This window comes from Pseudomonas sp. Marseille-Q5299 (genome assembly GCF_943737035.1).
Classification (GTDB): domain Bacteria; phylum Pseudomonadota; class Gammaproteobacteria; order Pseudomonadales; family Pseudomonadaceae; genus Aquipseudomonas; species Aquipseudomonas putida_E.
The window spans coordinates 342762-385188 of record NZ_CALSFR010000007.1; the positions used below are offsets into that span (position 1 = coordinate 342762).

Annotated in this window: 34 protein-coding genes, 2 pseudogenes and 1 riboswitch (1 of these 37 running past the window's edge); of the genes and pseudogenes, 18 read left to right on the plus strand and 18 right to left on the minus strand. The window is 62.3% G+C overall.

Features of this window, described 5'->3' with window-relative positions; translation table 11 throughout:
* The 5 genes from NGJ21_RS20640 to NGJ21_RS20660 form a co-directional block, all read right to left on the minus strand.
* Nucleotides 1-496: the 5' portion of an NAD(P)/FAD-dependent oxidoreductase gene (locus tag NGJ21_RS20640; RefSeq protein WP_237858526.1), read on the minus strand. It extends 749 nt beyond the left edge of the window; only the first 496 of its 1245 coding nucleotides appear in the window; its start codon is at nt 494-496; its stop codon lies off the left edge, out of view.
* 15 nt (nt 497-511) lie between these two features.
* Complete coding sequence (locus tag NGJ21_RS20645) at nt 512-1222, minus strand: ABC transporter permease (RefSeq protein WP_046786081.1); 711 nt, start codon at nt 1220-1222, stop codon at nt 512-514.
* Nucleotides 1219-1938: an ABC transporter permease gene (locus NGJ21_RS20650; RefSeq protein ID WP_046786082.1), complete on the minus strand. Its 720-nt coding sequence runs from the start codon at nt 1936-1938 to the stop codon at nt 1219-1221. Before NGJ21_RS20650 ends, NGJ21_RS20645 begins: the two co-directional genes overlap by 4 nt.
* A gap of 175 nt (nt 1939-2113) precedes the next feature.
* Nucleotides 2114-2866, minus strand: a complete 753-nt coding sequence (locus NGJ21_RS20655; RefSeq protein WP_115274681.1) for a transporter substrate-binding domain-containing protein — start codon at nt 2864-2866, stop codon at nt 2114-2116.
* A gap of 21 nt (nt 2867-2887) precedes the next feature.
* Nucleotides 2888-3751 (minus strand): MurR/RpiR family transcriptional regulator, encoded by an 864-nt coding sequence (locus NGJ21_RS20660; protein WP_046786084.1) that lies wholly within the window; start codon nt 3749-3751, stop codon nt 2888-2890.
* Between the two features lie 142 nt (nt 3752-3893).
* Here NGJ21_RS20660 and NGJ21_RS20665 point away from each other — a divergent pair, with 142 nt between their 5' ends.
* From NGJ21_RS20665 to NGJ21_RS20705, 9 genes are all read left to right on the plus strand, one after another.
* Nucleotides 3894-4919, plus strand: a complete 1026-nt coding sequence (locus NGJ21_RS20665; RefSeq protein WP_119687093.1) for an Ldh family oxidoreductase — start codon at nt 3894-3896, stop codon at nt 4917-4919.
* A gap of 130 nt (nt 4920-5049) precedes the next feature.
* On the plus strand, nt 5050-6246 hold the full coding sequence (locus NGJ21_RS20670) for an amino acid aminotransferase (RefSeq protein ID WP_251962595.1): 1197 nt from the start codon (nt 5050-5052) through the stop codon (nt 6244-6246).
* 263 nt (nt 6247-6509) lie between these two features.
* Nucleotides 6510-7787, plus strand: a complete 1278-nt coding sequence (locus NGJ21_RS20675; protein WP_251962596.1) for a serine/threonine transporter — start codon at nt 6510-6512, stop codon at nt 7785-7787.
* Nucleotides 7788-7955: 168 nt separating this feature from the next.
* A complete protein-coding gene (gene tpx / locus NGJ21_RS20680; protein WP_039603773.1) occupies nt 7956-8456 on the plus strand; it encodes a thiol peroxidase in 501 nt (166 codons plus the stop codon).
* 318 nt (nt 8457-8774) lie between these two features.
* Nucleotides 8775-10067 (plus strand): MdtA/MuxA family multidrug efflux RND transporter periplasmic adaptor subunit, encoded by a 1293-nt coding sequence (locus NGJ21_RS20685; protein ID WP_161872563.1) that lies wholly within the window; start codon nt 8775-8777, stop codon nt 10065-10067.
* Entirely contained in the window at nt 10064-13162 is a 3099-nt protein-coding gene (locus tag NGJ21_RS20690; protein WP_237858525.1) for an MdtB/MuxB family multidrug efflux RND transporter permease subunit, read from the plus strand. The genes NGJ21_RS20685 and NGJ21_RS20690 overlap by 4 nt, the downstream gene beginning before the upstream one ends.
* Nucleotides 13159-16266, plus strand: coding sequence for an efflux RND transporter permease subunit (locus NGJ21_RS20695; protein ID WP_046786090.1), 3108 nt, complete (start codon nt 13159-13161; stop codon nt 16264-16266). Before NGJ21_RS20690 ends, NGJ21_RS20695 begins: the two co-directional genes overlap by 4 nt.
* The gene (locus NGJ21_RS20700) at nt 16263-17750 is read left to right on the plus strand and encodes an efflux transporter outer membrane subunit (protein ID WP_119687091.1); all 1488 of its coding nucleotides are present in this window, start codon (nt 16263-16265) and stop codon (nt 17748-17750) included. Before NGJ21_RS20695 ends, NGJ21_RS20700 begins: the two co-directional genes overlap by 4 nt.
* A 257-nt stretch (nt 17751-18007) precedes the next feature.
* Nucleotides 18008-20095: a putative bifunctional diguanylate cyclase/phosphodiesterase gene (locus NGJ21_RS20705; RefSeq protein ID WP_115274687.1), complete on the plus strand. Its 2088-nt coding sequence runs from the start codon at nt 18008-18010 to the stop codon at nt 20093-20095.
* Here NGJ21_RS20705 and NGJ21_RS20710 read toward each other — a convergent pair.
* Complete coding sequence (locus tag NGJ21_RS20710) at nt 20092-20352, minus strand: DUF1652 domain-containing protein (RefSeq protein WP_119687089.1); 261 nt, start codon at nt 20350-20352, stop codon at nt 20092-20094. The two genes, NGJ21_RS20705 and NGJ21_RS20710, sit on opposite strands and share 4 nt — an antisense overlap.
* Before the next feature lie 295 nt (nt 20353-20647).
* On the opposite strand from NGJ21_RS20710, the gene NGJ21_RS20715 reads away from it, so the two are divergent.
* Both NGJ21_RS20715 and NGJ21_RS20720 read left to right on the plus strand, forming a co-directional pair.
* Complete coding sequence (locus tag NGJ21_RS20715; RefSeq protein WP_115274688.1) at nt 20648-21877, plus strand: pyridoxal phosphate-dependent aminotransferase; 1230 nt, start codon at nt 20648-20650, stop codon at nt 21875-21877.
* A gap of 127 nt (nt 21878-22004) precedes the next feature.
* Nucleotides 22005-22919, plus strand: coding sequence for a site-specific integrase (locus NGJ21_RS20720; protein ID WP_174141144.1), 915 nt, complete (start codon nt 22005-22007; stop codon nt 22917-22919).
* Between the two features lie 95 nt (nt 22920-23014).
* On the opposite strand, the gene NGJ21_RS20725 is transcribed toward NGJ21_RS20720, so the two are convergent.
* Together NGJ21_RS20725 and gspG are read right to left on the minus strand one after the other, a co-directional pair.
* Nucleotides 23015-24205, minus strand: a complete 1191-nt coding sequence (locus NGJ21_RS20725) for a type II secretion system F family protein (RefSeq protein WP_046786094.1) — start codon at nt 24203-24205, stop codon at nt 23015-23017.
* An 11-nt stretch (nt 24206-24216) separates the two neighbouring features.
* Entirely contained in the window at nt 24217-24642 is a 426-nt protein-coding gene (gene gspG / locus NGJ21_RS20730; RefSeq protein ID WP_039603405.1) for a type II secretion system major pseudopilin GspG, read from the minus strand.
* A 191-nt stretch (nt 24643-24833) separates the two neighbouring features.
* Between gspG and NGJ21_RS20735 the strand changes: the two genes are divergently transcribed.
* The 4 genes from NGJ21_RS20735 to NGJ21_RS20750 all read left to right on the plus strand — a co-directional run bounded on the left by NGJ21_RS20735 (nt 24834) and on the right by NGJ21_RS20750 (nt 30171).
* A complete protein-coding gene (locus NGJ21_RS20735) occupies nt 24834-25427 on the plus strand; it encodes a lytic transglycosylase domain-containing protein (protein WP_046786095.1) in 594 nt (197 codons plus the stop codon).
* Between the two features lie 109 nt (nt 25428-25536).
* Nucleotides 25537-26997 carry a sensor histidine kinase gene (locus NGJ21_RS20740; protein ID WP_115275537.1) on the plus strand — a complete coding sequence of 487 codons (1461 nt, stop codon included), beginning with the start codon at nt 25537-25539 and terminating at the stop codon, nt 26995-26997.
* Nucleotides 26998-27281: 284 nt separating this feature from the next.
* Nucleotides 27282-28778 carry a sensor histidine kinase gene (locus tag NGJ21_RS20745; protein WP_046786096.1) on the plus strand — a complete coding sequence of 499 codons (1497 nt, stop codon included), beginning with the start codon at nt 27282-27284 and terminating at the stop codon, nt 28776-28778.
* On the plus strand, nt 28747-30171 hold the full coding sequence (locus tag NGJ21_RS20750; RefSeq protein ID WP_115274691.1) for a sigma-54-dependent transcriptional regulator: 1425 nt from the start codon (nt 28747-28749) through the stop codon (nt 30169-30171). Before NGJ21_RS20745 ends, NGJ21_RS20750 begins: the two co-directional genes overlap by 32 nt.
* A 76-nt stretch (nt 30172-30247) precedes the next feature.
* Here NGJ21_RS20750 and NGJ21_RS20755 read toward each other — a convergent pair whose 3' ends face one another.
* The 3 genes from NGJ21_RS20755 to NGJ21_RS20765 all read right to left on the minus strand — a co-directional run bounded on the left by NGJ21_RS20755 (nt 30248) and on the right by NGJ21_RS20765 (nt 32641).
* The gene (locus tag NGJ21_RS20755; RefSeq protein ID WP_125924865.1) at nt 30248-30550 is read right to left on the minus strand and encodes a hypothetical protein; all 303 of its coding nucleotides are present in this window, start codon (nt 30548-30550) and stop codon (nt 30248-30250) included.
* 84 nt (nt 30551-30634) lie between these two features.
* Nucleotides 30635-31987 (minus strand): GntP family permease, encoded by a 1353-nt coding sequence (locus NGJ21_RS20760; RefSeq protein WP_046786099.1) that lies wholly within the window; start codon nt 31985-31987, stop codon nt 30635-30637.
* Between the two features lie 114 nt (nt 31988-32101).
* Entirely contained in the window at nt 32102-32641 is a 540-nt protein-coding gene (locus NGJ21_RS20765) for a gluconokinase (RefSeq protein WP_115274693.1), read from the minus strand.
* 208 nt (nt 32642-32849) lie between these two features.
* Between NGJ21_RS20765 and gnuR the strand changes: the two genes are divergently transcribed.
* From gnuR to NGJ21_RS26150, 3 genes and pseudogenes are all read left to right on the plus strand, one after another.
* Nucleotides 32850-33869 carry a transcriptional regulator GnuR gene (gene gnuR, locus NGJ21_RS20770; protein WP_046786101.1) on the plus strand — a complete coding sequence of 340 codons (1020 nt, stop codon included), beginning with the start codon at nt 32850-32852 and terminating at the stop codon, nt 33867-33869.
* A gap of 126 nt (nt 33870-33995) precedes the next feature.
* A pseudogene (locus tag NGJ21_RS26145) lies at nt 33996-34778 on the plus strand (PAS domain-containing protein); the annotation flags it as partial.
* A 105-nt stretch (nt 34779-34883) separates the two neighbouring features.
* Nucleotides 34884-35315, plus strand: a pseudogene (locus tag NGJ21_RS26150) (methyl-accepting chemotaxis protein); the annotation flags it as partial.
* Here the strand turns inward: NGJ21_RS26150 and NGJ21_RS20785 are convergent.
* The 7 genes from NGJ21_RS20785 to NGJ21_RS20815 form a co-directional block, all read right to left on the minus strand.
* Nucleotides 35296-38565 (minus strand): transporter substrate-binding domain-containing protein, encoded by a 3270-nt coding sequence (locus tag NGJ21_RS20785; RefSeq protein WP_251962597.1) that lies wholly within the window; start codon nt 38563-38565, stop codon nt 35296-35298. The pseudogene NGJ21_RS26150 and the gene NGJ21_RS20785 overlap by 20 nt on opposite strands.
* 13 nt (nt 38566-38578) lie before the next feature.
* Complete coding sequence (locus NGJ21_RS20790) at nt 38579-39193, minus strand: response regulator transcription factor (protein WP_046786104.1); 615 nt, start codon at nt 39191-39193, stop codon at nt 38579-38581.
* A gap of 226 nt (nt 39194-39419) precedes the next feature.
* On the minus strand, nt 39420-39662 hold the full coding sequence (locus tag NGJ21_RS20795; protein WP_046786105.1) for a DUF1272 domain-containing protein: 243 nt from the start codon (nt 39660-39662) through the stop codon (nt 39420-39422).
* Between the two features lie 66 nt (nt 39663-39728).
* Nucleotides 39729-40481: a precorrin-4 C(11)-methyltransferase gene (cobM, locus tag NGJ21_RS20800; RefSeq protein ID WP_115274695.1), complete on the minus strand. Its 753-nt coding sequence runs from the start codon at nt 40479-40481 to the stop codon at nt 39729-39731.
* A gap of 32 nt (nt 40482-40513) precedes the next feature.
* Nucleotides 40514-40906: a cobalamin biosynthesis protein gene (locus NGJ21_RS20805; RefSeq protein ID WP_251962602.1), complete on the minus strand. Its 393-nt coding sequence runs from the start codon at nt 40904-40906 to the stop codon at nt 40514-40516.
* Between the two features lie 17 nt (nt 40907-40923).
* Nucleotides 40924-41634 (minus strand): CbtA family protein, encoded by a 711-nt coding sequence (locus NGJ21_RS20810; protein ID WP_119687082.1) that lies wholly within the window; start codon nt 41632-41634, stop codon nt 40924-40926.
* A 9-nt stretch (nt 41635-41643) separates the two neighbouring features.
* Nucleotides 41644-41829 (minus strand): CbtB domain-containing protein, encoded by a 186-nt coding sequence (locus NGJ21_RS20815; protein WP_115274697.1) that lies wholly within the window; start codon nt 41827-41829, stop codon nt 41644-41646.
* 109 nt (nt 41830-41938) lie between these two features.
* Nucleotides 41939-42163: riboswitch (cobalamin riboswitch) on the minus strand.
* Nucleotides 42164-42427: the final 264 nt, after the last annotated feature.

A 42427-nucleotide genomic window follows, 5' to 3' on the forward strand; every position in this document is an offset into this window, starting at 1 on the left:
CGTAGTGCAGGCCATAGCGCGCAAGGCCCTTGACCTCGGCCTTGGCCTGTTCGAACAGCCCCGGGTCGCGGTACACCTCGATCCAGCCCTTGGCCTGCACCAGCCCTTCGAGGCCGGCGGCGGCGATCAGGGCGTCGTGCTCTTCTACGCAGCGTTGTACCAGCGGCAGCATGTCGGCCGCGGCCCCGGCCAGCCGCCCCGGTGCCGACTGCCGCCAGTAGCGCAGCAACCAGGGCGCGGCCTTGGGCAAGTGCAGCAGGCTGTAGCGCACGTCCGGCTGGCGGTTGAGGCCATAGCGCAGCAGCTTGCCGAATTGGCGGGGGAACGCATAGGGGATGACGCTAGAGCGTTCGATCAGCCCGGCGTTGCCATGGCTGGTGCCGCACCCGGGTTCATTTCGGTCGATCAGGATTACCTGGCGCCCGCGTGCCTGCAGATGCAGCGCGGTGCTGACGCCGACGATACCGGCGCCCAGGACAACGGTCTGGCAATGCATGATTGTATCCTTCGGTCAGTTCAGGTGGCGGCCCAGGCGGGCCTCCAGGTGTTTCAGCAGGCGCCGCACCAGTTCGACGATCACCAGGTAGAGGACGGCGGCCCACAGGTAGATCTGGAAGTCGAAGCTGCGCGAGAACGCCAATTTGGTCACGCCCATCAGGTCGTAGATGGTCACCAGCGAGGCGATGGCGCTGGCCTTGATCATCAGGATCAGTTCGTTGCCCAGCGGGCCGATGGCCACCAGCAACGATTGCGGCAAGATGACCTTGAAGAAGGTGGTGGAGCGTTTGAGGTTCAGAGCCCTGGCTGCTTCATACTGCCCTGGCGCCACGGCCATCAGGCTGCCGCGGAAGATTTCGGCCTGGTAGGCGGCCGTGTTCAGGGTGAAGGCCAGCAGGGTGCAGAGCCAGGCTTCGCGGAAGAACCACCAGAGGCCGACGTCCTGCCAGAACCCCTTCAACGACCCAAGCCCGTAGTACAGCAGGAACAGTTGTGCCAGCAGGGGGGAGCCACGGAAGAAATAGATGTAGCCGGCCGCCAGGCGCTGCAGCGGCAGGTTGCGCGACATCCGGGCCAGCGCCAGCAGCAGGCCGAGCATGGCGCCGAGGGTGAAGGAAATCGCTACCAGCTTGGCAGTTACCAGCAGCCCGTCGATGAACCGTGGCCCGTAGCGCTCCAGCAGGTCGGGGTCCAGTACCAGGCTCAGCCATTGTTCGGCACTCATGCGCGTGCTCCTTGCAGGTGGCGGTTGCTGCGCCGTTCGATGTAGGCGAACACCCGCCCCGATAGCGCCGAGAACAGCAGGTAACCCAGGCAGGCCACCCCGTAGAAGAACATCGGCTCTTTGGTCACGCTGACCGCAAGGTTGGTCTGGCGCATCAGGTCGACCAGCGAGATGGTCGATACCAGCGAGGTATCCTTGAGCAACGACAGCCAGTTGTTGGAGAGCCCCGGCAGGGCGATGCGCGTCAGTTGTGGCAGTACCACCTTGAAGAAGGCGGTGCGCTTGCCCAGGCCCAGTGCCGCACAGGCCTCCAGCTGGCCTTTGGGCAGGGTCTTGAAAGCAGCCAGCCAGATCTCGCTGGAAAAGGCGGCGAACACCAGGCTGAAAGCGATCATCGCCGCGAGGAACGTATTGATCAGGAACTCACCTTGATAGCCCATGGCGGCCAGCAGTTGCTGTGCGGCGATCTGGCAACCGTAATAGATGATCAGCAGGGTCAGCAGCTCGGGCAGGCCGCGGAACACGGTGGAAAATGTGGTTGACCAGGCACGCGGCAGGCGCTTGCGCGAGCGCGCCGCCAGGGCCACGACAAGGCCCAGTGGCAAGCCGATGGGCAGGCAGGCGAGGGCCAGTGACACGGTCACCAGCGCGCCTGCCAGCAGCGCCTGGCCCCAGCCACCACTGGCGAAGGACAGCAAGGACAATTGATCGAGCATGACATATCCCTAGAATTGACTGCTCCACGCGCGAGCGCTGTAGGAGCGGCCTTGCGTCGCGAAAGGGCTGCGCAGCAGCCCCACAGGTTCTGGTGGCGCTGCACAAGCCTGGGGCCGCTTTGCGGTCCTTTCGCGACACAAGGCCGCTCGGGAGAGCGCGTCGTTGCAGGCGGAATCAGTTGTAGATATCGAAGTCGAAGTACTTGCTGGCGATTTTCTGGTAGGTACCGTTGGCGACGATTTGCGCCAACGCGGTATTCAGCCGCTGGCGCAGTGCTTCATCGTCCTTGCGCACGGCGATGGCGGCATTAGCCTTGGTGCCGGCCACGTCACCCAGCACCTTGCAGCATTCCTGGCCGTTCTTGTTCATCCACTCGTGCAGCGGGAACTTGTCGGCGATCACCCCGTCCAGGCGGCCGGCGGCGAGGTCGGCATTGGCCTCGTCCATGGTCGGGTAGAGCTTCACGTCAGCGCCCGCCTTGGCATACACATCTTCGGCATAGATCGCCTGGGTCGAGGACGACTGGGCACCCACCGTGTAGCCTTCGAAGGTGTTCTGCGCATCACTGATCTTGCTGTCCTTGGCCACGGCGACGGTCAGCGGCGTGCGGTAGTAATGGTCGGTGAAGGCGATTTTCTTGCGGCGCTCCTCGGTATCGATCATCGAAGCCACCACCGCATCGTACTTGCGTGCCATCAAGGCCGGGATGATGCCTTCCCAGTCTTGCGCCACCAGGGTGCACTCGACTTTCATCTGCTCGCACAGGGCGTGGGTGATGTCGATGTCAAAACCGTGCAACTGGTTGTCGGCATCCACATAGTTGAAGGGCGGGTAGGCCCCTTCGGTGGCGAAGCGCAGGGTTTCGGCGCTGGCGTTAGCCGCCAGCAGCAGGGCACATGCACCCACCATAGCCATGGTCTTGTTCATCTCGCACCTCTTGCACTCTTGCTATTGTTGTTTTCCCGTCGTGTAGCCGACGAATTCGTTATGTAGAGCGGCAGTCGCTTCCAAGCGTTTTTCAACATCAGGCCCGAGCTTCTTGCAGACCTCGTTGACCATCAGGTGCACCCACGACAGCATTGCCGAGGTGGACTCCCAGAACAGATTGAATTCGGTGGGGATGCGGAACACCTCGTCGGCATTGGCATCGGCCCAGTCGCAGAAGGTGTCGGTCACCAGCGTGACCGGGATACCGGCCTGGCGTGCCTTCTGGCACAGCAGCAAGGCATGGCGGGAATAACGGCGTGCCTCGAACACCACCAGCGCGCTGTTTTCCGGGCGCCCGAGCAGCACCTCGCCGAAGTGCCCGGCACTGCCATCGACCACCTGGACGCCGTCGCGCAGGTAGTGCAGCAGGTGGGCCATGCACTGGGCCACACCACGCTCGGTCTGAAAACCGGCAATGAATACCCGCGGCCTGTCTGCCAGGCGCTGGGCGGCTATGTGCCAGGCCTCGCTGCGGCTGTATTCGTGCACCCGTACCAACGCGGCAATTTCCAGCTCAAGGCTGCCTGCGCGGGTGTTGTCGTCGTGCTGCTGGCGGTATTCCTGCAGGCGGTCTCCCACCAGCCATGGGCCATCACCCAGGTCGCTCTGAAGGTCTTGCTTGAGCGCCTTGAGATGGGCATAACCGAGTGAGCGGCAGAAACGCCCGACACTGGATTCGCTGACGCCGAGCTTGGCGGCAATGCTGGCTGAGGTCTGGAACGGCAATTCCTGGAGATTGGCGAGCATGTAGCTGGCGATCTTGTGGCCTGAAGCAGTCGCGGCTTGCAGGCTGTGTTCCAGGCGTTGTTTGATCGGTTGGCTCATGCTGTTGCTCCAGGCGAGGCGTGAATAGAAAATGAATGTTTTCTGTCATGGAGTCAACATTTGACAGATAGCTGTCACATGCGGGAAAGTTTTTGTCGCGGCCCACGCTGTTGCCATTCCAATTCCAAGAAAGGAGCTTCAGATGTCTGCACCTTCCACCCACCCCGTCGTGCGCATGCCTTTTGCCGAACTGCAGGGGTTGTTGCAATCGATCTTCCAGCGTCACGGCTGCAGTGCAGCGGTGGCCGGCGTGCTCGCCCACAATTGCGCCAGCGCTCAGCGCGATGGTGCCCATAGCCACGGGGTGTTTCGTATGCCTGGCTATGTCTCGACCCTGGCCAGCGGCTGGGTGAACGGTTGTGCCATACCGCAGGTGACTGACGTGGCGGCGGGCTTTGTTCGGGTAGACGCTGGCGGGGGCTTTGCCCAGCCGGCCCTGGCCGCGGCGCGTGCAATGCTGGTCGAGAAGGCCCGCAGTGCCGGCATCGCGGTACTGGCGATTCACAACTCCCACCATTTCGCAGCGCTGTGGCCCGATGTGGAGCCGTTTGCCGATGAGGGCCTGGTAGCCCTGAGCGTGGTCAACAGCATGACCTGTGTCGTGCCACACGGTGCGCGCAAGCCGTTGTTCGGCACCAACCCGATTGCCTTTGCCGCGCCGTGTGCGGGGCACGACCCTATCGTTTTTGACATGGCCACCAGCGCCATGGCCCATGGTGACGTGCAGATCGCTGCGCGGGCTGGACAGCAGCTGCCGGAGGGCATGGGCGTGGACGCCGATGGCCAGCCGACCACCGACCCCAAGGCCATCCTGGAAGGCGGTGCGCTGCTGCCCTTCGGCGGGCACAAGGGCTCGGCACTGTCGATGATGGTCGAGTTGCTGGCGGCGGCGCTGACCGGTGGGCATTTCTCTTGGGAATTCGACTGGGCGAGCCACCCTGGGGCGAAAACGCCGTGGACCGGGCAACTGATCATCGTCATCGACCCGAGCAAAGCCGAAGGCGACCGGTTTGCGCAGCGCAGCCGGGAGCTGGTCGAGCAGATGCAGGCGGTGGGGTTGTCGCGTATGCCGGGCGAGCGGCGCTACCGGGAGCGGGAAATTGCACAGCGTGAAGGGGTGGCGGTGACTGAGGTTGAGCTGCAGGAGCTCAAGGCGCTGGCCAGCTGACACGCTGCAAATGCCCGCTGTGCAATCTTGCATAGACAACCTTGCACAATAGGTGATGTTCCTGCCCGCCGAGTCCGGGTATCCTCACCTGAGCCTTTCCGAACTGTCCTGATCCAAGGAGCTGCACGCTGTGTTCAAACATGTCGATGCCTATGCCGGCGACCCGATCCTCTCGTTGATGGAAACCTTCAAGGCCGACCCGCGCGCCGACAAGGTCAACCTGAGTATCGGCCTTTATTACGATGAGGCCGGCGTGGTGCCGCAGCTCAAAGCGGTGGATGCGGTTGAAAAACGCATCGCCGGCGTGGCCCACGAGGCTTCGCTGTACCTGCCGATGGAAGGCCTGGCCAGCTACCGCCAGGCGATCCAGGCACTGCTGTTCGGTGCCGATCACCCAGCCGTCACCGGCAAGCGCGTGGCGACCGTGCAGACCGTCGGCGGCTCCGGCGCGCTCAAGGTCGGCGCCGATTTCCTCAAGCGTTACTTCCCTGCCTCCGAAGTCTGGGTCAGCAACCCGACCTGGGACAACCACCGCGCCATCTTCGAAGGTGCCGGGTTCAAGGTGCACAGCTATCCGTACTTCGACCAGGCCAGCCGTGGCGTGGACTTCGATGGCATGCTGGCGACTTTGCAGACCCTGCCGGCCAACAGCGTCGTGCTGCTGCATCCGTGCTGCCATAACCCCACCGGTGCCGACCTTACCCAGGACCAGTGGCAGCACGTGGTGGAAGTGGTCAAGGCGCGCCAACTGATTCCGTTCCTCGACATCGCCTACCAAGGCTTCGGCGAGGGCCTGGTGGAAGACGCCTACGCCATCCGCGAAATGGCCCGTGCCGGCGTACCGTGCCTGGTCAGCAACTCGTTCTCGAAGATCTTCTCGCTGTATGGCGAGCGGGTAGGGGGCCTGTCGGTGGTCTGCGACGATGAAGACACCACCCAAAGCGTGCTTGGCCAGCTCAAGGCAACTGTGCGCCGCAACTACTCCAGCCCGCCCAACTTCGGCGCACAGCTGGTAGCCGGTGTGCTGGGCGATGCTGCGCTGAATGCGCAGTGGGCCGCTGAAGTCGAGGTGATGCGCAAGCGCATCCTCGATATGCGCCAGGCCCTGGTCGATGCGCTGGCCGTGTTGCTGCCAGGCCAGGACTTCCAGTTCTTCCTGCGCCAGCGTGGCATGTTCAGCTACACAGGTTTCAGCGTCGAGCAGGTCCGCCGCCTGCGCGACGAGTTCGGTGTGTACCTGATCGACAGCGGCCGGGTGTGCATGTCCGGCCTGCGCCCGGCCAACCTGCAACGGGTTGCCGAGGCGTTCGCTGCCGTTCAGAAGTAACACCGCACAGTGCCGCTCCTGCAAGGCTTCGCGAACGTCTGAGCGGCCTTGCCGGGGCGCCGGACCGGTCGGAAAGGGCCGCAAGGCGGCCCCATAGTGCAACCTCGCTTGTAAAGACAAGTGCAACCGTCCCTCGGGCGGGGCTTCGCAACCGCCCACTTTCAGTGCACAATCGCGCCCCTCTTTTCTGGTTGGGGTGCTCGAAGCCTCTGTTTCGCCACTCCCAGCCCTGTTGCAGTCTTGCGAGTGGAGTTGCACCCGGAATGAACGAGCAGGCCCCAAGCGTTGAACAACGCTTCGAATCGACCCCGGCTGCCCTTGGCAGCTGGTCCCGTCATGACACTACCTGGATGCTGGGCCTGTTTGGCACCGCCATCGGTGCAGGTACCTTGTTCCTGCCGATCAACGCCGGCCTCGGTGGTTTTTGGCCGCTATTGATCCTCGCCGCACTGGCCTTCCCGATGACCTACTTCGCCCACCGCGGCCTGACCCGGTTCGTCCTGTCCGGGCGCAGTGGCGGGGATATCACCGAGGTGGTGCAAGAACATTTCGGCATCAAGGCCGGTGCACTGATCACCGTGCTGTACTTCTTCGCCATCTTCCCGATCCTGCTCATTTACAGCGTGGCGCTGACCAACACGGTCACCAGCTTCATGGAGCACCAGTTGCACATGACCCCGCCGCCGCGGGCGCTGTTGTCGTTCGTGCTGATCCTGGGCCTGCTGGCCATCGTGCGCTGCGGTGAGCAGGCCACGGTGAAGGTCATGAGCCTGCTGGTTTACCCGTTCATCGTCGCCCTGGCGCTGCTGGGCCTTTACCTGGTCCCGCACTGGACCGGGGGGATCCTCGACAGCGCTTCCCAGTTGCCATCGGGTTCGGCCTTCCTGCACACCGTGTGGCTGGCGATCCCGGTGATGGTGTTCTCGTTCAACCACTCGCCGATCATCTCGGCCTTCGCCGTGGACCAGAAGCGCCGGTATGGCGAACACGCCGACGAGCGCAGCGGCCAGATCCTGGCACGCGCGCACCTGCTGATGGTGGCCATGGTGCTGTTCTTCGTCTTCAGCTGCGTACTGACCCTCGACAGCGCTCAATTGGCTGAGGCCAAGGCGCAGAACCTGTCGATCCTGTCGTACCTGGCCAACCACTTCAGCAACCCGACGATCGCTTTCGCCGCGCCGCTGATCGCCTTCATCGCCATCGCCAAGTCGTTCCTGGGCCATTACATCGGTGCCAGCGAAGGCCTGAAGGGCATCATCGCCAAAACCGGTGCACGCCCGGGCGCCAAGGCGCTGGACCGTGTGGTTGCCGCGCTGATGCTGGTGGTGTGCTGGATCGTCGCCACCCTGAACCCGAGCATCCTGGGCATGATCGAGTCGCTGGGTGGCCCGATCATCGCCGTGCTGCTGTTCCTGATGCCGATGTACGCCATCCGCCGCGTGCCGTCGATGCGCAAGTACAGTGGCGCGCTGTCCAACGTCTTCGTAGTGGTGGTTGGCCTGGTCGCGCTGACTTCTGTGGTGTACGGCCTGTTGGGCTGATCCGTCGTTCGCTTTGAGAAATGTCCGGGCTGCTTGTAGCAACCCGGACATTTTTTTGTCCACAAAAACTGTCAGGCAATAGAACAATTTCACTGAACCCCATAGGCACCCGGCCGCCTTCATGCTTAACTCAGTGTCCTTTTCAAACCCCGCATAAGGATTTCGTCCATGGCTCAAGTGACTCTCAAAGGCAACCCGGTTCAGGTCAACGGCGAGCTGCCAAAAGCCGGTGCCCAGGCTCCGGCCTTCTCCCTGGTAGGTGAAGGCCTGGCCGACAAGTCGCTGAAGGACTTCGCCGGCAAGCGCAAGGTGCTGAACATCTTCCCAAGCGTCGATACCCCGACCTGCGCTACCTCGGTGCGCAAGTTCAACGCCCAGGCCAACGATGTGGCCAATACCGTGGTGCTGTGCATCTCTGCCGACCTGCCGTTCGCCCAGGCGCGCTTCTGCGGCGCCGAAGGCCTGGAGAACGTGAAGAACCTGTCGACCCTGCGTGGTCGCGAGTTCCTCGAAAACTACGGTGTTGCCATTGCCGACGGCCCGCTGGCCGGCCTGGCTGCCCGCGCCGTGGTGGTGCTGGACGAAAACGACAAGGTGCTGCACAGCGAGCTGGTAGGTGAAATCGCTGAAGAGCCGAACTATGACGCGGCACTGGCGGTGTTGAAGTAAAGAATGGTGCAGGGCTGATGCCAGTCAGTTGGGCTTGTCAGGGCCGCAAAGCGGCCCTAAATCGCTTAGCTGGCTGGCATTGAGCGTAACGAAGGCCTTTATCGAAGGTTTCGGCCTCGGAACTCTTCAGTACGCTGCCTCTCCAAGCAACACCCTGTAACGGCCCGGAACGCTTTCCGGGCCGTTTTCATTTAAAGTTCAGCCTCTTGGCAACGTCAGGCAAAGGTAAACCTCTGGTAAAGGGCCTTTGCTAAAAGAGTGCCAGTGCTTATCGTTCACCTTCCCAAGTCGTCATTCCGAACAAGGTTCGTTCAACCCATGCGAGTTTCCGTCTCCCGATCCCCTCGTCGCTGGCTCGTTGGCCTGCTGATCCTGCTGCTGGTGGCCCTGCTGGCCTGGTGGTTGTGGCCCGCTGCAACGCCTGCCCCAAAAGAAGCGGGCGGGGGGCGCCCGGGCAAGGGCATGGGCATCGGTATGGGCCGTCCCGGCTTCGGCGGCTCCACCGAAGCGGTGCCAGTGCGTGTGGAACCTGCACGGGTGGGCGACTTTCCGCTCTACTACAAGGCGCTTGGCACGGTTACCGCGACCAATACCGTCAACGTGCGTAGCCGTGTTGCCGGTGAGCTGGTGAAAATCCACTTCAAGGAGGGCCAGCAGGTCAAGGCTGGCGACTTGCTCGCCGAGATCGACCCGCGCGCCTACCGCATCGCGCTGCAGCAGGCCGAAGGCACGCTGGCGCAAAACCGGGCGCAGCTCAAGAACGCTCAAGTCGACCTGGCGCGCTATAAAGGCCTGTACGCCGAAGACAGCATCGCCAAACAGACGCTCGATACCTCCGAAGCCCAGGTGGCGCAGTTCCAGGGGCTGGTGAAAACCAACCAGGCTCAGGTCAATGATGCCCGCCTGAACCTTGATTTCACCCAGATCCGCGCGCCGATCAGTGGCCGGGTGGGCCTGCGTCAGCTCGACCTGGGCAACCTGGTGGCGGCCAATGACACTACCGCCCTGGTGGTCATCACCCAGACCGAACCGATCAGCGTTGCCTTCACCTTGCCGGAAACCGAGCTGACTACCGTGCTGGAACGTTACCGCAGCGGTGCCAGCCTGCCGGTCGAGGCCTGGGACCGCGGCGACAGCAAGCTGCAGTCCACTGGCGTGCTGGCCAGCATCGACAACCAGATAGACATCACCACCGGTACCCTGAAGTTCAAAGGCCGCTTCGAGAACAAGGACATGGCCCTGTTCCCCAACCAGTTCGTCAACGTGCGCCTGTTGGCCGACACCCTCAAGCAGGTCGTCATGGCACCGGCGGCGGCCATCCAGTTCGGCAACGACGGCACCTTCGCCTATGTCGTCACTGCCGACAACACGGTCAATGTGCGCAAGCTCAAGGTGGGCCCCAGTGACGGTGAGAACAGTGTGATCCTCGAAGGCCTCAAGGCCGGTGACCGCCTGGTGCTCGAAGGCACCGACCGCCTGCGCGAAGGTTCCAAGGTCGAAGTGGTCGAAGACAGCTCGCAAGTACCGGCCACCCCCGGCCAGCACCTGCAGGGGCAGGACGGCAAAGGCTCGGCCCAGACCGGTGAAACGGCAGGCAAGGCGGGCGCATGAACCTGTCGCGCCTGTTCATCCTTCGCCCGGTCGCCACCACGCTGAGCATGCTGGCCATCGTGCTGGCCGGCCTGATCGCGTACAAGCTGCTGCCGGTTTCGGCCTTGCCGCAGGTCGATTACCCGACCATCAGGGTCATGACCCTGTATCCGGGCGCCAGCCCGCAGGTGATGACCAGCGCCGTGACCGCGCCGCTCGAGCGCCAGTTCGGCCAGATGCCGGGCCTGACCCAGATGGCATCGACCAGTTCTGGCGGTGCCTCGGTGCTGACCCTGCGCTTCAGCCTGGACATGAACATGGACGTTGCCGAGCAGCAGGTACAGGCCGCGATCAACGCCGCCAGCAACCTGCTGCCCAGCGACCTGCCGGCACCACCTGTGTACAACAAGGTCAACCCTGCCGATACCCCGGTGTTGACCCTGGCCATTTCCAGCAAGACCATGCCGCTGCCCAAGCTCAACGACCTGGTCGACACCCGCGTGGCGCAGAAGCTCGCGCAGATCGGCGGCGTGGGCATGGTCAGCATCGCCGGTGGCCAGCGCCAGGCTGTGCGCATCAAGGTCAACGTCGATGCGTTGGCTGCCAATGGTCTGAACCTCGATGACGTGCGTACCCTGGTTGGCGCCTCCAACGTCAACCAGCCCAAGGGCAACTTCGATGGCCCGACCCGGGTGTCGATGCTCGATGCCAATGACCAGCTGCGTTCCCCCGAGGAGTACGCCAACCTGATCCTGGCGTACAACAACGGTGCGCCGCTGCGCCTGAAGGACGTCGCCGAAATCGTCGACGGAGCCGAGAACGAACGCCTCGCTGCCTGGGCCAACCAGAACCAGGCGGTACTGCTGAACATCCAGCGCCAGCCCGGTGCCAATGTCATCGAGGTGGTCGACCGCATCAAGGACCTGCTGCCGTCGATCACCGACAACCTGCCCGCCGGCCTCGAGGTGTCGGTGCTGACCGACCGCACCCAGACCATCCGCGCCGCGGTCAAGGATGTGCAGCACGAACTGCTGATCGCCATCGTCCTGGTGGTGATGGTGACCTTCGTCTTCCTGCGCCGCATCAGTGCCACCATCATCCCGTCGATTGCCGTGCCGCTGTCGCTGATCGGCACCTTCGGCGTGATGTACCTGGCCGGCTTCTCGATCAACAACCTGACTTTGATGGCCCTGACCATCGCCACCGGTTTTGTGGTCGATGACGCCATCGTCATGCTGGAGAACATCTCGCGGCACATCGAGGAGGGCGAAACGCCCATGCAGGCTGCGCTCAAGGGCGCGCGGCAGATCGGTTTCACCCTGATCTCCCTGACCTTCTCGCTGATTGCCGTGCTCATCCCGCTGCTGTTCATGGCCGATGTGGTGGGCCGGCTGTTCCGCGAATTCGCCATCACGCTGGCGGTGGCTATCCTGATTTCACTGGTGGTCTCGCTGACCCTGACACCCATGATGTGCGCACGCCTGCTCAAGCGTGAACCCAAAGAAGAAGAGCAAGGCCGTTTTTACCGAGCCAGTGGTGCCTGGATCGACTGGCTGATCGATTACTACGGCCGTGGCCTGCAATGGGTGCTCCGGCACCAGCCGCTGACCTTGCTGGTGGCGGTCGCCAGCCTGGCACTGACCGTTTTCCTGTACATGGTGGTGCCCAAGGGCTTCTTCCCGGTGCAGGACACCGGGGTGATCCAGGGTATCTCCGAAGCCCCGCAGTCCACCTCGTTCGCCGCCATGAGCGAACGCCAGCAGTCGCTGAGCACGATCATCCTGCAGGATCCGGCCGTGCAGAGCCTGTCGTCCTACATCGGCGTGGACGGTGACAATGCCACGCTCAACAGTGGCCGTCTGCTGATCAACCTCAAACCCCACGGCGAGCGCGACGTGACGGCCGGCGAGGTGATCAGCCGCTTGCAGCCTCAGCTCGACAAGCTGGTCGGCATCCGCCTGTTCATGCAGCCGGTGCAAGACCTGAGCATCGAGGATCGGGTCAGCCGCACGCAGTACCAGTTCAGCCTGTCCTCGCCCGACGCCGACCTGCTCGCGCAGTGGAGCGGCAAGCTGGTCAATGCGCTGCAACAGCGGCCGGAACTGCAGGATGTGGCCAGCGACCTTCAAGACAAGGGGCTGCAGGTGTACCTGGTGATCGACCGTGACATGGCCAGCCGCCTGGGCATCGATGTGTCGCAAATCACCAACGCCCTGTATGACGCCTTCGGCCAGCGGCAGATCTCGACCATCTATACCCAGGCCAGCCAGTACCGGGTGGTGCTGCAGTCGCGCGATGCAGCAAGCATCGGCCCACAGGCGCTGGAGTCGATCCACGTCAAGGCCAGTGACGGTGGTCAGGTACGCCTGTCGGCACTGGCGCGCATCGAGCAGCGCCAGGCGCAGCTGGCGATTTCACACATCGGCCAGTTCCCCGCGGTAATGATGTCGTTCAACCTGGCGCATGGTGCGTCGCTGGGCGAAGCAGTCAAGGTGATCGAGCAGGTACAGCAGGAAATCGGCATGCCCATCGGCGTGCAGACCCGCTTCCAGGGCGCTGCCGAGGCCTTCCAGGCGTCCCTGTCGAGCACCTTGCTGCTGATCCTTGCCGCCGTGGTGACCATGTACATCGTGCTCGGCGTGCTGTACGAGAGCTACATTCACCCGATCACCATCCTCTCGACCTTGCCGTCGGCGGCGGTCGGTGCCTTGCTGGCGTTGATCCTCAGCGGCAACGACCTGGGCATGATCGCCATCATTGGCATCATCCTGCTCATCGGCATCGTCAAGAAGAACGCGATCATGATGATCGACTTCGCCCTCGAGGCCGAGCGCAATCAAGGCATGAGCCCGCACGACGCGATCTACCAGGCGGCGCTGCTGCGTTTCCGGCCGATCCTGATGACCACCCTGGCTGCGCTGTTCGGCGCAGTACCGCTGATGCTGGCCACAGGTTCCGGTGCCGAGTTGCGCCAGCCGTTGGGGCTGGTCATGGTCGGCGGCTTGCTGGTAAGCCAGGTACTGACCCTGTTCACAACGCCGGTCATCTACCTGTACTTCGACCGCCTGGCACGGCGCTGGCGCCCGGCCGCTGACGCCAAGCAGGCCGAGGCATGAACCTGTCCGGCCCTTTCATTCGCCGGCCTGTAGCGACCATGCTGCTGAGCCTGGCAATCATGCTGCTTGGTGGCGTCAGCTTCGGCCTGCTGCCGGTTTCGCCGTTGCCGCAGATGGACTTCCCGGTGATCGTGGTTCAAGCCAACCTGGCTGGCGCCAGCCCCGAGGTGATGGCCTCCACGGTAGCCACGCCGCTGGAACGCAAGCTTGGCAGTATCGCCGGTGTCACCACCCTGACCAGTAGCTCCAACCAGGGCTCGACCCGGGTAATCATCGGCTTCGAGCAAGGCCGGGACATCGACGGCGCCGCGCGCGAGGTGCAGGCGGCGATCAACGCCACCCGCAACCTGCTGCCCAGCGGCATGCGCAGCATGCCGACCTACAAGAAACTCAACCCGTCACAGGCGCCGATCATGGTGCTTTCGCTGACCTCGGACGTGTTGCAGAAAGGCCAGTTGTACGATCTGGCTGACACCATCCTGTCGCAGAGCCTGGCTCAGGTAAGTGGGGTAGGGGAAGTACAGATCGGCGGCAGTTCGCTGCCGGCTGTGCGCATTTCCGTCGAGCCGCAACTGCTCAACCAGTACAGCCTGTCCCTGGACGAAGTGCGCACTGCGGTGGCCAACGCCAACCAGCGCCGGCCGATGGGTTTCGTCGAGGACAGCGAGCGCAACTGGCAGGTACGGGCCAACGACCAGCTGGAAAAAGCCAAGGATTACGAACCGATCGTGATCCGGCAGCAGAACGGTACGATACTGCGCCTGTCCGACGTGGCGACCATCACAGACAGCGTCGAGAACCGCTACAACAGCGGCTTTTTCAACGATCAGAGTGCCGTGCTGCTGGTGGTCAACCGTCAGATCGGCGCCAACATCATCGAGACCGTCGACCAGATCCACGCGCAGTTGCCGGCCCTGCAGTCGCTGCTGCCGGCCAGCGTGCAACTGAACGTGGCCATGGACCGTTCGCCGGTCATCAAGGCCACCCTCAAGGAAGCCGAGCACACACTGCTGATCGCCGTGGTGCTGGTGATCCTCGTGGTCTACCTGTTCCTCGGCAGCCTGCGCGCCTCGTTGATCCCCAGCCTGGCGGTACCGGTATCGCTGGTGGGGACCTTCGCGGTGATGTACCTGTGCGGTTTTTCGCTGAACAACCTGTCGCTGATGGCGTTGATCCTGGCCACAGGCCTGGTGGTGGACGATGCCATCGTGGTGCTGGAAAACATTTCGCGGCATATCGAGGACGGCCAGCCGCCGATGCGTGCGGCGTTCCTCGGCGCCAAGGAAGTCGGCTTCACCTTGCTGTCGATGAACGTCTCGCTGGTAGCGGTGTTCGTTTCGATCCTGTTCATGGGCGGCATCGTGCGCAACCTGTTCCAGGAGTTCTCGATTACCCTGGCGGCGGCGATCATCGTCTCGCTGGTGGTTTCGCTGACCCTCACCCCGATGCTCTGTGCCCGTTGGCTCAAGCCCCACCGCGCCGAACAGACGCGCCTGCAGCGCTGGAGCGACAATGTGCACAAGCGCATGGTCCAAGGTTACGATCGCAGCCTGAGTTGGGCCCTTCGCCACAAGCGCCTGACCTTGATCAGCCTGTTGGCGACCATCGGCCTGAACATCGTGCTGTATGTGGTCGTGCCGAAAACGCTGATCCCGCAGCAGGACACCGGCCAGCTGATGGGCTTCATCCGCGGTGACGACGGGCTGTCGTTCACCGTGATGCAGCCGAAGATGGAAATCTACCGCCGTGCCTTGCTGGCCGACCCGGCCGTGCAGAGTGTTGCCGGTTTCATTGGTGGCAACAGTGGTACCAACAACGCCATGGTGCTGGTGCGCCTGAAGCCGATCAGCGAGCGCAAGATCGATGCGCAGCAGGTCATCGAGCGTTTGCGCAAGGAAATGCCCAAGGTCCCTGGCGGACGGCTGTTCCTGATGGCTGACCAGGACCTGCAGCTGGGCGGCGGTGGCCGTGACCAGACCTCGTCGCAGTACCTGTACACCCTGCAGAGCGGCGATCTGGCAGCGTTGCGCCAGTGGTTCCCCAAGGTGGTCGCAGCCATGCGCGCGCTGCCCGAGCTGACCGCCATCGATGCTCGCGACGGCTCCGGTACCCAGCAGGTGACACTGGTAGTCGATCGCGACCAGGCCAAGCGCCTGGGTATCGACATGGACATGGTCACCACCGTTCTGAACAACGCTTACAGTCAACGGCAGATCTCGACCATCTACGACAGCCTCAACCAGTACCAGGTGGTGCTGGAAATCAACCCGAAATACGCCTGGGACCCAAGCAGCCTGGAGCAGGTGCAGGTGATCACCAGTGACGGGGCGCGTGTGCCCTTGTCGACCATCGCCCATTACGAGAACAGCCTGGCAAACGACCGGGTCAGCCATGAGGGCCAGTTCGCTGCCGAAGACATCGCCTTCGACGTTGCCGAAGGCTACAGCCCCGACCAGGCCATGGCGGCGGTGGAGCGGGCGGTGGCCAAGCTGGGCCTGCCCGAGGAGGTGATTGCCAAGCTGGGCGGCACGGCAGACGCCTTCGCCAAGACCCAGCAGGGCCAGCCGTTCATGATTCTTGGCGCGTTGGTGCTGGTGTATCTGGTGCTGGGCATACTGTATGAAAGCTACATTCACCCGCTGACCATCCTTTCGACCTTGCCTTCGGCTGGCGTCGGTGCCTTGCTTGCGCTCTATGTCACCGGGGGCGAATTCAGCCTGATATCCCTGCTGGGCCTGTTCCTGCTGATTGGCGTGGTGAAGAAGAACGCCATCCTGATGATCGACCTGGCGCTGCAACTGGAGCGCCATCAGGGGCTGACACCGGAAGAGTCGATCCGCCGTGCCTGCCTGCTGCGCCTGCGGCCGATCCTGATGACCACGCTGGCGGCCATGCTCGGCGCCTTGCCACTGCTGCTCAGCCGCGCCGAGGGTGCGGAAATGCGCCAACCGCTGGGCCTGACCATCATTGGCGGCCTGGTCTTCAGCCAAGTCCTGACCCTGTATACGACGCCGGTGGTGTACCTGTACCTCGACCGCCTGCGCCACCGATTCAACCATTGGCGCGGCGTGCGCACCGATGCCGCTCTGGATACCCCGCTATGAATTTTGCCCAGTCCCCACTCCACCGCGCCCTGCAACTGCTGACCCGCGGGCGTGGCTCACGCCTGGTCGGTGCCGGTCTGTGTGCGGCGCTGCTAAGCGCCTGTACCCTGAGCCCGGACTACCATCGTCCGGAGCTGAGCACACCGGCGCAGTTCAAACAGGCCGAGGGCTGGACCCAGGCCAATCCGTCCGATGCCATCGCCCGTGGCGCCTGGTGGGAAATCTATGGTGACGCGGGGCTCAACGCTCTGGTCGAGGAGCTCAACCGCAGCAACCAGAGTGTGGCGCAGGCCGAAGCCCAGTACCGCCAGGCCCAAGCGCTGGTGCGCAGCAGCCGTGCGTCGTTGTTCCCAAGCCTGGACCTGACCACCAGCAAGAACCGCTCGGCCCAGGGCACAGGCAGTTCGAGCTCCAGCCTTTCCAACAACAGCAGCGGTATTCGCAACACTTACAACGCGCAGCTTGGGGTGAGCTGGGAAATCGACCTGTGGGGCAAGTTGCGCGAGACCATGAACGCCAACGAGGCCAGTGCTCAAGCGAGCTTCGCCGACCTCGCCGCGATCCGCCTCAGCCAGCAGTCTGAGCTGGTGCAGAATTACCTGCAGTTGCGCGTAATCGATGAGCAGAAGCGCCTGCTGGAAGCCACCGTCGCGACGTATGAACGTTCGTTGCGCATGACCGAGAACCAGTACCGTGCAGGCGTCTCCGGCCCCGACGCAGTGGCCCAGGCACGTACCCAGCTCAAGACTACCCAAGCCGACCTGATAGATCTGGTCTGGCAGCGTGCGCAGTTCGAAAACGCCATTGCCGTGCTACTGGGCAAGGCACCCGCCGAGTTTGCCCTCGCCGACAGCAAAAGCATCCCGGCCTTGCCGCAGATTCCGGTAAGCCTGCCGTCGCAATTGCTGGAGCGCCGCCCGGACATCGCTTCGGCCGAGCGCAACGTGATGGCGGCCAACGCCAACATCGGCGTGGCACGGGCCGCCTATTTCCCTGACTTGAGCCTGAGCATGAGCGGTGGTTATTCCAGCAGTACCTTCAATGACTGGATTCAGTTGCCCAATCGTTACTGGTCGGTAGGGCCGCAACTGGCGCTGACACTCTTCGATGCCGGCAAGCGCAGCGCCGAGGTTGACCGCACTGTCGCGGTATACGACCAGACCGTGGCGCAGTACCGCCAGACCGTGCTCGACGGCTTCAAGGAGGTCGAGAATTACCTGGTGCAACTCAAGGTTTACGGCGAAGAGGCGCTCGTGCGCCAGGAAGCTCTGGATGCCGCGCGTGAGTCGTTGCGCCTGACCGACAACCAGTACAGGGCCGGGCTGATCGGCTATCTGGACGTGGTCAATGTACAGACCACGGCGCTGAGCAATGAGCGCAGTGTGTTGAACCTGTTACAGGGGCGTCTGGTGGCCAGTGTGCAGCTGATCGCTGCGTTGGGCGGCGGCTGGGATGCCGGGCAAGCGTTTGCCAGTCAGGAGTGAAGGCGCGGTCTAGTGTCGAAAAAATGCCCGCTCAGGCATGAGCCAACACCTTTTTTCACCTGCCCTTCAGGCGCGACAAAAGCCGACCAATGGCAATTTGATGTCAGTGGTTCGCCGGGGGGCTCTATCGCGGGGCTGGTGGACTCTCGCAGATAATTACAGATCCATTTGAGCGCTCAGAAATCCCGTGCGTTTCGCCAAAGCTTGAGTACAATCGTCGGCTTTTTCGGGCCCCTGTCCCGTCGCTGGAACTCTCAATGCTGACCGGTAGTTACTCTGCTTCGCTGGTGCTGATTTCACTGTGCGTGGCCATCCTAGCCTCCTATACCGCCCTCGACCTGACCGGCCGCATCGCTACCGCCCAGGGCAGGGCGGTGCACCTGTGGATGGGCGGTGGGGCGCTGGCGATGGGTACCGGCGTCTGGTCGATGCACTTCATCGGCATGCTCGCCTTCAGCCTGCCGGTCGAACTGGGCTATGACATTGGCCTGACCGCCTTCTCATTACTGATCGCCGTGCTGTCTTCGGGGTTTGCCCTATGGCTGGTTAGCCAACCGAGCCTGCCGTGGCTGCAACTGGTGTTTGGCGCGCTCTTCATGGGTGCTGGCATCAGTTGCATGCATTACACCGGCATGGCGGCGTTGCGTATGCTGCCGGGCATTGACTACGACCCAACGCTGTTCGGTGCCTCGTTGGCGATCGCGGTGGGCGCTTCGGCGGCAGCGTTGTGGATAGCCTTCCGGCTGCGTCAGCATACCCCTTACGTTCGCCAGATCCGCGGACTGGCGGCTGTGCTGATGGGCGTCGCCATCGTCGGCATGCACTACACCGGCATGGCCGCAGCCAACTTCCCCCAAGGCAGTTTCTGCGGCGCGCTGGCAGGCGGGTTGCAAGGTGATGGGCTGGTCTATCTGGTTCTGATCACTACCCTGGCGGTGCTCGCAGTGGCCTTGCTGACCTCGGTGCTCGATGCTCGCCTGGAGGCACGCACTGCGGAGCTTGCGCGTTCGCTGACCCTCGCCAACCAGGAACTCACCCAGCTGGCGCTGCATGACACGCTGACCGGCCTGCCCAACCGCACGCTGCTTTCTGACCGTATCGAACAGGCGATCGGCAAGGTGGCGGAGCAGGGCGGCTGTTTTGCGCTGATGTTCATCGACCTGGACGGCTTCAAACCGGTCAATGATGCGTTTGGTCACCATGTGGGCGACCTGCTGCTCAAGGCAGTGGCAACACGCTTGCGCGGCCACTTGCACAGCCAGGACACATTGGCGCGCATTGGCGGTGATGAGTTTGTGTTGTTGGTGGAACTGCAGGAGCCCGCGGATGCCATGGATGTGGCAGCCAAACAGGTCAACCTGGTGTCGCGGGCGTTCCGCGTGGCCGAGCATGACCTGCAATTGACGGCGAGTCTGGGCATTGTCCTGTACCCGGGTAATGGCCAAGACCAGCTGGAGTTGCTGCGCAACGCGGATGCTGCCATGTATCACGCCAAGAGCGCCGGCAAGAATGGCTACAGCTTCTTCGATGCTTCCATGAACAGCAACGCCCGCCAGCAGCTGCAGCTGCTGCAGGACCTGCGCATGGCCCTGGAGCAACGCCAGTTCCGCCTGCATTACCAGCCCAAGTTCGCCGCGCAGGCTTGCCAGCCGATCGGCGCTGAGGCCTTGTTGCGCTGGCAGCATCCGCAGCACGGGCTGCTGCTGCCGGACCGCTTCATTGGCCTGGCGGAAAAAACCGGCCTGATCATCCCGATTGGCGAATGGGTGCTGGACGAGGCCTGCCGGCAGATGCGCCAGTGGCTTGATCAGGGGTATGAAAACTGGCGCATGGCGGTCAACTTGTCCGCGATCCAGTTCTGCCATGCCGGCCTGGTTGACAGCGTTGCCCGCGCCCTGCGCGAGAACGGTTTGCCGGCCAACCGCCTGACGCTGGAAATCACCGAAACGACGGCAATGCACGATGCCGATGCCAGCCTGGCAGTCTTGCAGCGCCTGTCCGATATGGGCGTGGACCTGTCCATCGATGACTTTGGTACCGGCTACTCGAGCCTGATGTACCTCAAGCGCTTACCCGCCAATGAGCTGAAGATCGACCGAGGTTTCGTCCGTGACCTGGAGCAGGACAGCGACGATGCAGCCATTGTTTCGGCCATCGTTGCATTGGGCCAGGCGTTGGGCTTGCGTATTGTTGCCGAGGGCGTGGAGACCGGCGGGCAGCAGGATTTCCTGACCCGTCTGGGCTGTGATTCGCTACAGGGTTACCTGCTGGGCCAGCCGGTACCGGCCGAGCAGTTCATGGGGACATTGCAGGTATTGCGCAAAAGCCCCGAGGCGGTCGCCTAGCTGGCGTCACGCAGGGCGAGAACCGGTAAGAAAGCATCCATTTCAGCTTCTACCGCCTCAATGATACGTTCGACATCGGCTGCCGCCATTATCGCAGTGCAGGGGATGCCAGCGATCGCCAGCAAGGTTTCGCCCGTGGCACGGTCGAACAGGCGGGCGATCATGCTGCGTGGCGCATCCATGGTGGCCTCGAAGCCCAGCGGGTGGAAGTGCCAGCGCATCACCTGGCAGGCGTTGGGGAACGTCATCTTGTTCATGCCAGCCTCCTTGTCCGTACCCGGACGCGGTGAACGGGGCGCCGCGAGCGCGGCCGTCGGGAAACTAAAGATAGCATCCGTCAGGCCGCTGTTCTGCCGAAAAAACGATAAATGCACCTACGCTTGACCCCGGTCACAAACATGGCTCCTTCGCCGTTTGGCGGCAAATGGCCAAGCAAACGTTTTCGTTGGCGGGTGTTGCCAGAGCTGCAGAAGGGTTCTGCTATTTTTAACCTCATTCGGCGCACAGCGTTTTCAGACCAGCGGTGCGAGTTGGGCAGACAGGGAGACAGTCATGCGCTATTCCACGCTCACCCAACGCATTGCCGGTGATGGCGCTGCTGCCTGGGATATCCACTACCAGGCACAGGCCCTGCGTCGCGAAGGGCGCGAAATCTTCCTGCTGTCGGTGGGCGATCCTGACTTCGATACGCCAACGGCCGTTGTCGAAGCTGCGGTCTTCAGCCTTCGCCGCGGCGACACCCACTACAGTGATGTGCGTGGCAACCTTGCGCTGCGCCAGGCGATTGCACGCCGTGGTGGCCCTGAGGTCAGTGTCGAGCAGGTGATGGTGCTCGCTGGCGCACAGTGTGCGTTGTATGCGGTCTGCCAATGCCTGTTTGGAGCGGGGGACGAAGTGATCGTCGCCGAGCCCATGTATGTCACTTACCACGCTGTATTCGGCGCTTGCGGGGCGCAACCGGTACAGGTGGCGGTAAGCCCGGAGCAGGGCTTTCGGCTCGACCCGCAAGCCGTGGCGCAAGCAATAACCCCGCGTACCCGAGGGCTGCTGCTGAACACACCGCACAATCCGACCGGCAGCGCCATCTCCCCTGAGGACATGGTGCAACTCGCGCAGCTTTGTCGCGACCATGATCTTTGGCTGGTGTGCGACCAGGTCTACAGTGGCCTGCTGTACGACGGCCAAGCGGTTGCCCCGGCGCAAATGCCCGGCATGCGCGAGCGTTGCGTGATCATCGACAGTGTGTCCAAGTCGCATGCGATGAGCGGCTGGCGCGTGGGGTGGGTGGTCGGCCCCCCGGCGCTGATCGCGCACTTGGCCAATCTGGCAATGGCCATGCTGTTTGGCTTGCCGGAGTTTGTCATGCAGGGGGCCTGCGTAGCGCTGGAGCAGAACCTGCTTGCGGTACAACAGATGCGCGAGGCCTATCGTCAGCGGCGTGATCTGGTGTGCAGGGCCCTGCGCGATTGCCCCGGGGTGCGCCCTCACCGGCCGGCGGGCGGCATGTTCGTGATGCTTGATATCCGCGAAACCGGGCTGAGCGCCCAGGCTTTCGCCCAGCGGCTGTTGATTGAGGAGGGCGTTTCACTGCTGCCGGGCGATGCATTCGGGCCCAGCGCAACGGGACATGTGCGCATGGGGCTGGTGCTTGCGGTCGAACAGTTGGAAGAAGTGTGCTGCCGCATCGCTGCCTGCGCCAGGCGTGTACTGGCCGAGCAGGCCGCCAGGGATATCGAAGGTGAAGCCGAGGATTGCCGAGTTGGACACGAGGCCTACCAGTGATAGCCTATGTGCCCCCATTTCAGCTCATGTCAGTGGCCAAGATCCCTGATCTTCAAGGCAATGACGCAGGCCGCTTTACGCCTGGAGGGCCCGATGGCGCTCCGGGCTTCGCTACAGGATTCACGTTTTGTCCGACCTTTCGCAAAATCCGCTGCTGCAGTACCTCGCCAGGCTGGCGCCTTCCAGCCAGCAAACCATGCGCTACATCTTGCAAGACGCTGCCGACCGGCTGGGTTTCATTGATTGCAACCTCGCCGATGTGCCATGGCACAAGCTTGAGCCGGGACATGTGATCGGCCTGGTTGCAGCACTGCGCACCGATGGCTATGCGCCCAACAGTTCGTCGCTTTATGTCAACGCAATACGCGGCGTGATGAATGAAGCCTGGCGCCAGGGCCTGATCGATCATGAGCAGTTGCTGCGTATTCGTGAGGTCAAGCCGGCAACCGGCAGCCGCCTGCCGCCAGGGCGCAACCTGCGCCGTAGCCTGATTCGCGAATTGATGGATGTCTGCACCGCCGATCCGCGCCCGCAGGGTGTTCGTGATGCGGCGATCATCGCGCTGCTGTATGGCACCGGCATGCGCAAATCGGAGTCGGTGGACATCGACCTGGAGCAAGTCGACTTCCAGGCGCGCAGCCTGCAGGTGCTGGGCAAAGGCAACCGGCAACTGATCAAGTATGCGCCGCCCTGGGCCTTCGAAAAACTGCAGGCCTGGCTTGATCTGCGTCGACAATCACTGCCAGAGGGCACCTCGGACGACCCCTTCCTGTTCAACCGCATCCGCCGTGGCAACCACATTACCCGTGCGCGCATCACCAAACATGCGATTTACTACATCGCCCGTCAGCGCGGGGCGCAGGTGGGGGTGAAGATCATGCCGCATGATTTTCGCCGGGCGTTCATCACCCGGGTGATCGAAGAGCACGACCTGTCGATCGCGCAGAAGCTGGCGCATCACGCCAACATCCAGACCACTGCCAGCTACGATCGGCGCGATGACAATGAGCGGCGGCGGGCGGTGGACCGGTTCGACTATTGAGCGAGCGGGTTCACCCATCAGGCCAGCACCGTGTCAGATGGCACCAGCCCGCCGTTGATCGTCGGCAAGCCGGCCGTCAACGTGGTCGGTGACGGCTAGTGGATACTCGACGCCAGCTCGAAGATCGGCATGTACATCAGAATGACGATCACCCCGATCAACAACCCGATGAAGGTCATCAGCAGCGGTTCAAACAGCTTCACGAACCACTCTACCCAGCGCCCTATTTCCTGGTCATGAAAGTCTGCGCAGCGTTCAAGCATCTCGCCCAGGTTCCCCGATTGCTCACCTGCCCGCAGCAAGCGCAGCGACACTGGCGTGACCAACTGCCCGGCTTCCAGCGCTTGCGACAACGGCAGGCCTTCACCCACCCCGCGACTGGCCTGCTCCAGGCCTTGTGCCGCAGCGCTTCCCAGCAGCCCGCGGGCCATGCCCATGGCCGTCAGGATGGGTATGCCGCCTTGCAGCAGAATGCCCAGCGAGCGATAGAAACGCGCCAGCTCATACATCATCAGGCGCTGATGCAAGGCTGGCATTCGCCGTATCTGGCGCGACACCCAACGCCGCAGAACGGGGTTACGCCGCAGCAGCACCAAGGCGCCGATGCCGCCTGCCGTTGCCAGGGCCAGGGGCAACTGTTGAGCATGCAGGAACAGGCCGATCTGCATCAGCATGCGCGAAAGCCAGGGCAGTTCGCTGCCCATGCCCTCGAACACCAGGCTGAAGCGTGGCACCACGTAGCCGAGCAGGAACAGCACGACGCCACCGCCCACCAGTAGCAGTAGCAGCGGGTAGACCGAAGCCCCCACCAGTTTTTGCCGGACCAGGTCCAAGCGCTGCCGGTATCCGATATAGCGGTGCAGGGCGTCGCCCAGCGCCCCGGTACGCTCGCTGGACTGCACCAAGGCCACGTATAGCGGCGGGAATATCCGCGGCTGCTGGGCCAGGGCCTGGGACAGCGAGCGGCCTTCGTACAACTGGCCAACCAGCGCCGCCAGCACTTTACGGGTTGCCGCGGTCGGGGCTTTTTCCGCAAGGCTTTCCAGGGCATCGATCAAGGGTAGGCCGGCATGCAGCAGCGTGGTCAGTTCCTGACTGAAGAGCAACAGGTCAAAGGCGACCTGGCGTCGCCAGGGCACACCGACCAGAGTGCCGCCTTGGCTGCGTACGCTGACGACACGCAGGCCCTGGTCTTCCACTTTGCGCCGAGCCTGTTCGGCATCCTCGGCATCGATGTGCAATTGAACCACGCCCTCTCTACCCAGGGCCTTGAGGCTGTAGCGCATGGCCTTGCTCCTCATTGCCAACTGGTAATTTCGGCGTTTTCACCATCGCCACCGGGCTGGCCGTCCTTGCCCATGGACAGCAAGTCGTACTCGCCGCCGTTTTCACCTGGCTGGCGGTAGATGTAGGCACGGCCCCACGGGTCTTGTGGAATTGCTTTCTGCAGGTAAGGGCCTGACCAGCGGGCTTCGCCACTGGGGGCGGCTACCAGTGCCTGCAAGCCCTGCTCACTGTTGGGGTAGTGGCCGACTTCCAGGCGATAAAGGTCCAAGGCCTTGCCCAGCCCTTCGATCTGCGCCCGTGCCACCTTGGCCTCGGAACGGCCCAGCTGGCTGAAGTACTTGGGGGCGACGATACCGGCCAACAAGCCGAGCACCACCAGGACCACCAGAAGTTCGAGCAGGGTGAAGCCACATTGGCGATTGGGTTTGCGCTGCATGGTGAAGCCCTCCTGCATGGGGACATGCCTTTTCAGGTTTTCATCTGCCATGCAACAGCCGTGCACGTCTGCCTCGGGGCCTTGCGCCATGCGCCATGGCAAGCGGCACAGTGCTTGCGTCGTAGCAGAAAAGCCCGGGTTTTCCGGGGTATTTCCCCCATATCGGGGGGCACGGCGGGGAGGCGACCGACATGCGTGGAATTATCCTGGGACTGATCTGGCTGGCTGGGGCTACCGCCCAGGCTGATGTGTACATTGCCATCGATGACAAGGGCGGTTACGTGCTGACCAACGTCCACCGGCCCGGGCGCAACTATGAACGGGTCATTCGTGAACCGGTTGCGCAGGCTGGCCCGGCCAATGCGCAATTGATCACCGGGCGGCCCTACGCCGACCTGGTGGCAGCAGCGGCGCGCATGCACAACGTGCCGCAGGCATTGCTGCATGCGCTGATCAAGGCAGAATCGGGGTACAACCCAAAGGCCCGCTCGGCCGCCGGGGCGCTTGGGCTGATGCAACTGATGCCGGGTACGGCGAAGGAGATGGGTGTTGAGGATGTGCTTGATCCGGAGGACAACGTGCAGGGCGGGGCTCGCTACCTCAAACGCATGCTGAACCTGTTCGACAACGACATCACCCTGGCCGTGGCCGCCTACAATGCCGGCCCGGATGCTGTGCGCCGACGTGGCGCGGTGCCGCCCTTCGCCGAAACCCGACGGTATGTGCCCAATGTGCTGCGCGAATACCGCAAGTTACAGGGGCTGGCAGCGGACTCGCCGTTGTGATGGGCACCTGATGGCAGGCAGCCTTGCATCGGCCTTGCGAAAATCAATGCCATGGGTTCCCCAACTCTGGGCTATAACCTTTCAAAGGTGCTCAGCAGTGGTAGCCGCCATGGACATCGCCTCCCGTTCCGACCCACTCGAGTCACCCGCCAGCCCTGACGCTGGCACGTCGCGCAAGCCGTTCAACCTCCTGCGTTGGTACGCCTGGGTCAGCCTGGCCATCATCCTGTCGGTGGCCGCCGGCCTGGGGTTGATATCCAGCCGTTTCATCATCGACGAAAGCGTCGAGCGTGACGCGCTGCTTACCGCGCAGTTCATCACCTCGATCGCCGACGCTGAAGTACGACATGTGGCGATCCCCAATGTGCGCACCATGGGCGAACTGCTGGACCCGCGTACGGACCTTGATCCTTTGCCAGGCGTTGACCCTGTGGCGCGGCGCAAGGCCCGCGGCGAATTCCTTGACCACATCGCGCACTTGCCAGACATGCTGCTGGCCAACATCTATGCCCCGGACCGCACAGTGATCTGGTCGAGCAATCCGGCGCTGACGGGCAAGCTGATTCAGGGCGATGACGACCTGGATCGGGCGTTCGAGCACAAAATGCGGGTCTCGGCCAGTTACCACGGCTTCGAAGAGGCCCGCTCCGAGCAGAAGTTCGTGACGCCACCTGAGCAGTTGTTCATCGAGAACTACATTCCGCTGTTCGACGCAGATGGCGAACACGTCGTAGCGATGGTGGAGATATACAAGGAACCCCATGACCTGATCGTGCGCATCGAACATGGCCTGGTCCTCATCTGGCTGGCCACCACGGTGGGTGCCGGGGTGGTCTACATCGGCCTGTACGGCATCATGCGCCGCGCCGCCCGGGTGATGGCGGTGCAACAGAAGCGGCTGATCAGCAATGAAACCTATGTGGCCCTTGGCGAGGTGTCCTCGGCCGTGGCGCACAGCTTGCGCAATCCGTTGGCCAGTATCCGCTCCAGCGCCGAACTGGCTCAGGTGTACGACGAAGGGCCGGCGCAGCGCAATATCAACGAGATCATCAGCCAGGTCGACCGCATGTCGCAGTGGATCCGCCAGTTGCTGCAGTCGCTGCGGCCACTGGATGACAAGACGATACCGGTCGACCTTCCCCAAGTCCTGCAGGACAGCTTGCAGACCTTTGCCATAGCGCTGGCACGCAGTGGCGTGACCCTGGACCTGAAGCCGCTTCCGGCACTGCAGGTGATGGGACAGCCGGAATTGCTCGGGCAGATTTTCAACAGCCTGATCGCCAACGCTCTGGAGTCGATGGAGCAGGGTGGGCGGCTGCGTGTCGAGGTGGTGAAGCAGGACAGGCGCAGCGTCACCCTGCGCCTGACCGACACCGGAAAAGGCATGAATGAACAGCAGCAGCGCATGGCGTTCAAGCCCTTCTTCACAACCAAACAAGGTGGGCTGGGGGTGGGGTTGGTATTGGTCAGACGGATCATGGAGCGTTTCGGTGGGTCGGTTCGGTTGAGTAGCCGCGAAGGCCTTGGCACTCAGGTTTCGCTCAACTTTCGGCTTGCGCGAGCTTCGTAGAAATCTAGAAGTAGACGCTAAGATATTGTTCTAAAAGAACATTTTATTATTGGGTACAAATTCCCCAAAACTGGGGGATCTATTCTAGATTAAGTATTAGATTCTGTTTCTAACCGATTGATTATCTTCAAATTAGTTTTGAAATAAATCCGTGGCTGACTTTTTGCAGGAAGACATAGGCGATAAATGGCGGCTGCGGCCGGCGTGGCGAAGTGCTATCAGTTAGCTACGCACGGCAATGAGTGACAGCCTTCTGAACGGAATCCTTGCGCGGGAACCTCGCGATGCAGACGCTGGAAACCGATGTTCCCGACAAGCTCCTCGCCCAGCCCGGCAGTGGTCTGGCTACGCCCCTTCGCGAATTCAATCTGCTGCGCTGGTTTTCCGTGATCAGCTTGCTGATCATCACGTCGGTGGCAGGTGGTCTGGGCTATGTATCGACCCGCTTCGTGGTCCGCGACAGCGTGGAGCGAGACGCCATGCTCACCGCCCAATTCATCCAGGCCATGGCCCAGGCCGAAGTGCGCCATTCGCAATTGCCACCTGGCACCACCATGGGTGAGCTGCTCGATCCGCGCCTGGACCAGCAGCATCTGCAGGTGAGCCCGCAGCTGGCCATGGCGACTCGGGTCGAGTTCCTCGATCATGTCGAGCATCTTCCGGACACGCTGCTGGCCAATGTCTATGCCCGTGACCGCACCATCGTCTGGTCCACCAACCCCGATCTGGTTGGCAAGCGCATCGAGGCCGACGGCGACCTGGATCACGCCTTCCGCTCGCGCAAGGCGGTGTCCGCCAGCTACCACAAGGTCGAAGAGCACCGCGAGGAACAGAAGTTCGAGCGTGAGCCCAATTACCTGTTCATCGAAAACTACATTCCCCTGTTCGACAGCCAAGGTGAGCAGGTGCTGTCTATGGTCGAGATTTACAAAGAGCCACAGGACCTCATTCGACGCATTCAGCGCGGTTATGTGCTGATCTGGGCCTCGACCCTGGTGGGCGGGGCGCTGATCTACTTCGGCCTGTTCTGGATCGTGCGTCGCGCAGCGTCGATGCTGCACCAGCAACAGGATCGGCTGGTGGCGAGTGAAACCTATGTTGCCCTTGGTGAGATGTCCTCGGCGGTGGCCCACAGCCTGCGAAACCCATTGGCCAATATCCGCTCCAGCGCAGAGCTGGCACAGGAAATCGCCAATCCGCAGGCCCAGCAGAACATTGTCGACATCATTAGCCAGGTGGACCGCATGTCACGCTGGGTGCGCGAACTGCTGGTGTCACTGCGCCCGACCAGCGATATGCCCGAGGCTGTGGACCTGGTAGCCGCCATCAAGGATACCCGCCTGGCGTTTGCCCAGCAGATCGAGCGTAACGGCATCCGCTTTTCCTTCGACGGGCCCCAGACGCAGTGGGTAGCCAGCCAGCCTCTGCAGTTGACGCAGATCCTCAACAGCCTGTTTTCCAATGCCATCGAAGCCATGCCAATGGGTGGCGAGTTGCGTGCCATGGTCTGCATACAGGAAGGTCAGCGCGCTGCATTGCTGCTAAGTGACACAGGCAAGGGCATGACCAGGCAGCAGCAACGCATGGTCTTCAAACCGTTTTTCACCACCAAGCAGGGCGGCCTCGGTGTAGGCCTGGCGCTGGTTCAGCGCATCATGGAACGTTTTGGCGGCTCGGTCAGCCTGAGCAGCCGTGAAGAGGAAGGAACCCGCGTCAGCCTCACTTTCAATATCGCAGCGGGAGGGGAACATGGAGCACAGCATCCTGGTAGTCGAGGATGATGAAATCCTTGCCAACAACATTCGCACCTATTTGAACCTGAAGGGCTTTGAGGTGACGGTGTGTAACAGTGCGGAGCTTGCGCTTGAGCAGATCAAGCGGTTCCAGCCCGACGCGGTACTCACCGACAACTCGCTGCCCGGCATGAATGGGCATGACCTGCTGCGCACGCTGGTGGCGCAGATGCCGGAGCTCAAGGTAATCATGATGACCGGCTACGGTAACGTAGAGGATGCCGTACAAGCGATGAAAGAGGGGGCTTTCCATTACCTGACCAAGCCCGTGGTGCTGGCCGAGCTCAAACTGACACTGGAAAAGGCTTTGGCCACCGAGCGGATGGAGCGCACGCTGTCGTTCTACCAGGAGCGCGAGGCGCAGAAGTCCGGGCTGCAGGCGCTGATTGGCGACTCGCCGGTGATGCTCACCCTCAAGCACACGCTGCGCCAGGTGCTCGATGCTGAACGCCGCATGGCCAATGACGACCTGCCGCCGGTGCTGGTCGAAGGCGAGACGGGTACCGGCAAGGAACTGGTTGCGCGTGCCCTGCATTTCGATGGTTCGCGCAGCAAAGGCCCGTTCATCGAGTTCAACTGCGCCTCGATCCCGGCCAACCTGCTGGAGGCTGAGTTGTTTGGCCATGAGAAGGGGGCATTCACCGACGCCAAGGAACGTCGCGTGGGGTTGGTGGAGGCCGCGGACGGCGGCACCCTGTTCCTCGATGAGATCGGCGAAATGGACCTGGTGCTACAGGCCAAGCTGCTGAAACTGCTGGAGGATCGCAGTATCCGCCGCATAGGTGCGGTCAAGGAGCGCAAGGTTGACCTGCGGGTGATCAGCGCCACCAACTGCAATCTCGAACAGATGGTGCAGCAGGGCAAGTTTCGCCGGGACCTGTTCTTCCGGCTGCGCATCATCGCGCTGAAGGTACCGCGCTTGCACGCCCGCGGCCAGGACATCCTGCTGTTGGCGCGGCACTTCCTGGCCCATCACGGGCGTCGGTACGGTAAACCGAACCTGCGCTTCAGTACCGAGGCACAGAACTTGATGCTCAATTACAGCTGGCCTGGCAACGTGCGCGAGTTGCGCAACATGTTGGAACAGACGGTGTTGCTGGCACCTAATGAAGTGGTGCAGGCGCACCAGTTGAATCTGTGCCTGACCCTGGTCGATGAACCCCTCACGCAGCCGATGGCCACGGTGTACGAAATGCCGCGGCATGAGCCTGAGCCTGGGACCAGTTTGCCGGACATGGAACGGGATTTGGTGTGCAGGACGCTGGACCGTACTGATTGGAACGTGACCAAGTCGGCGCGGATGCTGGGGCTATCGCGCGATATGCTACGTTACAAGATAGAAAAGCTGGGGCTGACACGGCCTGAAAAGCGCCAGTGGTGAGCGGTTCGAAGCGGCTTTCCTGCGTTGCCAATTGCGCCCTCTTCACGGGGCAAGCCCGGGAAGAGGGCGGTACCGCTCAGCGCTGACCGCCGTCCGATCCGTTACCACCTTGGCCACCCGCGCCCTCCGACCCACTGCCTTCCATCCCAGGCAAATCACGATTGTCATTTTGCCTGGCGGGCGGGCTTTCAGGGTCGCTGCCCTGTATTCGCGGGTCGGTATCCCGTGGCATGGGCTCCTCGATCGGGTTGAGGGTGCTGTCCGCGCCCGGCTGGGGCGCCGGGTTGTGCGGATCATCCGGATGGGTCGGCCCGGTGCCGACCGCCAGGGCCAGGGGGGAGGCGAGCAGGGCAGCGAGTAACAGGCTTGTGCGCATCATGGGCAGGCTCCTTTGCGAAGGTAGGGCACGTACTTACGTTGGGCCCTACTCAAAACGCCAAGGTGCCATTACCCCGATAAGCGGTCACACCACCGTTGACAGCATCATGATGAAGATGATGCCGACCACCGACAGGATGGTCTCCATCATGCTCCAGGTCTTGAAGGTCTCGGCCACGGTCATGTTGAAGTACTGTTTGACCAGCCAGAAGCCGGCGTCGTTGACATGGGACAGAATGAGCGAACCGGCGCCGGTGGCCAGCACCAGCAGCTCACGGTTGACGCCGGGCACCAGATCGATCACCGGGGCAACGATGCCTGCGCCGGTAATGGTGGCAACCGTCGCCGACCCCGTGGCGATGCGGATGACCGCAGCCACAAGCCAGGCCAGCATGATCGGTGAAATTTCTGCCTGTACCGCCATCTGGCCGATCACATTGCCGACCCCGGTATCGACCAGCATCTGTTTGAAACCGCCGCCTGCACCGACGATCAGCACGATGGCAGCCGTCGGCGCCAGGCTCTGGTCGAGCATCTTCATGATCTGTTGGCGGTTGAAGCCGCGCGCCGAGCCGAAGGTGTAGAAGGCCAGCAGCAGGGCAGCGAGCAGGGCGGTAATCGGGTGGCCGATCAGGTCCATCCACTGGCGAACGATGTGCTCGGCCGGTAGCACGACGTCAGCGAACGTCTTGAGCAACATCAGCACCACCGGCAGCAGCACGGTGACCAGGGTGACGGTAAAGCTCGGCAGGTTACCCTGATCGGACTCCTTGGCGATCTGGTCCATCAGTTCCTGTGACGGATTACCCGGGATATAGCGGGAAATGAAGTTACCGTACAGCGGGCCGGCGATGATGGCAGTGGGCAGTGCCACCAGCAGGCCATAGAAGATGGTCTTGCCGATGTCGGCATTGAAAATGCCGATCGCCAGCAGTGGGCCCGGATGCGGAGGCACCAGGCCGTGCACCACCGAAAGGCCCGCCAGCAGGGGGATACCGATCTTGATCAGCGATACACCCGAGCGCCTGGCGACGATGAACACCAGCGGAATCAGCAGTACGAAGCCGATTTCGAAGAACAGCGGGATGCCGACCAGGAACGCGGCAAACATCATGGCCCAATGCACGTTCTTCTTGCCGAAGGCGCGAATGAGGGTTTGCGCGATCTGGTCGGCGCCACCGGAGTCGGCCATCAGCTTGCCGAGCATGGTCCCCAGGGCGAGGACGATCCCGACAAAGCCCAGTACCCCACCGAAACCATCCTGGAATGACTTCATGACCTTGGCCACCGGCATACCGGAAGTCAGGCCGAGGAAACCGGCGGCGATGGTCAGGGCGACGAAGGGGTGGACTTTGAAATGGGTGATCAGCAGGATCAGCCCGATGATGGTCACCAGGGCGTCGAGCAGCAGGAAGGTATCTGTAGCCAGTCCGAACATGGTTTTAAGGCCTCGGTCTTATCGTTGTTTTTTGGCGTTGCTTGAAATTGAACTATCGGCGCTTTCAGGCGTCGGGACAGCGCTGTCTTTGGTGAGCCGGAAAAACCGCCAGGTTCATGCGGTCCGCGCCAGGTTCCGCTCACCGCAGGGCTTTAGCCAGGCGTCTACCGTCTCGGCCAGCGTGTCTATCGGCTGCGTGGCATCAAGGGGCAGGGTCAGAGGCTCGCCATGCGGGGGCTCGAGGGCGGCGAACTGACTGTCGATCAGGCTCGCCGGCATGAAATGCCCGGGGCGGGCGAGGACGCGCTTCTCGGCTTCGGCAGGGGTGAGTTCGAGAAACACGAATACCAGCTCCGGCATGGCCTGGCGCAAGGTATCGCGGTAACGGCGCTTGAGTGCGGAGCAGGTGAGGATCGGGCGTTCGCCCGCCTGCACCGTGGCTTGCAACTCTTGGCCCAAGCGCACTAGCCAACCGGCTCGGTCGTCGTCGTTCAACGGCGTGCCCGCGCTCATCTTGCGGATGTTTTCGGCAGGGTGAAACGCGTCGCCTTCGATCAGGCGGCCGCCGCTTCTGGCGGCTATGGCAGCGCCGATGCAGCTTTTGCCGCAACCGGCCACGCCCATCACCACGATGGCGGACAGGGGAGAATTCATCAGTACCTCCTGCGGGGTGAGATAGCGCTGTCTCGTCGCTGACGAAACGCGAACTCCCCGGTGTTGTTGATCTTGTCGTTACGCAGTATGGACGCTCGGCAGAAGGCGCGTAGTGGCCACCACCAAAGATTACATTGCTTGCGTCCTGAGACAGCGCTACCTTAGTGGCCGTTCCCCTCCCTTGGCAAGTAGTAAAATTACAACACTCATGTCCCGCTCAGGCTCCCGCACTACCGGTCGACCCACCCTGGCAGAAGTGGCCAGGCTCTCCGGGGTTTCCCCGATTACCGCTTCCCGCGCCTTGCGCGGTGTCAGCACCGTGGCTCCGGCACTGGTGGAAAAGGTGGTGGCCGCGGCAGCGAGCCTTGGGTATATCGCCAACCCCGCTGCCCGGGCGCTGGCTTCTGCACGCAGCCAGTCGGTGGTTGTGCTGATTCCGTCGTTGTCCAACCAGCTATTCATCGACACTCTGGAGGCCATCCACGAAGTGATGCGCCCCCGCGGGCTCGAGGTGCTGATCGGTAACTATCACTACGATATCGACGAAGAAGAGAATCTGATCCGCAATTACCTGGCGTACCAACCGTGCGGCATATTGCTCACCGGTTTCGAGCGTAGTGAGGCTTCTCGGCAGATGCTGGTGGCCAGCGGCGTGCCCTGCGTCCACATGATGGAGCTGGGTGGCACGCCTGGCATGTTGTCGGTAGGGTTTTCCCAGCAGCAGGCTGGTCGGGCTGCTGCCAGGCACCTGCTCGAGCGAGGCCGGCGCCGCCTGGCGTTTATCGCCGCGCAACTTGACCCACGGGTGATGCAGCGTGCCGAAGGGTTCCGCCAGGCGCTGGCTGAAGCCGGCATGCACGCTACCGAACTGGAGGTCCTGTCGCCGCAACCCTCGTCCATTGCACTGGGCAGTGAACTGTTCAGCCAATTGTTGGCGCAGGCACCGGATGTGGATGGCATTTTTTTCTGCAACGACGACCTTGCCCAAGGTGCTGTGCTGCAGGCCTTGCGCCAAGGTATCGAAGTTCCAGGGAGAGTAGCCATGGTCGGGTTCAATGACCTGCCGGCTTCGGCGCATATGGTCCCCCGTCTGACCTCCATTCGCACACCGCGTGCCGCCGTTGGTCGGGGCGCGGCACAGGCGCTGCTGGCGTTGCTCGATGGCAAGCGAGTGGCTACCGAGCAGCAGGATCTTGGGTTTGAGCTGATGGTGCGAGAAAGTTCCTGAGCCCGCACGCATGGGGCGGGAATGGGCCGCACGAATACACTAATCACTAAGTGATAGCAGTTTGCTTGCACGCTGTCGGCGCCGATCTATGCTCAGAAAACCCTGCGCATAAAGGACCCCGGCGCCATGTTCGATTTCCATCGCAAGTCAGATTTGCTCGAGATTCAGCGCGCTCGCCAGGCTCTGGCAGAAACCCAGGCAAAACTCGCGGCGATCAGCCGCTCAATGGCGATGATCGAGTTTGGCCCTGACGGCACCATTCTCGATGCCAATGCGCAGTTCTGCCTGGCAATGGGCTATGGCGTCGATGAGTTGCGGGGCAAGCACCACCGATTGTTCTGCGACCCCGACTACAGCAAAAGTGCCGAATATCAGCAGTTGTGGCGCGAGTTGGGCGAGGGCAAGCCAATCAGCGGCACGTTCGAGCGTATCGACAAGGCCGGCCGTGAAGTCTGGCTGGAGGCCAGCTACATGCCGGTGCTCGATGAGCGTCAGCAGGTCATCAGTGTGATCAAGGTGGCTTCCGATATCAGTCAGCGGATCAAGGATGAGCACGAGAGCGAAAGCCTGCTCAAGGCCATCGGTCGCTCCATGGCGGTGGTCGAGTTCACGCCGCAGGGGCGGGTGATCAAGGCTAACGAGAATTTCCTGACTACCATGGGCTATCGCCTGGAAGAGGTAGTGGGCCGCCACCACGGCTTGTTTTGTCTGGCCCATGAGCGGGAGTCGTCTGCATACCGCGATTTCTGGGCTTCGCTGAACCGTGGCGAGTATCACTCCCATCGTTTCGAACGGGTCAACAAGCAAGGCCAGACGGTATACCTCGAGGCCTCATACAATCCGATCTTCGACAGCAAGGGCCGGCTATACAAGGTGGTCAAGTTCGCCAGCGACATCACCGCGCAGGTCAGTACGCAGCAAAGCGCCGCTGAAGCGGCCCATGCCAGTTCGGTACAGACTGATGCATGCGCACGGAAGGGCACCGAAGTGGTACAGCAAACCGTGCAAGTCATCGAGCAGATTTCCCAGGAGCTCAATGACGCGGCGCGCAGCATCGATGCCGTCAGCAAACAATCGGACGTGATCGGGCAGATTGTCCTGACCATTCGCGGCATCGCCGATCAGACCAACTTGCTGGCCTTGAATGCCGCGATCGAAGCGGCACGTGCTGGTGAACATGGGCGCGGTTTCGCTGTGGTCGCCGACGAGGTGCGCAGCCTGGCCGCACGCACCAGCAAGGCGACCCTGGAGATCGTCGATGTGGTACGGCAGAACCATGATCTTTCGCTCACGGCAGTGGCCAGCATGCAATCGAGCCTGACACGCACGGGGCGAGGTGTTGCCCTGGCTAACGAGGCAGGGACTGTGATCATGGAGATCCAGCAGGGGTCACGCCACGTGGTTGACGCGATCAGCCAGATCAATTCTACGTTGCAATTGCACTGAGGGCGTCGGAGAGTTCGCGCTGCAGGGTCTGCAGGCTGGTTTCCAGTTGCAGGCGCAGGGCGTCGGTGGGCACGCCCCGCGCCTGGGCCTGTTCGATGGCTTCGCAATCCGTGACCACGCCGCGCACCTTGAGCATCTTGGCGCCGCCCTTTATACGGTGGGCGACGGCGCGCACCGCATCGCCGTCCGGTGTACTGCCCAGGCCGCGTAGCGCCGCAAGGTCTTCGCTGGCGCTTTGCGAAAGCTGTTCAAGCAGGCGGCGGATAAGCTGTTCATCGTCCTGGGTCAGGTGGCGCAACTCGTCGAGGTTGAAGCCGCTGGCCTTTGGCTGCGGCGCAATAGGAGTGGCTTGGTTCTGCGGCAAATGGGCTTTGAGGGCGCTGAGGCCGACAGGTTTGAACAGGCAGTCGTCCATGCCACTGGCCAGGCAACGCTCATGTTCTTGGGCCTGGGCGTTGGCGGTGATCCCGATGATCGTACAGGCTGACCTGGCCAATTCATGCTCCTGCAGACGAATGCTGCGGGCCAGTTGGTGGCCGTCCATCACTGGCATGCTGCAGTCGGTGATGACCAGGTCAAACTCTTCAGCCTGCCAGAGGGCCAGCGCCGTTTGGCCATTTTCGGCCAACGTCACTCGATGGCCCAAAGTATTGAGCTGTTTCTCCAGCAACAGCAGGTTGGCCGGGTAATCATCCACCACCAGGATGTTCAGGGGCCCGCTTTCACTACCTTGGCTGGGTACAGCGTGCTCGGCAGGCAGCGGGGCTTCGCAGGTCGGCAGCTGCAGCTCGACCGATACCTTGGTGCCTACACCTTCGACGCTCTGCAGGTTAAGAGTGCCGCCCATCAGTTTGGCAAGGGTGCGGCTTATCACCAGACCCAGCCCTGCGCCCTGTCGCGCCCGCGGGCCATCAGCCTGGGCAAAAGCGCTGAAGAGACGAGCCTGGTCTGTCAAACCAATGCCAATACCGGTGTCGCGCACGCTCAGCTGCACTTGCACGCTGTTGCCGGCGGTTGTCGGCTCAAGTGCCAAGGTTGCGTGAACCTCGCCCCGATCGGTGAACTTGATTGCATTGCTCAGCAGGTTGGAGAGGATTTGCTTGATCCTCAGGGCGTCTGCCAACACCCAGACGGGCCCTTCTGGTAGTTCGCAGTGCAGGCGCAGGCCCTTGACTCGTGCATTGCCGTCGAAGACCCGCAGGGTGGTGCGGACCAGTTCGACCAGGTCGGTGGCTTCTGGCTGCAGGCTCATGTGGCCGGATTCGATGCGGGAAATATCGAGGATGTCGCCAATCAGCCCCAACAGGCCAATGGCCGAATCATGCGCGGTCTGCAGGACCTGAGTATCGCAACGGCCCTTACGGCTATCTTCCAGCGCCAGTTCGAGCAGGCCGATCACCGCATTCATGGGCGTGCGGATCTCGTGGCTCATGGTCGCCAAAAAGGTACTTTTGGTATGGCTGGCCCGTTCAGCATCGTCCTTGGCCTGGCGCAGCTGTTCGAGCAGGCCGCGGCTCAGCGACAATTGTTCCTGCAAGGCGCGCTGCGCCTCGGTACGCTGGTTTATCAGTTTGCGCAGGTAGCTGTTCCAGAACACCACGCCGGCCAGCAACAGCGCAGAAAGCACAAGCACTTGCAATGCCAGTGTGCGGTAGTTGCGCCATGGGCTGTCGCTGACCACGGTGCTGATACGCCAGCGATTGATCAGTTGGTCGAGTTCTTCAGGAGGAATGCTCAACAGGGCTTTGTCGAGAATGGCCTGCAACTGCGGCTGGTCAGGGGCGACGGCGAATGCGGCAGTTGCCGGGTCATCACCGAGCACTGTGGCTATGCGTAGCTGGTCCTTGAAAACATGAGTGATGTAGTACTTCGCGTTGATATGACTGCTGTAGGCGACGTCAGCATTGCCGTTGGCGACTGCTTCCATCAAGCCTAGCGGATTGTTCACTTCTACCACTACCGCCTTGGGGTGCTGGCGTTGCACTTCTGCTCGCAGGGGTGAGCCCCGCAGCAGGGCGATACGTTTGCCCTCCAGCCCCCTGGACTGTGGCGGCCAGGGCGTCTGGCTGCGTGTGACCAGAACCCTCGGGCTGACGAGGTAGGGGCGGGTGTAGCGCAGTTGCGTCTGGCGCTTCGCACCATAACCCAGGGCCCCGATCATCTGCGCCTCGCCGCGTGCCACTTGTTCGATCATGGTCTGCACGGCGTTACGCTCGATGAGCTTGAATGTCAGCCCGGTGCGCAGGGTTATCTGCTTGAGCAGGTCGATGGTAATCCCGCTGGGCTGCTGCTGGGCATCGTTGAAGGTCAGCGGCGCAAGTGCGGCGTCGATCAGTACACTGACAGTAGGATTCTGGTCTATCCACGTCTGTTCTTCCGCGGTAAGTGCTGACAGATGGCGTTCGAGCAACAGGCTGGTGTTGCCACTTGTCCAACGGCGCAGGATGTTCAAACGCTCGCTTTCTGTGATCCTTGCCAGGGCCATGTCGATCAGGCGGCGCAGGCGCGGGTTGTCATTGGCCAGGGCGAAGGAAAAGGTGCCCGCTGGCCCACGGCAGAAATGGTCGATCTTCACCGTACCCTGGTAACTTTTGCCAATAAGAAAATCGGTGCTGATAGCGTCGCCCAGATAGGCGTCCACCTCTCCCATTTCCACCGCTGCCAGCCCTGCCAGCGTTGAGCGATGAAGGCTCAACTGTGCTTTGGGGTAGAGCGAACGGACCGTTTCGCTCGGCAGGTAGTGATCGACCATGCCCAGGCGCACGTCTGTGAGGTCTGTGTTGTTTTTCAGGGTGCGCCCTTCGCGGGTGACGATGACTGGCAAATCGTCTGCGTAGGGCTGGCTCAGGTTCAGCTGGGCATCGGCCGCTTCGAAACTGTTGGAGCTGCCCAGCAAATCGATTTTGCCGTCGCGCAAGGCTGCGATCGCCGCATGGCGGCTGGGAAAGCGCCTGACCTCTATCGGTATCTCCAGAAGTTCGGATATTAGCCCGGCATAGTCTGCGCTCAGGCCCTCATAGTCGCTCGGGCTGATGTTGATCTCGAACGGGGGATAATCGGGACGCGAGCTGCCCAGCAACAGAACTTTGCGCTGCTGCAACCATTGGCGGTCCTGGGCATCGAGTTGCAGTGGTGAAGCGGTGCTGACAGCACGTGCCAACAAGCGCCGCGTTTCGACATCTGCCGGTGCGGCGAGCGCGGAGCCAGCCATGCCAATGGCCAGCAACAGCGCAACCAGTACGCACTTCATGCCGATCACGCGCCTAATTGACGTTATTGCGTTTGGCCAGATCAACCATTTCTACCAATGATTCAGTCTTGAGCTTGTCCATGATGCGGCCACGGTAGGTGCTGATGGTCTTGGCGCTGAGGTTCATGCAATGGCCTATGTTCTTGTTGTTTTCACCACGGGCCAGACGCCGAAGCACTTCCATCTCCCGATTTGACAGGCTGCCCAGGCGCCCGTGCTCGCTGTCCAGAGTGTTGCTGTTCACCGACATCTGCGGGAAGGTCGAGTACCCCTTGACCAAGGCTTTCATGGCAAAGACGACGGCATCGAGATCTTCATCTTTGGTTACAAATGCGCCTATACCGGCATCCAGGCAACGGCGGACGTACAACTCGGTGGCCTGCCCGGTCAATACCATGATCCTGGGGACCTGTTCGAGTTGCTGCAGGCGCTTGATGACTTCCATGCCGTCGAGGCCAGGAAGCCCGATATCCAGGATCACGACGTCGGGTCGTAGGTTGCGTGCTACCTGCGCCACTTCGCTACCGTTCTCGACTTCCCCCACAACTTTGAAGCGCTCGCGCTCAAGCAGCATGCGCAGCGCGAATCGAACGGTAGAGTGATCGTCAACGATCAGCACGGTTGTCATGAGGCTAACTCCTGTCGGAATGTGGTCCGTTTCCTAAGGCTAATCAGGAATACGTCTGCAAGGTCTTTCTGCAGCGCAGCACGATACGTCCATTCCGGTTCCTTGGTAATGGCGAGTATAGATCTGTTGAGTTAGGGGGACGACTTTGTTGAAAAATCCTACAAAATCGTCTGAGTACAAGCATCGCCAGGGTATTTTTTCGCCGATGCTTGTGGCTGCAAGTTGTTCAAGCACAGCGGGCGTGGGGCTTGAGCACGCGCTCAGTGGCAGGTGGGTTGTTGCTCAAGGCCGTACCAACCCGGGTGGGGCGTGCGACCAATTGACCTGAGCAGTTGGGGCAGCGGCCATTGAAGTGGGTTTCAGCACAGCTTTTGCAGAATGTGCATTCGAACGAGCAGATCAGCGCGTCAGGGCTGTCGCCCGGCAGATCGCTATTGCAGCATTCGCAATTGGGGCGTAGTTCCAGCATGGGCGCGACTCCGGTCCGCGGGATGGAGCCTGGAGTCTGCTACGGTCTGTATCAGCTTGGCAATGTTCAACTGCCCCGGCGATAAAGGTGCGCATGCCCGGCGCGGTACAGGGCTGACTCGGCGAACGGAGCATCGCCCAGTACGTGCCCGACGAGAATCAGCGCGGTGCGACGAAAACCCTTCGCGGCTGCCTTCTCGACGATATCCTCGAGGGTGCCCCGTGCCCAGTCCTGATCGGGCCAAGTGGCGCGGTGAACAACGGCCACCGGGCAGTCTGCGCCGTAATGGGGGACAAGCTCATCGACGATTCGAGCCAGGTGTTTCACGCCGAGGTGGATCGCCAAGGTGCAACCATGACGCGCCAGGTCGCCCAGTTGCTCGCCTGCTGGCATGGGCGAGCTGTCCCCGTAGCGGGTTAGAATGACCGTCTGCGCCACCTCAGGCAGCGTCAGCTCGCAGCCCAGCAACGCGGCACTGGCAGCGGTAGCGGTTACACCCGGAATGATCTGGTAATCGATACCCAGGTCGCGCAGATGGCGGATCTGCTCGCCGATTGCGCCGTACAAGCTGGGATCGCCACTGTGAACACGGGCGACATCCTGGCCTTTTTCATGGGCCGCGTGCATGGCCTCCACGATTTGCTCCAGGTGCAGTTCCGCGCTGTTTATCACGGTCTCGGCCTGGTGCCCGTCGAGCACTGCCGCGGGCACCAGGGAGCCGGCGTAGATGATCACTGGGCACTGACGGATCAGGCGTTGCCCTTTGACCGTGATCAATTCCGGGTCGCCGGGGCCGGCGCCGATGAAGTAGACCGTCATGGAAAATCCTTGCAGGTGAATGGGTGGGCCAATTATCCGCCGCAGGCAAGGGCCAGGGTAGCGGCGCCGAGCGTTTGCCGCGTCACCACAAGCGAGGCGTTGCCGCGTTCATGATGGGCCATTGCCAGGGCTGCGCTCTCCGCGACGCCCCAGCAACCGCTGTGGGCGAATGCCACCGCAGAGCGATGGCTCAGTTGTGGCTCGTAAGCCTGTAGTTGCGAGGCGTCGAACACCAGCAGGGGCAAATTGTGACGTTCGGCGAGTTGTCGCAGGCCAGGCTCGTCGGCTTTCGACGTGATGCTGGCGATGCCGCGCAACGCCGACAGCGTCAGCCCGTGGCCATGAAGTGCCTGGTGCAGCAGCTCGTCCAGGACCTCAACCGGGCAGCCCCGGCGGCAACCAAAGCCGGCGTAAAGCGCCGGCAGCGGGTGGTGGCTTGCCATCAAGCCTGGCTGGAACGGCGGTACAGCCAGGCGCTGAGCAGGCCCAGAGCCAGCCAGAAGGCAGCGTTGGTTGCCCACGAAGCGATCTTGAACTGTGTTTCCAGGGCTTCTGGGGCCAGGCTTTCATGGACTTCGGGTTGCGGAGCGCCGATCACATGCGGCACTACCAGCAATACTGCCCCGAGGGCCTTGAGCAGCCAATGACGAGCGAACACCAGCAATGCAAGCCCCAGCGCGGTGGCGGCGGCGGTGCCAATCCACCAGTTCTGGCGCTGGCCGAGGTCTGCGGCCGCGGTGCCTGGCAGCTCTGGCGGCAGGCCCAAGGTGGGTGCCAGGCAGAACACGGCGAACCCGGCCAACCCCCATAATGCGCCGGTGGTGACGCGGTTGGGCTCACGCAGGCTGTACAGCGCGGCAAGGATCAGGGCGAAGCCGACGGCTACGACGAGGTTGCCACCGGTGGTGGCGAGGATGCGCTGCCAGCCGTCCTCCGGTGACCACGCATCGGCACTGTGTTCGTGCGCCGCAGCATGTTCATGCCCAACGGTTGCCTGGATATCGTGGCCGTGGTGCTCGGTGGTGGGGGCTGCCGATTCATAGGTTTCCGCCTCAAGAATCAGCGGTGCGACCCAGAAGCTTTGCAGCAGGGTCAACAACAAGGCTGCGAGCAGCCCGCTGAACCCGGCGGTGCGGGCAATGCGCTTGATCATGGGGCGGTCTCAGTGGCAAGGGAACGCGGCGCTGTGGCGGGTGTCGTGGGCAGCGTTGTGCACGGCTTCGATGTGTGAGAAGCCGGCAAAGTAGATCAGGCACAGGCCCAACAGGCTGGCAGCGGCGGCGATGACCACGCGCTGGCTGAGGGTGACGGGGGTGGCGATACCGTGTTTGGCGCTGGTGACGGGCATGACGCGTTCCTCTGCTTTGTAGGGCATTGTGCCGATTGAGCAACAGGCAAGCGCGGCAACCCCGGGCTTGAATGGCCCAGGGAAATGCGACAGCGCCCGCCCACCGCGGGGTGTTCATGAACGCCAGGCCGGTCTCCGGGCTTGCGAGGAGGAGCAGGGCTCCTGGTAAAGCGTCACCTTCCCATGCCGTACGACGTGGCACAGTGGTTTAGACGCTTCGCTCGCTTACCGTTGCGGGGGCAGCACCGGGATTGTCCGGCCCTGATCGAGGGCCTGCGACGCACCGGTTTCCCGTTTCACCCCCAGAGGGGGCACCTGAACGCAAGGTGCAAGGAGAGCACGGGGCAGGGTTTGCGTCAATCGTAGGTCACGATTTGCTTGCCGTTGCCGTTGCCGTTGCCGTTGCCGTTGCCGTTGCCGTTGTTTGCTTTTGCTTTTGCTTTTGCTTTTCAGAGCGCGGTAGTACAGGCACCGCAGATTGCGACTTCAGGAGGCCGAGCGCAGGTCTTGCGAAGGGAGGTGACGGGCATGGATGCCCGTCAAGCGCTGCGGCCCATGGATGGGCCGTCAGCGCGGTCCTCCCGGGAGCAAGGCCGGA

Excerpts from the sequence above, each read along its gene's own strand:
- NGJ21_RS20690 (WP_237858525.1), top strand. The coding sequence starts at position 10,064 with ATGAACCTGTCGCGCCTGTTCATCCTTCGCCCGGTCGCCACCACGCTG.
- NGJ21_RS20655 (WP_115274681.1), bottom strand. The coding sequence starts at position 2,866 with ATGAACAAGACCATGGCTATGGTGGGTGCATGTGCCCTGCTGCTGGCG.
- cobM (WP_115274695.1), bottom strand. The coding sequence starts at position 40,481 with ATGACGGTCTACTTCATCGGCGCCGGCCCCGGCGACCCGGAATTGATC.
- NGJ21_RS20765 (WP_115274693.1), bottom strand. The coding sequence starts at position 32,641 with ATGAATTCTCCCCTGTCCGCCATCGTGGTGATGGGCGTGGCCGGTTGC.
- NGJ21_RS20725 (WP_046786094.1), bottom strand. The coding sequence starts at position 24,205 with ATGCGCTACAGCCTCAAGGCCCTGGGTAGAGAGGGCGTGGTTCAATTG.
- NGJ21_RS20810 (WP_119687082.1), bottom strand. The coding sequence starts at position 41,634 with ATGATCAAGCGCATTGCCCGCACCGCCGGGTTCAGCGGGCTGCTCGCA.
- NGJ21_RS20715 (WP_115274688.1), top strand. The coding sequence starts at position 20,648 with ATGCGCTATTCCACGCTCACCCAACGCATTGCCGGTGATGGCGCTGCT.
- NGJ21_RS20740 (WP_115275537.1), top strand. The coding sequence starts at position 25,537 with ATGGACATCGCCTCCCGTTCCGACCCACTCGAGTCACCCGCCAGCCCT.
- NGJ21_RS20685 (WP_161872563.1), top strand. The coding sequence starts at position 8,775 with ATGCGAGTTTCCGTCTCCCGATCCCCTCGTCGCTGGCTCGTTGGCCTG.
- NGJ21_RS20705 (WP_115274687.1), top strand. The coding sequence starts at position 18,008 with ATGCTGACCGGTAGTTACTCTGCTTCGCTGGTGCTGATTTCACTGTGC.
- NGJ21_RS20660 (WP_046786084.1), bottom strand. The coding sequence starts at position 3,751 with ATGAGCCAACCGATCAAACAACGCCTGGAACACAGCCTGCAAGCCGCG.
- NGJ21_RS20745 (WP_046786096.1), top strand. The coding sequence starts at position 27,282 with ATGCAGACGCTGGAAACCGATGTTCCCGACAAGCTCCTCGCCCAGCCC.
- gnuR (WP_046786101.1), top strand. The coding sequence starts at position 32,850 with ATGTCCCGCTCAGGCTCCCGCACTACCGGTCGACCCACCCTGGCAGAA.
- NGJ21_RS20815 (WP_115274697.1), bottom strand. The coding sequence starts at position 41,829 with ATGCCCGTCACCAGCGCCAAACACGGTATCGCCACCCCCGTCACCCTC.
- gspG (WP_039603405.1), bottom strand. The coding sequence starts at position 24,642 with ATGCAGCGCAAACCCAATCGCCAATGTGGCTTCACCCTGCTCGAACTT.
- NGJ21_RS20790 (WP_046786104.1), bottom strand. The coding sequence starts at position 39,193 with ATGACAACCGTGCTGATCGTTGACGATCACTCTACCGTTCGATTCGCG.
- NGJ21_RS20760 (WP_046786099.1), bottom strand. The coding sequence starts at position 31,987 with ATGTTCGGACTGGCTACAGATACCTTCCTGCTGCTCGACGCCCTGGTG.
- NGJ21_RS20695 (WP_046786090.1), top strand. The coding sequence starts at position 13,159 with ATGAACCTGTCCGGCCCTTTCATTCGCCGGCCTGTAGCGACCATGCTG.
- NGJ21_RS20665 (WP_119687093.1), top strand. The coding sequence starts at position 3,894 with ATGTCTGCACCTTCCACCCACCCCGTCGTGCGCATGCCTTTTGCCGAA.
- tpx (WP_039603773.1), top strand. The coding sequence starts at position 7,956 with ATGGCTCAAGTGACTCTCAAAGGCAACCCGGTTCAGGTCAACGGCGAG.
- NGJ21_RS20795 (WP_046786105.1), bottom strand. The coding sequence starts at position 39,662 with ATGCTGGAACTACGCCCCAATTGCGAATGCTGCAATAGCGATCTGCCG.
- NGJ21_RS20750 (WP_115274691.1), top strand. The coding sequence starts at position 28,747 with ATGGAGCACAGCATCCTGGTAGTCGAGGATGATGAAATCCTTGCCAAC.
- NGJ21_RS20710 (WP_119687089.1), bottom strand. The coding sequence starts at position 20,352 with ATGAACAAGATGACGTTCCCCAACGCCTGCCAGGTGATGCGCTGGCAC.
- NGJ21_RS20700 (WP_119687091.1), top strand. The coding sequence starts at position 16,263 with ATGAATTTTGCCCAGTCCCCACTCCACCGCGCCCTGCAACTGCTGACC.
- NGJ21_RS20650 (WP_046786082.1), bottom strand. The coding sequence starts at position 1,938 with ATGCTCGATCAATTGTCCTTGCTGTCCTTCGCCAGTGGTGGCTGGGGC.
- NGJ21_RS20735 (WP_046786095.1), top strand. The coding sequence starts at position 24,834 with ATGCGTGGAATTATCCTGGGACTGATCTGGCTGGCTGGGGCTACCGCC.
- NGJ21_RS20675 (WP_251962596.1), top strand. The coding sequence starts at position 6,510 with ATGAACGAGCAGGCCCCAAGCGTTGAACAACGCTTCGAATCGACCCCG.
- NGJ21_RS20785 (WP_251962597.1), bottom strand. The coding sequence starts at position 38,565 with ATGAAGTGCGTACTGGTTGCGCTGTTGCTGGCCATTGGCATGGCTGGC.
- NGJ21_RS20755 (WP_125924865.1), bottom strand. The coding sequence starts at position 30,550 with ATGATGCGCACAAGCCTGTTACTCGCTGCCCTGCTCGCCTCCCCCCTG.
- NGJ21_RS20645 (WP_046786081.1), bottom strand. The coding sequence starts at position 1,222 with ATGAGTGCCGAACAATGGCTGAGCCTGGTACTGGACCCCGACCTGCTG.